46 protein-coding genes and 7 pseudogenes (2 of these 53 only partly in view) are annotated in these 57,671 nt (G+C 58.8%); 37 read left to right on the top strand and 16 right to left on the bottom strand.

The genetic code is table 11. The features are described from left to right. Positions 1 to 231, bottom strand: partial view of a hypothetical protein gene (locus tag OMP44_RS14615; RefSeq protein ID WP_280309199.1) — the 5' portion only. 93 nt of this gene lie to the left of the window's left edge; 231 of the gene's 324 nt are visible here — the first part of the coding sequence; it begins with the start codon at positions 229 to 231; the stop codon falls past the left edge of the window. 742 nt (positions 232 to 973) lie between these two features. Between OMP44_RS14615 and OMP44_RS25030 the strand changes: the two are divergent. Together OMP44_RS25030 and OMP44_RS25025 are read left to right on the top strand one after the other, a co-directional pair. Beyond that, positions 974 to 1,738: pseudogene (locus tag OMP44_RS25030) on the top strand (PAS domain-containing protein); the annotation flags it as partial. Between the two features lie 18 nt (positions 1,739 to 1,756). Further along, complete coding sequence (locus OMP44_RS25025; RefSeq protein WP_431312656.1) at positions 1,757 to 2,332, top strand: methyl-accepting chemotaxis protein; 576 nt, start codon at positions 1,757 to 1,759, stop codon at positions 2,330 to 2,332. Between the two features lie 481 nt (positions 2,333 to 2,813). Here OMP44_RS25025 and OMP44_RS14605 read toward each other — a convergent pair whose 3' ends face one another. The 3 genes from OMP44_RS14605 to OMP44_RS14595 all read right to left on the bottom strand — a co-directional run bounded on the left by OMP44_RS14605 (position 2,814) and on the right by OMP44_RS14595 (position 5,591). Next, positions 2,814 to 3,980 (bottom strand): ATP-binding protein, encoded by a 1,167-nt coding sequence (locus OMP44_RS14605; RefSeq protein WP_280309195.1) that lies wholly within the window; start codon positions 3,978 to 3,980, stop codon positions 2,814 to 2,816. 690 nt (positions 3,981 to 4,670) lie between these two features. After that, positions 4,671 to 4,937, bottom strand: a complete 267-nt coding sequence (locus OMP44_RS14600) for a hypothetical protein (RefSeq protein ID WP_280309194.1) — start codon at positions 4,935 to 4,937, stop codon at positions 4,671 to 4,673. Positions 4,938 to 5,108: 171 nt separating this feature from the next. Further along, complete coding sequence (locus OMP44_RS14595) at positions 5,109 to 5,591, bottom strand: hypothetical protein (RefSeq protein ID WP_280309192.1); 483 nt, start codon at positions 5,589 to 5,591, stop codon at positions 5,109 to 5,111. 142 nt (positions 5,592 to 5,733) lie between these two features. On the opposite strand from OMP44_RS14595, the gene OMP44_RS14590 reads away from it, so the two are divergent. Continuing rightward, complete coding sequence (locus tag OMP44_RS14590) at positions 5,734 to 6,348, top strand: hypothetical protein (protein WP_280309189.1); 615 nt, start codon at positions 5,734 to 5,736, stop codon at positions 6,346 to 6,348. Between the two features lie 208 nt (positions 6,349 to 6,556). Then, positions 6,557 to 7,249, top strand: coding sequence for a thermonuclease family protein (locus OMP44_RS14585; RefSeq protein ID WP_280309187.1), 693 nt, complete (start codon positions 6,557 to 6,559; stop codon positions 7,247 to 7,249). Between the two features lie 7 nt (positions 7,250 to 7,256). On the opposite strand, the gene OMP44_RS14580 is transcribed toward OMP44_RS14585, so the two are convergent. Continuing rightward, on the bottom strand, positions 7,257 to 7,808 hold the full coding sequence (locus tag OMP44_RS14580) for a hypothetical protein (protein ID WP_280309185.1): 552 nt from the start codon (positions 7,806 to 7,808) through the stop codon (positions 7,257 to 7,259). Between the two features lie 658 nt (positions 7,809 to 8,466). On the opposite strand from OMP44_RS14580, the gene OMP44_RS14575 reads away from it, so the two are divergent. The 4 genes from OMP44_RS14575 to OMP44_RS14560 all read left to right on the top strand — a co-directional run bounded on the left by OMP44_RS14575 (position 8,467) and on the right by OMP44_RS14560 (position 15,811). Beyond that, positions 8,467 to 9,696, top strand: a complete 1,230-nt coding sequence (locus OMP44_RS14575) for a hypothetical protein (protein WP_280309183.1) — start codon at positions 8,467 to 8,469, stop codon at positions 9,694 to 9,696. 102 nt (positions 9,697 to 9,798) lie between these two features. After that, a complete protein-coding gene (locus OMP44_RS14570; protein ID WP_280309181.1) occupies positions 9,799 to 12,498 on the top strand; it encodes an ATP-dependent DNA helicase in 2,700 nt (899 codons plus the stop codon). Between the two features lie 995 nt (positions 12,499 to 13,493). Beyond that, positions 13,494 to 13,709, top strand: a complete 216-nt coding sequence (locus OMP44_RS14565) for a hypothetical protein (protein WP_280309179.1) — start codon at positions 13,494 to 13,496, stop codon at positions 13,707 to 13,709. A 734-nt stretch (positions 13,710 to 14,443) separates the two neighbouring features. Next, positions 14,444 to 15,811 (top strand): GGDEF domain-containing protein, encoded by a 1,368-nt coding sequence (locus tag OMP44_RS14560; RefSeq protein ID WP_280309177.1) that lies wholly within the window; start codon positions 14,444 to 14,446, stop codon positions 15,809 to 15,811. Positions 15,812 to 16,074: 263 nt separating this feature from the next. Here OMP44_RS14560 and OMP44_RS14555 read toward each other — a convergent pair whose 3' ends face one another. From OMP44_RS14555 to OMP44_RS14535, 5 genes are all read right to left on the bottom strand, one after another. Beyond that, on the bottom strand, positions 16,075 to 16,872 hold the full coding sequence (locus tag OMP44_RS14555; protein ID WP_280309174.1) for a helix-turn-helix transcriptional regulator: 798 nt from the start codon (positions 16,870 to 16,872) through the stop codon (positions 16,075 to 16,077). 197 nt (positions 16,873 to 17,069) lie between these two features. Continuing rightward, complete coding sequence (locus OMP44_RS14550; protein ID WP_280309172.1) at positions 17,070 to 18,317, bottom strand: D-arabinono-1,4-lactone oxidase; 1,248 nt, start codon at positions 18,315 to 18,317, stop codon at positions 17,070 to 17,072. A 124-nt stretch (positions 18,318 to 18,441) separates the two neighbouring features. Next, positions 18,442 to 19,848 carry a purine-cytosine permease family protein gene (locus tag OMP44_RS14545; protein WP_280309171.1) on the bottom strand — a complete coding sequence of 469 codons (1,407 nt, stop codon included), beginning with the start codon at positions 19,846 to 19,848 and terminating at the stop codon, positions 18,442 to 18,444. Positions 19,849 to 19,969: 121 nt separating this feature from the next. Then, a complete protein-coding gene (locus OMP44_RS14540) occupies positions 19,970 to 20,734 on the bottom strand; it encodes an SDR family NAD(P)-dependent oxidoreductase (RefSeq protein WP_280309170.1) in 765 nt (254 codons plus the stop codon). Positions 20,735 to 21,134: 400 nt separating this feature from the next. Continuing rightward, a complete protein-coding gene (locus tag OMP44_RS14535) occupies positions 21,135 to 22,640 on the bottom strand; it encodes a hypothetical protein (RefSeq protein ID WP_280309168.1) in 1,506 nt (501 codons plus the stop codon). A 111-nt stretch (positions 22,641 to 22,751) separates the two neighbouring features. Here OMP44_RS14535 and OMP44_RS14530 point away from each other — a divergent pair, with 111 nt between their 5' ends. Then, on the top strand, positions 22,752 to 23,651 hold the full coding sequence (locus OMP44_RS14530) for a LysR family transcriptional regulator (RefSeq protein ID WP_280309166.1): 900 nt from the start codon (positions 22,752 to 22,754) through the stop codon (positions 23,649 to 23,651). Positions 23,652 to 23,801: 150 nt separating this feature from the next. Here the strand turns inward: OMP44_RS14530 and OMP44_RS14525 are convergent, their stop codons facing one another. Next, complete coding sequence (locus OMP44_RS14525; protein WP_280309164.1) at positions 23,802 to 24,176, bottom strand: winged helix-turn-helix transcriptional regulator; 375 nt, start codon at positions 24,174 to 24,176, stop codon at positions 23,802 to 23,804. 167 nt (positions 24,177 to 24,343) lie between these two features. Here OMP44_RS14525 and OMP44_RS14520 point away from each other — a divergent pair, with 167 nt between their 5' ends. Further along, positions 24,344 to 24,961: an FMN-dependent NADH-azoreductase gene (locus OMP44_RS14520; protein ID WP_280309162.1), complete on the top strand. Its 618-nt coding sequence runs from the start codon at positions 24,344 to 24,346 to the stop codon at positions 24,959 to 24,961. Between the two features lie 73 nt (positions 24,962 to 25,034). On the opposite strand, the gene OMP44_RS25020 is transcribed toward OMP44_RS14520, so the two are convergent. Then, a complete protein-coding gene (locus OMP44_RS25020) occupies positions 25,035 to 25,292 on the bottom strand; it encodes a fumarate hydratase C-terminal domain-containing protein (RefSeq protein ID WP_431312646.1) in 258 nt (85 codons plus the stop codon). A 967-nt stretch (positions 25,293 to 26,259) separates the two neighbouring features. Between OMP44_RS25020 and OMP44_RS14515 the strand changes: the two genes are divergently transcribed. After that, positions 26,260 to 26,562: a hypothetical protein gene (locus OMP44_RS14515; RefSeq protein ID WP_280309160.1), complete on the top strand. Its 303-nt coding sequence runs from the start codon at positions 26,260 to 26,262 to the stop codon at positions 26,560 to 26,562. 205 nt (positions 26,563 to 26,767) lie between these two features. Here the strand turns inward: OMP44_RS14515 and OMP44_RS14510 are convergent, their stop codons facing one another. Then, positions 26,768 to 27,265, bottom strand: a complete 498-nt coding sequence (locus OMP44_RS14510) for a MerR family transcriptional regulator (protein ID WP_280309158.1) — start codon at positions 27,263 to 27,265, stop codon at positions 26,768 to 26,770. Positions 27,266 to 27,382: 117 nt separating this feature from the next. Here OMP44_RS14510 and OMP44_RS14505 point away from each other — a divergent pair, with 117 nt between their 5' ends. The 4 genes from OMP44_RS14505 to OMP44_RS25010 all read left to right on the top strand — a co-directional run bounded on the left by OMP44_RS14505 (position 27,383) and on the right by OMP44_RS25010 (position 30,133). Beyond that, positions 27,383 to 28,273 carry an alpha/beta fold hydrolase gene (locus OMP44_RS14505; protein WP_280309156.1) on the top strand — a complete coding sequence of 297 codons (891 nt, stop codon included), beginning with the start codon at positions 27,383 to 27,385 and terminating at the stop codon, positions 28,271 to 28,273. Continuing rightward, positions 28,270 to 29,190: an alpha/beta fold hydrolase gene (locus OMP44_RS14500; RefSeq protein WP_280309155.1), complete on the top strand. Its 921-nt coding sequence runs from the start codon at positions 28,270 to 28,272 to the stop codon at positions 29,188 to 29,190. Before OMP44_RS14505 ends, OMP44_RS14500 begins: the two co-directional genes overlap by 4 nt. 588 nt (positions 29,191 to 29,778) lie before the next feature. Then, on the top strand, positions 29,779 to 29,847 hold the full coding sequence (locus tag OMP44_RS25015) for a hypothetical protein (protein WP_431312655.1): 69 nt from the start codon (positions 29,779 to 29,781) through the stop codon (positions 29,845 to 29,847). Continuing rightward, positions 29,837 to 30,133: a single stranded DNA-binding domain-containing protein gene (locus OMP44_RS25010; protein ID WP_431312645.1), complete on the top strand. Its 297-nt coding sequence runs from the start codon at positions 29,837 to 29,839 to the stop codon at positions 30,131 to 30,133. The genes OMP44_RS25015 and OMP44_RS25010 overlap by 11 nt, the downstream gene beginning before the upstream one ends. Before the next feature lie 737 nt (positions 30,134 to 30,870). Here OMP44_RS25010 and OMP44_RS14495 read toward each other — a convergent pair. Continuing rightward, positions 30,871 to 31,293 (bottom strand): annotated as a pseudogene (locus tag OMP44_RS14495) (TonB-dependent receptor domain-containing protein); the annotation flags it as partial. On the opposite strand from OMP44_RS14495, the pseudogene OMP44_RS14490 reads away from it, so the two are divergent. Next, positions 31,287 to 31,609, top strand: a pseudogene (locus tag OMP44_RS14490) (C-terminal helicase domain-containing protein); the annotation flags it as partial. The pseudogenes OMP44_RS14495 and OMP44_RS14490 overlap by 7 nt on opposite strands. 61 nt (positions 31,610 to 31,670) lie before the next feature. On the opposite strand, the gene OMP44_RS14485 reads toward OMP44_RS14490, so the two are convergent. Continuing rightward, positions 31,671 to 32,720, bottom strand: a complete 1,050-nt coding sequence (locus OMP44_RS14485; protein ID WP_431312644.1) for an alpha/beta hydrolase family protein — start codon at positions 32,718 to 32,720, stop codon at positions 31,671 to 31,673. A 110-nt stretch (positions 32,721 to 32,830) separates the two neighbouring features. Here OMP44_RS14485 and OMP44_RS14480 point away from each other — a divergent pair. The 5 genes and pseudogenes from OMP44_RS14480 to OMP44_RS14455 all read left to right on the top strand — a co-directional run. Further along, a pseudogene (locus OMP44_RS14480) lies at positions 32,831 to 33,175 on the top strand (helicase-related protein); the annotation flags it as partial. Between the two features lie 192 nt (positions 33,176 to 33,367). After that, positions 33,368 to 34,498, top strand: coding sequence for a hypothetical protein (locus OMP44_RS14475; protein ID WP_280309153.1), 1,131 nt, complete (start codon positions 33,368 to 33,370; stop codon positions 34,496 to 34,498). 292 nt (positions 34,499 to 34,790) lie between these two features. After that, positions 34,791 to 36,011, top strand: a pseudogene (gene pilL2 / locus OMP44_RS25005) (PFGI-1 class ICE element type IV pilus protein PilL2). Next, positions 36,008 to 36,292 carry a hypothetical protein gene (locus OMP44_RS14460; RefSeq protein WP_280309151.1) on the top strand — a complete coding sequence of 95 codons (285 nt, stop codon included), beginning with the start codon at positions 36,008 to 36,010 and terminating at the stop codon, positions 36,290 to 36,292. The pseudogene pilL2 and the gene OMP44_RS14460 overlap by 4 nt, the downstream one beginning before the upstream one ends. A gap of 167 nt (positions 36,293 to 36,459) precedes the next feature. Beyond that, positions 36,460 to 36,768: a hypothetical protein gene (locus tag OMP44_RS14455; protein ID WP_280309148.1), complete on the top strand. Its 309-nt coding sequence runs from the start codon at positions 36,460 to 36,462 to the stop codon at positions 36,766 to 36,768. On the opposite strand, the gene OMP44_RS14450 is transcribed toward OMP44_RS14455, so the two are convergent. Continuing rightward, positions 36,761 to 37,036 carry a hypothetical protein gene (locus OMP44_RS14450; protein ID WP_280309146.1) on the bottom strand — a complete coding sequence of 92 codons (276 nt, stop codon included), beginning with the start codon at positions 37,034 to 37,036 and terminating at the stop codon, positions 36,761 to 36,763. The two genes, OMP44_RS14455 and OMP44_RS14450, sit on opposite strands and share 8 nt — an antisense overlap. 245 nt (positions 37,037 to 37,281) lie before the next feature. Here OMP44_RS14450 and OMP44_RS14445 point away from each other — a divergent pair. From OMP44_RS14445 to OMP44_RS14370, 16 genes and pseudogenes are all read left to right on the top strand, one after another. Next, positions 37,282 to 37,447: pseudogene (locus OMP44_RS14445) on the top strand (DNA topoisomerase III); the annotation flags it as partial. A 418-nt stretch (positions 37,448 to 37,865) separates the two neighbouring features. Further along, on the top strand, positions 37,866 to 38,048 hold the full coding sequence (locus OMP44_RS14440) for a hypothetical protein (RefSeq protein ID WP_280309144.1): 183 nt from the start codon (positions 37,866 to 37,868) through the stop codon (positions 38,046 to 38,048). 840 nt (positions 38,049 to 38,888) lie between these two features. Further along, positions 38,889 to 39,296, top strand: a complete 408-nt coding sequence (locus OMP44_RS14435; RefSeq protein ID WP_280309141.1) for a hypothetical protein — start codon at positions 38,889 to 38,891, stop codon at positions 39,294 to 39,296. Between the two features lie 40 nt (positions 39,297 to 39,336). Next, positions 39,337 to 42,006 (top strand): DEAD/DEAH box helicase, encoded by a 2,670-nt coding sequence (locus tag OMP44_RS14430; RefSeq protein WP_280309139.1) that lies wholly within the window; start codon positions 39,337 to 39,339, stop codon positions 42,004 to 42,006. Positions 42,007 to 43,103: 1,097 nt separating this feature from the next. Then, entirely contained in the window at positions 43,104 to 43,733 is a 630-nt protein-coding gene (locus OMP44_RS14425) for an AAA family ATPase (protein WP_280309138.1), read from the top strand. Positions 43,734 to 46,143: 2,410 nt separating this feature from the next. Beyond that, complete coding sequence (locus OMP44_RS14420) at positions 46,144 to 47,007, top strand: replication initiation protein (protein ID WP_280309136.1); 864 nt, start codon at positions 46,144 to 46,146, stop codon at positions 47,005 to 47,007. A gap of 518 nt (positions 47,008 to 47,525) precedes the next feature. Further along, entirely contained in the window at positions 47,526 to 48,956 is a 1,431-nt protein-coding gene (locus OMP44_RS14415; protein WP_280309133.1) for an amidase, read from the top strand. A 235-nt stretch (positions 48,957 to 49,191) separates the two neighbouring features. Continuing rightward, positions 49,192 to 49,950 carry a DeoR/GlpR family DNA-binding transcription regulator gene (locus tag OMP44_RS14410; RefSeq protein ID WP_280309612.1) on the top strand — a complete coding sequence of 253 codons (759 nt, stop codon included), beginning with the start codon at positions 49,192 to 49,194 and terminating at the stop codon, positions 49,948 to 49,950. Continuing rightward, complete coding sequence (locus OMP44_RS14405; RefSeq protein ID WP_280309131.1) at positions 49,928 to 51,208, top strand: Zn-dependent hydrolase; 1,281 nt, start codon at positions 49,928 to 49,930, stop codon at positions 51,206 to 51,208. Before OMP44_RS14410 ends, OMP44_RS14405 begins: the two co-directional genes overlap by 23 nt. Before the next feature lie 10 nt (positions 51,209 to 51,218). Beyond that, a complete protein-coding gene (locus tag OMP44_RS14400; RefSeq protein ID WP_280309129.1) occupies positions 51,219 to 52,160 on the top strand; it encodes an aminoglycoside phosphotransferase family protein in 942 nt (313 codons plus the stop codon). A 5-nt stretch (positions 52,161 to 52,165) separates the two neighbouring features. After that, positions 52,166 to 53,101, top strand: a complete 936-nt coding sequence (locus OMP44_RS14395; protein WP_280309127.1) for a choline kinase family protein — start codon at positions 52,166 to 52,168, stop codon at positions 53,099 to 53,101. Positions 53,102 to 53,327: 226 nt separating this feature from the next. After that, complete coding sequence (locus tag OMP44_RS14390; protein ID WP_280309125.1) at positions 53,328 to 53,573, top strand: hypothetical protein; 246 nt, start codon at positions 53,328 to 53,330, stop codon at positions 53,571 to 53,573. Continuing rightward, entirely contained in the window at positions 53,570 to 55,108 is a 1,539-nt protein-coding gene (locus OMP44_RS14385) for a sodium:solute symporter family protein (protein WP_280309124.1), read from the top strand. Before OMP44_RS14390 ends, OMP44_RS14385 begins: the two co-directional genes overlap by 4 nt. Positions 55,109 to 55,173: 65 nt before the next feature. After that, positions 55,174 to 55,833 carry an HAD family hydrolase gene (locus tag OMP44_RS14380; protein ID WP_280309121.1) on the top strand — a complete coding sequence of 220 codons (660 nt, stop codon included), beginning with the start codon at positions 55,174 to 55,176 and terminating at the stop codon, positions 55,831 to 55,833. A 128-nt stretch (positions 55,834 to 55,961) separates the two neighbouring features. Next, positions 55,962 to 56,252 (top strand): annotated as a pseudogene (locus tag OMP44_RS14375) (GntR family transcriptional regulator); the annotation flags it as partial. Between the two features lie 387 nt (positions 56,253 to 56,639). Further along, positions 56,640 to 57,671, top strand: partial view of an ABC transporter substrate-binding protein gene (locus OMP44_RS14370; protein ID WP_280309120.1) — the 5' portion only. Its footprint extends 21 nt past the window's final position; 1,032 of the gene's 1,053 nt are visible here — the first part of the coding sequence; the start codon lies at positions 56,640 to 56,642; its stop codon lies off the right edge, out of view.

Here is a 57,671-nt window from a genome sequence, read left to right as displayed (position 1 = left end):
AGCGTGCGCGTCAGCAGTAGCTGCTCGATAGCTGCCATCTAGCTTTGCTACGTCTGCGGAATGTTTATCCCGCGCAGCTTCAATACGGCGAACATCGGCACTATGCTCTGCAGAGCGTGCCGATGTCTCATAAGGGCCGGATGACTGCGCGTTTGCCTGACTCGAAAAAAGCATGACACCGCCAAAAAATAGACCCAATGAAACAGTGAACAATGATTTCATCTCGATCACCTATACTCTTCGGAAAACTCAGCCACTTGAATGCAGTCATGATCAATAATAGCCAAGGGCCCAACCTCGTCAATAAGAAAAACGTGTCTCCTGTCAAATTTCTTACGCTGTATTGATTTGGTCGGAAATCCCGTAAAAAGTAAGGATTGTTAATATATCCATAAGGTTTTCGTAGTAGGGCCACCCATTTAGTGATTTTCCCGCTTGCTTGGGAGATCCACGCCTATAGCTGACTTATAGTGATCTAACACTTAAATAAGGTAAGCGATAGCCAACTAACAACCTCCAAAGAAAGCGAAACAACAACTACAAAAACGAAATTTCCGTAAAAAAAGATAAGATATCAGCTGACTATTTTTAGTCTCAGATGCTAACTTCTCCCCAACGACCTCATCTCACGCCCTAATCGTTTGACTTAACGATCCGGCCTTTTGGTGAAAAATGCTTTGGGGCAAACAAAACCTACATTTCTTTAAATAAAGTGCTCGGAGTAAGCATCCTATGAACGGTGATAACAGATAATGCACTTGCCACCGAATCACATACATACACCTTTGATCTTATTAAAAAGCGTTTAGCTCATAAAGAAACGTACTATTTACAACTGAATTCCTGGTGTTTTATATATCGGCAACAATTTAAACCGTTGCTCTGTCGAAAGCGCGTTCACCCCGCCACTCACCTTCCTATCATAAGAAATTTTTTAGTTGAAAATTTACGGATTTTTCATGGAGGAACAGCGATGTTCAATGCGAATTACAAAAAAAAGATCATCCAGCTTGAAACTGAGCTGAGCGCCAACCAAAGTCTAAGCCGTGCACTTGAACGTTCAATGGCCATTATCGAGTTTGATGTTAGCGGAACAATCCTAAGAGCAAACAGCAATTATCTTGATCTTTCTGGCTACCGTGCTGAAGTTCTAGTAGGCCAGCATCACCGCCGCTTGTGCCCAAATACCGTAATACAAAATCGAGACTACTCGGAATTCTGGGCCCGTTTAAGCCGCGGAGAGTTCCTGTCCGGAACATTCCAGAGACTAGATGCGCAAGGCCACACTCTGTGGCTGGAAGCCAGCTACAATCCAATTTCTGACGTTAATGGTAAGATCGTCAAGGTTATAAAATATGCACTCGACGTTACCCGCCGAGTTGAATTTTATAACGAAGCCCAAAGCAAACTCGAGGCACTAGATCAAGCCCTCGCGCGTATCGAATTCGATCTCGAAGGGCGTATTCTTACCGCAAACGAAAATTTCCTGGCGACAGTGGGATACAGCCTTGGCGAGATCCAAGGCCAGCATCACAGACTATTCTGCGATCCTCGGCTTATCAATAGCGAAGAATACGTGGACTTTTGGCGCCGTCTTAACGCCGGAGAACTCTTTCGCGGTCAGTTCAAGCGCTTAGGCAAGCACAGCCGAACTGTCTGGCTTGAGGCCAGCTACAACCCGGTATATGACGTTACGGGACGACTCTACAAAATAGTTAAGTACGCCAGCGACATTACTGAGCGGGTCGAGAAAAATGTGAGTGATGGACGTAGCGCATCTCGAGCTTACCATATTTCGGCAGAGACCGAAAAAGTTGCAGAACTTGGGACTCAGATTATACAAGCAGCGGCCAGCGAGATGCGCGAGATCGCGGAAAATGTCAGTCGTTCGGCAACTGAAATTGCCCAACTAGGCGTGCGCTCAGAACAGATAACCGCCATTGTTAAAACCATCCGTGGAATCGCAGATCAGACAAACCTACTTGCGCTTAACGCGGCCATCGAGGCTGCCCGTGCTGGCGATCAAGGCCGCGGCTTCGCAGTGGTAGCAGATGAAGTTCGTCAATTAGCAGGGCGAACCAGCAGCGCAACGACGGAAATTGCCGAGATGATCAGCAAGATTCTTAGCGAAACACGACAGGCGATCATTAGCATGGAAAGTACCCAGGGCCGCGCCCTGAAGGGCGTAGAGCTGGCGGACCAAGCAGGTGCGGTGATCGTGCAGATTCGTGATGGGGCCAGTGATGCGTTGGACGCCGTGAGCATGTTCGCAAACAAAATTGATGAGTCTGATATTATTCACAACGCCACCCTCAGTCGGGCGGATCGCTAGTCTAAGACAGCAGACTTGCTGGTCTAACTCTCCATGGAGCTTAACTCGCAAATGGAAGATGCTATCGACATATTGATAACCGCATTTCCCGGGTATTCCTGCATTGCGGTGCCACGTCGATCAATAGGCTCGCTCGACTTCATCCTAGCAAGCTATTCTGCCGAGCTACAAATTAAAAGGTCCATATCCTTTTGCGATCTTAAATGCACAAGAGCGTTAGCTCGCTTCATTAAGGATATAAATTCCGAACTTTCTATGCAGTTGATGGCCCATGCATAGCAACCTACTTTCCCGCAGCGTCGGCCGGCTACCCTTGCGTTGCGGGCCATCGAGTACGAATGCGTTAGCGCTTATCGGGTAGCGATCTACCAGCACGAGCCGGTAGATACCAACCGCGTAGCGAACCAGCGCTCTACTGACGTTTTATACAGTGACCTCATGCGGTCTCGTGCTGATGAGCCGAGACTAGGCATTTTTCGCGTTAAGGATCGTTCCTATCTCTTATCAACCATTCGGCCATGGCGCCGTCTTCAAGCGCGTACTCGCCGCGGTTAGCTTTCCAGATCAGCTCTCGCTCGCGCAGCACTTCGAGAGCCTTCTGCACATTGGGCTTTGTGGCGTTCGACGCCTCCTGCGCCTGCTCCAGCCTACGGTTGATCGCCTCGAGCGTATCTGACGCGAACGGTGCGAAGGGCTGCTTGCGCAAGGCCCGCTTGGCGATCTCCTCCAAAACCGCACGCTGTAGCGCTGAAAGATCGTTGCAAGTGCTTTCGTAGTCGCTCCAGACGCCCTGCTGATGGTTCAGCGCGCCTTCACGCAGCAGCTCGCCCAGATTGCCGGCCTCGCCCAGGATCACACGCGTATCGGAGAGGAGCGCTGTTAGCATCTCTGGCCGGCGGCCGACTAGCTCGAAGGCATACTCCACGTCCTCGATAGCGAACTGGTTGTGCGCGGCGAGGCTGCCATTCCACAGTTCTGTAACGAACTCGACGTAGTCAAGGCCAAGACGGGGGAATTCGGAGACCCGAGCGCCGTAGAAGGGCTGGCCATTTTTGAGCACCAGGTTGGCCAACTTGTCACGGCTGGAACCGGTAAAGACCATCCGGACGCCGTCCTCCTCGTTTCCGCTGTTGAGCTGGTCGCGGGCGGCCTTGAGGGCGAACATGGCTGCCACGCCTGCCTCGCTATTGAGCGCATGCTGAGCTTCGTCAATGATCAGCACGATCAGGCGGCCTGACACGGTGCGTAGCACGTCCATCGCTTTAGCCAGGGTGGTACCGGCCGGCAGCTGCGGCCGGGTGAAATCCCAGCTCAAGGTGCGCAGGAGCTTGAGCTTTTCGATGCCGGCTTTCTTGGCTACCCTGCTGAGGCCCGACTCGTATTCAGCCAAGGCCTCGCCGATGGCGCCCGCGATCAGGTCGGCAGGATCGGTCTGCTTGTCTGCCCACAGGTCGACATAGACAGCGAGCCAGCCACGGGCTTCGCATGCGGGGATGAGGTCGTTCTTTAGGAAGGTGCTTTTGCCGGTGCGGCGCGGCGCTGCTAGGAAGAGCCCTGAGCTATGATCGTGGAAGGTCTCGCCTGCCAGCTCTCGAACCAGGGACTCCGCCAGAGCGGTGCGTTTGAAGAGTGGACGTCTCGCGGCCATGGTTGGTATCCCCAAAGTATCTGCCTTCCGATACAGTATACCCAATGAGATACTTTAGCCATACCGGCTGGCGCTCGTCGCATCCTTGAGAGACCGCGACATTAGCGCAACGCCTTCTCACCCTGGCTCCGCGCCTGAGAGACTTACTGGCTGGAAGCGGTCACGTACTCGCCTAGCCACTGCCATTCACGTGGCACTCCTGCCTCCCGGTAGGTGGCCGCGAGTTGAAATGGTGTGCAGGGGGAGTCGTACGCTGGCGCAGCTATCCGGTGCTCCAAGGTGCCCAGTAGCTCGGAAAACTCCTCGGCGCCAGTGCCATCGAAGTCCTCAGGTCGTAAGACGTTGCAGTCGACCGATATTGGGTTCAGGTATTGCGACAGGAACAGCGAAATGCGCCATCCAGGGGCGCGCAGGACAGGGACTCACCGTCGACGTTTGCGATCGTACTAGCTGGCAAGGCTGCCAGGATTGGCGCTACCCGGTTCCAAACCACGAGAAGCTGCTGGAAGGCTGGGTCTTCGGGTCTGGAGTAATAGCGGTGGACGCATAGCCGTAGCGGCAGTGCCGGGGTCGAGGAGGTGTTGGTGGCCTGCATGGGGAAGCTCCGTCAGCGTCAATGAGTGATGCTGACCAACGTCCCATAGGTCTTCAGATACGCAAGCCGCGTAGGGGCCCGGGCAGCTGCTGGCTTCAGATCCCGTCGTATCCCGCGGTCCCGGACCTGAGGGGCTTCCACTCTTCTTCCGGTGCGCCAAGCTTGCAGATAGCCACGGTTACCTTCTGGCCAATGGCCGGGTCCGGCGGTTTGACGGCGAGGTGGCGGTAGGGGGTGTAGTCGGGTACCCACATGCTGGAGCTCTGGCTCCAGTGGTATTCCCAGATACCGTACCCATTGACGGTACTCACCGAGCGTTCGAGGTTGATGACTCGACCACTTTCAAGATGGATCACCAGCATTACGCATGCCTCACGAGTTGGGGCGCGAAGATACCTCGCGGTACCTGGGTGGCTGGCATCAGATCGTCAGGTCATGCGGCGAACGACTACAGATTACGGCTTGCCGGGCATCGGAGTACCGCGCCGCCCGGCCTTAACCGATGTCAGCCAGCCGGGAAGAGTGGCAGACGACTACAGATTCCGGCCAGAAGGACAGGCGTAGGAAATGAACTTGCCGCCCACCCATTCCTTGCCCATCTCGCCCGGTACCAGCGGGATGCCCAGCGTCTCGAAAACCGGCCGAGCTCCGACGCATTCCTGGACGTACAGGACGGTGTACGCATAGCCCTTGGCATCCGCGATTTCAGCCAGCTCATTGATGGGCACGAAGTGGTCAGACTGGAACGAGTAGTCGAGGCAGGACCAGCCAAGGCCATTGATGACTCGCGGCCGGGTGTCCGGGGCGGCAAAGCGCTTGAAGGCAGTGGTCAAGGTGTCGTCCCGGGCGACACTGTCCTTGAAGTCGAGGTAGCACAGGAGCGAACAATTCCCGTACCAGTGCGCCTTGATCTGGAAGCCTCGGCGCCAGTTGACCCAGCCTATCCGGCTGGTGATCTGCGGGCTCCACTTCGGAAGTTGTTCCACCGCGGCTTTGAGCTGTTCAACCGGTACCATGTTCGGATCTCCATCAGGTGATGGCCTACCCTCTCACCGATCCGGAAAACGCAAGGCCTGCCGTGGTCCTCCTGGTGCCATGCCGCTAGACTGGCATGTGCTGCAGATGCTGTGAGTTGCGATGAAGACCTGGACTGACGAGATGATTGCCTTGCTTGGCACCGAGAGCGATACCGCCCTGGGCGACCGGTGGGGTATCTCGCGCATGACCGTGGCGCGCAAGCGGCAGTCGCTGGCCATCGCGCCCTACGACCTGAAGCAGGGCGGGTTCCAGCGCGAGACGCTGTTCCGGTGGAGCCCGGAGAACCTCGCCCTCGTTGGACAGGAACCCGATGCGACCGTCGCCAGGCGGCTCGGCATCAGCCGGCGTGCGGTCTACCTGATGCGCTTGCGCAAGAGCCTGGCCCCGGCGAAGCGGGCGCCGCGGGTGCACAGTCTGCCCCCGGAGGCCGTGCCGCTACTGGGTAAGTTGCGCGACGCCGAGCTGGCTCACCGGTTCGGGATTCCTGACGACCTTGTGTACCGCGAACGCAAACGGCGCGACATTCCAAAGCTGCAGGACGAAAAGCCTCTGAGCGAGGCGCTACTGGCTGATCTGGGCACCGATAGCGATCGAGCGATCGGCCTGAAGCACGGGGTCCACTACAGCAAGGTGAGACAGCTGCGCCTGAAACGCCAGATCCCCGCGTATAAGCGCCCCAACCGCAAGAAGATGGCTGCCGGCGGCAGCGCCACTGACGGTGGCCACGGCAGTTAGCTAACCGCCGCTCATAACCGCCTTCGGCGCCTCTGTCCGCTTCTACCCGCCCAGGGTCTGCCAGTCATCCGCGCCGCCGCTACACTCCTGCGTCGGCGTCACTGGCAGTAGGGAAATGCGGCAGCGCCCGCCCGGTGATACCGGCCCTTCTCCTCTTACAACGGACCTGAGACCTCATATGCTTCGGCAGCTAGCAGTAGCCCTTGCGTTGACCCTCCCTACCCTCTCCTTCGCCGAAACGATCGACTGCCGCGTGGTGGGCGTGCACGACGGCGACACCCTGACGTGCCTCACCACCGCCAAGCAGCAGATCAAAGTTCGGCTTGCGGAAATCGACACCCCGGAGAGCAAACAGCCCTACGGCAACCGCGCCCAGCAATCCTTGGCGGCCATGGTCTTTTCGAAGGATGTTCGCCTGGACGTCCAGGACACTGACCGATACGGCCGCCGGGTGGCGCGCGTGTACCAGGGCAATACGGACGTGAATGCCGAACAGGTGCGCCAGGGCGCCGCGTGGGTCTATCGCCAATACCTGAAGGATCGATCGCTGCTGAACCTGGAAGCGCAGGCCAAGGCGCAGAAACGTGGCCTGTGGGCGCTACCGGAGGCAGAGCGGGTACCGCCATGGGAGTGGCGCCGCGCCGCGCGTGATCAGCGACAAGATGCGCAAGCTGGAGAGGGCGAGCCGCCGGCGGCAGTACCGCCGAAGCGACCCGCGTCCTTCTCTCAATTTGGCGGTTCGGATGGCGCAAGCGCCGCGGGGTCCTTCAGCTGCACACCACTGAAGGCCTGCAGGCAGATGGCGAGCTGTGCGGAGGCGAAGTATCAGCTGCAGCACTGTGGCAACAGCCGGATCGATGGCGACCACGACGGGGTGCCGTGCGAAGCCATCTGCCGGTAGTCAGTGACTAGCGGGCCCAGATGGGGCCTTCTGCCGTATGCTTCGCGGTATGGGCCGCGATGAGCTGTTCAAGCAGCGCGACGACGTCCGGACGGCTGAGCAGCTCACGCCCCACGACCGCTGCCGGCTTGAACACTCGGCCGGCCTTGCGGGTGTTCCAGTCGCCGATCACCACGTGGACGCCCTGCACCTGGCCTACCGGGGGAAGCATGCTCCAGGTCTTGGTGTGGCTGGCATAGGTCAACAGGGCGCCAGCGAGCTCTTCGTGCAGCGCCAGGCGCGCCGCGTGATCCTTCGCCGCCTCATAGTTGGTCAGGGCGTATTGCAGCACGTCCCACGCCTGGATGCCTTTTGGCAGTGGCATCCCGCCGCGCTGGCATGCGGAGCGGTAGCCCTCGACCGAGAGCTGTGTGACCAACCGGGCGCCGTGCTCCGGATTCACCGAGTAGATCCAGACCGGGACCGTGTTGGTGGGATTGCCCTGCACGACTGCGTTCCAGTCCGCCTGCTGGGTGGCCGCTTCGAAGCGCTTTCTCTCCGCTTTCTTGATGTCGTCCATTACCAGGCCCCTTACTCGTCCAACCCAGTAACGCCAGCGCCTTTCCACAGGCGCTCAGCGACCTGGCGGATCAGCACGAGATCGTCCTGTTTGCTTGCCGACTCGGGTAGATAACCGATGAACGCCATCTGCGCGATTTCGCGGCAGAAGTCCGGGCGCGAATAATCGGATGCCAGCAGGCCTGGTAGGCCGTTTTGCCGAGCGGCCGCTCGGCCACGGCGTCGAAGTGTTTCTGGGTAGCCATATTCCGAATGCCTCGAGAGGTGTGAGAGATCCGTTCCACGCTATCGAGTATTTGGAAAATGCAACCCGAGCCTACCCGATGCCATGCCCTTACCTTTCCACATCTATGGAAGGAACGTGGAGGGCTCCAGTGTAGCCGTTTGGTGTATCGAAATATGTTCGTAGCCGTTTGGGTCTGATGGAGTGCTTTTCGCCACACCTAGAGCGATGCCGCAGAACGCAGGCGTTGAGGTACAGGCAAAAGCACACAATCAGATCGAATGCAGCCAATATAGAGCGGATACTGCTTTCGGCACGTAAGCGGTCATAGGACGTCTACCGAAAGAAAGGATGACTTAAGGCGCTAATCCGCATTGCGTCTGGCCCAAATCAGAACTACCTTCGAGAAACCTCGATAAACAATAAAGGATCTTCTATGAGTCGTAGGGAAGTAAGAGATTATCTATTTAACGAAGGTGATGCTTCGAGCTCGATATCGGCTCAGATCAGTACCGCTTGTACTGAGGTGAGCACACTTCCGGAACGCCGGATTCTTGAAGTTCAACCCGAAGCCCTACTCGCATATTTCTTGGAAAAGTATGGCGTAGAAGTTCCCGCTTTGGTTCGCGATGGTATAGTTGCGTCTCACCACGAGCGCCAAGTAGAAATATATGATCGCTGGGATAAGCAAATTAGGCTGATTCCTGGCGAAGCGTATGATTTTGAAGTTCCCTTCGTGGGTGAAGGGGACATTTTCAAGCTACGACCCAGTACGTTTGATTTTAATCCGCCACGAGCTGTAATTCGTAAGCAATACTTAGCCTTCACAATCTCGGGTCGTACATTAAGGGCTGAGGAAGTTAAGGCGGAGTTAGATTCAACTTTGGCATCTATTGAAAAGTATTTAGAATCACATCGACGCCAGTGGGCTGGCTTTCAGCAGCAGCTTTCAATTGCGGTTAAAGCAGAAATAGACTCTCGCCGCACCAAATTACTTGCACAAAAGGAAAATGCCTCTAGGTTGTCTGATTTAGGTATACGTCTAAAAGAAAAGGAGGGTAGTCCTAGAACTTATATTCCACCTGCCGTCAAACAAAAGGTCGTTCCGCAGCTACCGCCAATGTCGCCGGCAATCGCTCCCGAACCTACACTGGATATGAAGCAATACGAAACTATTCTAGGACTTGTGCGAGGAGCAGGTAGAAGTATTGAACAAAGTTCCTCGCGGACTAGAAAGCTTGATGAGGAATCTTTGCGCGACCTTTTCCTAGTGCCACTAAATGCTCACTTTGGCACTGCAACTGGCGAGGCATTTAATTACCAAGGAAAAACAGATGTGCTCATACGCCACCAGCAGGGAAATTTGTTTGTAGCTGAGTTCAAGGTCTGGCGTGGAGATAAGAACTTCCTTGCCACTATTGACCAGCTGCTCAGCTATTTGACATGGCGCGATACTAAGACAGCAATAGTTATATTCAATCGAAATGCTGACTTCACTTCAGTGGTCGATAAGATTAGAACTCTGGTGAAGCTACACCCTCGATATCTGAGTGGGCCAATAAGTTTGGACGAAACCAGTGATCGTTATACTTTTTTTCTGCCTCAAGATAGCGGGCGAAAAGTATTGGTTTCCATTCTTGCATTCGATTTAAGCACCGGTCCGTAGGGACTGTTTTTTGAGTATATGATTGATGTGACATCATCAACTTACTTGCTGAAATAGCTCACCAAACCTATGCAATGTGCTCGAGGTCAGACTGGAGATCATATGGTTACCGTAACTAAACAGATCCAAAACTCTGAAGAGGCGATTTGTTTGAATATTAAGTTGCTCGCCGAGCAGCGGGCATTGCTTTCGCAGAACGTACTCGCGCAACTACGGAATTTAGTTGAGGGTGTAGCTGTTCGTCTCCATACACGTTCTCCAGATACCGAATTCAATTATGCAGCGGTTGAGCCAGGCTTGGCTTTCGTCAAAAGTAATGGGAAGCTAAATTTTATCGGCAAGTTCCATAAACTAATTCAACAAAGTGCCTCTCACTATACACTGGACGGAGATGCATCTGAACGCCTAATGTTAAAGTACTATGAGTATCTCTATCGGATCCGCAGCTTGCTTTTAGAAAGCTTTGGATTCGCCATATTGTCAAACCTCGAGGAATTTCCAGTCGATTTGGATCCATCTCTACGTGAGTACCACCAGAAAATCTCTGAGCGTATTCAATGGGGTCTCTCATCTTCGTCAGGCAATGATATAAAAGATCGGTATTATATACATAAAAATCGGCCGTTTTTCACCTCAGGCAAAGTTTACTATGAGGTAACTCTTTATCGAGCCGTTAACAAGGTAAGTAAGTTCGATCGTATTATCGCCTTCACTGATATCGACATAACTGATAAGTACGCAGCAATGCTAACGCTTCAGCGCGAATCTATCGAGGTGCTTGGTCAGAGCATGCCAATCACAATCATCAGGGAGTGGGAGGTTTCAATCCGCCCCTGTGAGTTCGATAATTTTGGGCGTCTTTTAGGCTTATCTTCTAAAGTGCGAGCCGCCTCTACGGAGTATCGCTATCTAATGAGCCGGTTGACGGCTGGTTCGGGCAGTCTGCTTGATCTTCTGGACCTCCCTGACGCAAGTTATGCTAAGGCAAGAGCGGAGGCTACTATTGGAGGTACACAGCCGCTGATTTTCCCTGTACTAGATAAAGCTCGCTTGATTGTGAGGTCGCGAACTCCAGGCCATAATGTCCTTAGATATCTCATGCTGCGAATGCAGAACCAGATACTCAAACTGCAGTACGACCGAGATGGCTGTCCCGCTCTTTCTGGTCTGAAGCTTCGGTATGGGTGTATTCCCTTTGACACTATGCCATTTTGTACCTCCTTATACTCCCATAATCCGCGGTATTGGGACTTAGTCGAAAGTCTTGATACGGCTGGAAGAGCCCATGAGCTGCTCGCTCGACGCGTGAAAAATAGCGTGGAGCGTTATGGAAGTTTGTATACGCCAGTGGCTGATCTTCAGGCGTTCGGAGATGTCAGTAGACTGATCTCTGCATACAACATGAAACTGTACTACAAACATACGGAGCGCCAACTTCTACTTGATAGAGGGCATGTCTTTGTTTGCGGATATGAAAACGAGACAGTCGCCATCGTTGAACTGCTGCAGAAATACTCATCATTAAGGATCGAAGGCTATACTCCGGCCGTCGAGCGCTGGATCGATGAAGTACCTCGTCGAATTGATGATCCGATAAAAAAGGATGCTCTCAAGCAGTTGTTTAGCCATTCTCGAGTGGCATTGATTTATGGTGCAGCCGGTACAGGAAAATCAACAATGGTTGATCACATTGCGCACTATTTCAATGACAAAGAAAAGTTGTTTCTGGCGCACACAAATCCTGCAGTTGACAATCTAAAACGCAAAGTTACAGCACAAAATACTGATTTCCGAACAATCAGCAGTCAGACTGGCAAGAAGGCTTCTACTAAGGAATACGACCTTCTCGTTATCGACGAGTGTAGCACCGTCAGTAATGCTGATCTAATTAAAGTTCTAATGAAAACGTCCTTCAAGCTGCTCGTGCTGGTGGGCGATGTTTACCAGATCGAGTCGATCCAGTTCGGTAACTGGTTCGAAATCATTCGATCATTTATTCCAAGGTCCTCAGTGTTCGAGCTGACTACTCCCTTCAGAACCAAGAACGACTCATTATTAGTGTTTTGGAATAAAGTCCGCGCAATTGAAGATGACCTCACAGAGGTCATGGCCCGAAATGGGTATTCCACTGTACTAGACCGGACGCTATTCGAGCCTCAAGGGCAAGATGAGATTATCTTGTGCCTGAACTACGATGGTCTGTATGGTATCAATAATATCAATCGATTTTTGCAAGCCAGTAATCCTGGCGCGGCGACTACTTGGCGAGTCTCTACATACAAAATTGGAGATCCAGTCCTATTTCATGAAACCGAACGGTTTCACCCAGTGATCTATAATAACCTCAAAGGTCGCATTGTTGGCATCGACAGTGTTCGTGGCCGCATCCAGTTCGACGTAGAACTTGATCGACCGCTTAGTGACTTCGATGTTGATAGCGACGAACTTGAGTGGGTAAAAGACTCGATCGTACGTTTCTCTGTCTACGACATGAATACTAGTGACGAAGATGACGACTCGCTAAACACTACTGTACCATTCCAAGTGGCTTACGCGGTGTCGATACATAAGGCACAAGGCCTAGAATATGACTCTGTCAAGGTCGTAATCACTGATGCTAACGATGACGATATTACTCATAGTATCTTTTATACAGCAATAACAAGGGCACGGGACCGCTTGCGAATATTTTGGACTCCCGAAACCCAGCAAAAGGTCTTACAACGTATTCATCATGATGCGAATACAAAGGATGTTGCGATCCTCGCTGCCCGTCGCTGCCTTACCCCGGTACGTAAATAGGGAATTAAATCAAAAATTCAGAAAAGTTTATAGTTAATTATATGGATTAAGTTTCGGTAGCTATAAAAGTGGCTTAGAAATTGTGCCGAACCAATAAATGCTTGTAATAACGCGCTGCATTTATTCGTGTGTCGCTTCCAGACAAATTCTGCTTGAGGGCAATAGCTCTTGTGTTCGCAATACTGCGTCTTGGAGAGCTTTTTTTATACTTTGGTAATAAATAGGCGTCCATGACGGAAAACGGGGGTGTGGTCGTTGAGCTATAGGCAAATGAGTACCACTAAGGCGGTCAAAACGAAAGAAACTGGAAGACTGTTCCGCTCAGAAATAGACGCTTGGTCTAGAGTGACTACATCCAAAATCTGCATTTCAAAAACGTCTAGACGAGTACCTTCTCTGTTCCCTTCCTCTTTGACAACACATGATTTGCAACCGTATGAATGATGTGCTGGAGTGCAGAGAGAGAGATTTGGTGCTATAACTATTAAGGAGATCGTATTTTGAACAAAAAAACCTTTTAGCTGCTATTCGAGTTGGTCAACGCGTCGCTGAGGATGAGAAAAACGAATTAGCTAATTACTTTGTCATTCCGCCGAAAGTTTGCGCAGTGAAGCCTCCGGTCACTCTCTACTCGTCTGTTACAGCTGTGCTCGGCGATAGGCCCGTGGCTAGACCGCTGCTGAGCAACACGTCTGGCACATCCTGGCTCCTGCAGCGCGCCGTTTTCGACGGCTACGATTTCGGCTTGAAGATACCCTACCTCGAAGGAGCCAACCGTATGATGACGAGCCGAGGTGGCACCTTCATTTGCCGAGGCGAACATCCGTGTCCGGGTATTGGCGGCTGCCACAGCGGCGGCTGTTGGAGGACCTGGACGTCCTCCTCCACCAACTGGGCGAGCTGGCCAACGGTCGCTTTGCTCAGGACTGCCTGGGTTTCAGCCGCAAGATCGCGGACGCTTAAGCTGATGTCCGTCGGGATCTCTTCATCTGGAGATGCGCCTGCAGATCGCGCCGCTGTCCGGTGGCGGCGTGGTGCTTTCCGGCGACTATCACCCGGACCGCGTCGCCGTGGCCAAGCGCATGCAAGGCGCCTTCTTGTCCGCGAGCCGCGCCTGGCGGGTGCCAGTCTCGCCAGACATCGTGCGCAGCAACCTGACCCTAAAGCTGGGACTACTCGAGGAGCAGTTCGAGATACTTGACGTGCTCTAGGAGCTGCTGTCCGATGGATCGGTCAGCGCCGCTCGTGACGTCACAGCGATGTCGATCGGAGGACCTCCGCAAGAGCGCAATGCGTCCTCTGCAACCGAGGACAGTGCTGGTCAGCCCTACGAGAGGGGCGACCGGGATAGTCTTGCCGGCAGCTGTGCCCGAAAGTTCAGCTGTCGCCTATCGCTAGGCGAGAAGCTTCGAATATCCAGGCAATGCCGCCGACGGGTGCAGTGCCCGCTCTAAGCCAGATTCATCATCATGTCGCTGCCATGCTGCAGGGCCTGGTAATGATCGTTCATCTTTTGGAGCAGGCAACGCTGGAGGCTTACGATGCGTAACTGAACCCTTGGTTTAGGGATACGCTACGAGTTTGTCGACTACCTGGAAGTCGTGCTCAGGGCCAAGCCAAGACCATCATCTAGCCTAGGGTGGTCAAGTCGCTGTTCAAGAGGTCACCGAACTAGTCACCGCCACCGACTGCGAGATGATCGTCTACTAGCATCTGTTGACGACAAACGGTCATCAACAGTGAAAGAATCTTCACGGTTTCGTATCGAGCTCGCTCATCACCACCATAGTGATGAGTGATCCGCACCGGCCTACGCCGTCCGAAGTGGAAGACTCATCTGCGCAATCGGTAGACAACCATGCCGCTATTAGAACTCAAGCCTGCTCACTCCCAGTTTCGCTCGCCCTTCGGTAGACAAAGCCTCTTGTTGGCCGCTGCGCTACTCATGCTAATCATCTTCCTAGCCGCGCTGCTGGGGATCGTAACGCGCCCTCTGGGGCTTCTATCTCCGTTCTGGCCAGCCAATGCTCTTCTTGCGGGATTGATGGTCCGCAACCGCAGAATGGCAACTGAGCAAGGTTGGCTGGGCGCATTCATCGCACTTATGGCCGCTGATCTGCTTACGGGTACCAGCCTGATAAGAGCGCTGGTACTGACCATTGCCAACCTGCTCGGGGCGGGCGTTGCCTACGCTTGTCTGTCGCGCCTGCCTGCCAAGCATGTGCACCTACAACGCGCACGCTCGGTGATGCACCTGGTACTGATCAGTGTGGCGGCTTCCTTCTGCTCCAGCATCAGCGGCGCGCTGGCCTTGCACCAGTTGTTCGGTATGGACTTCTGCGATGAGTTCGACGTCTGGCTCATAGGAGATCTGGTGAACTACGTGGCCATCCTTCCCGTGGTGTTGGCCTCCTCTGCACCCGCCCAGTGGCCAAATCGCTGGCCAACACATTACCAATTGGCCCGTTTGCCGCAAGGGCTAGCCCAGGCGGCTCCCTTCATGGCATTGGTGCTCTCCGAAGGGGTCGCAATATGGATCGGCGGACCCGGTGCGGTAATGTTCTCGGTGCCGGCGCTGCTCTGGTGCGCCCTGACCTACAGCCTTTTCAGCGTCACGCTAGTTACGCTGATCTTCAGCAGCTCGACGATGATCGCGATCTCTGCTCATCACCTCGATCTTTCGGTGCCCTGGCCAATGGGCAAAGTCGATTTGCAATCGATCCGTCTCGGCGTGCTGTTGATGACCCTGACGCCGCTCACAGTGGCCATCGTGAGCATTACACGCCAGCAGTTGCTGATACAGGTGCAATACCTGGCCGCGCACGACCAACTAAGCGGCCTGCTTAACCGGCGCGCCTTCGATCAACAGACAAGTGAGGCGTTACCGGTACTGAGCCGGCATAACCGATTAGTCGCCGTCCTCATGTTGGATATCGATCATTTCAAACGTATCAATGACACTTGGGGACACGCAGCGGGCGACCAGGTCCTGATTGCTTTCGCCCGCATTGCCCAAGAATGCATACCGCAAAACGGCGTGCTTGGACGGATGGGCGGAGAGGAATTTGCCGCGCTCTTCCCGGTGGATACTGTGGAAGAGGCCCGTCATATCGCCGAAACCCTTCGCCAGCGGTTCGAAGATACGACGGTGGACTACGCCCTCCAAACGCGTATCAAGGCTACTGTTAGCGTTGGCGTCGTAACTGCTCGAGGCGCCGAACAAGCCCAACCTCTGATGGTGCAAGCCGACCGCGCGCTGTACCTAGCCAAGGGAAGCGGACGGAACCGCGTGGAACTGCAGAACATGGACTGAGCCTGCGATTGCCGAGAACTGAAGCGGCCTGGTAACCGTTCTGACCGATCTACAACGCCAAGGGTGGCGTGCCACTGAACTGTGGGATGGCGAGGTCTGGGAGCCTATCCATGCCATCTGGTCCACTGAAGAGATCGCCGAACGCGCGGCGCAAACCGAGTTGACCAAGCTGTGCTTACTACCGGAAAGCACCGAAGGCCACGAAGGTTTGATGCTACTGAAATGAGGTACAGCTCTGTTGGGCTGATCGCGGGCCTCGCCCCTCAACTACCGACCTGGGCGATATAGCCGATGAATAATCGGAACAGCTCCGCATGGCTAGAAATACCCAGCCGACCGTAGAGGTTGTGTTTGTGTACCTTCACCGTCCCCTCGGAGATGCCCAGCTGGCGCGCGATTGAAGCGTTACTGTGGCCCTGTAGCAGCAACTTGGCGATGTAGCGCTGCGCCTCAGTCAATTGGCCCAGTGCGCCGACAAAAGCGCTTTCCAGTTGGCTATCCTTGCTAACGGATTCCACATGGCGCGGAAACTGGCGACCGTGCTGTTCCAGCACGGCACTGATCAGCGGGGTGAGCCGCTGCAGATGGACAACCTCGCTTTCATCGAGAGCCCCGGGGGCCTGAGCCTTCATTAGGCTGAACACTAGCGCAGTACGTGTCCCTAAGTGGACGATGTAGCCGATCTCGTCGATCTCAGTGCCATGGGTGGACGATACGCAGGGGTGCAGGTCGGGCGAGATAGCAAAGCCGGACGCGAAGAAGCTGTCCGGCGCCAACTCGCTCATGCGCCACAGGCCAGCAGGATGGCGGTTCATGCTGGCAACGTAGAAGGGATCGAGCAGGTAGCCGCCGCGGCTGTAGGCATCCAGGGTGCGGGCGGCCACCTTTCCCCGATAGCCGTCGTGCAGCAGCTCGGCCGGATGATCGAAGCGAAAGAGATAGAGGCAGCTCATGTCGAAGCTAACCAGTCCGTCCAGCAGATCACATAGCGTCTGTCCCAGCGAGGCGCTGCCGATGGCGGCGATCAAACGGGCCAATGCATCGACGTCTTGCGTATTCATCAAGGCGCTCCTGTGCCGCTCACTGGGTGATTCACCGCGGAGCCTTATCCTAGCGAGCAGGTTTCAGTATCGTCATTCACCGTACCCAAAGCATGCCAGTCCAAACGCCCGAGAATGCACTCCAGCCGACCTTGCCGCGCATTGGCAGCGGCAAGGGCCTTTCTACACCCGGTGGGCGTAGGGCACAAAGGGAGAACTCAGTCGAACAGCGCTCGCAGGTGGTCGTTCAGGAAGTAGCCTTGCGGATCCCACTCGCGGCGCAGTTGGCGAAAGGCTTCGGCCTTGGGAAACCAACGATCCACGTCATCGCGCTGGGTGAAGTGCAACTTGCCCCAGTGCGGGCGCGCGCCATACTGCCGCAGGATGGCATCGACGTCCTTGAGGAAAGGCCAGTAGTCCACGCCGTTGGGTCCGCCCGAACAGGAAATGGTAACGCTGTCCTGCTCGTGGAAGGGGCTGATCCAGGCGGGATCACCCCGAGTGAAGCGGTACTCGACGGGATAGAGGCAGTCGGGGTGCTTGGTGAGCACCAGGTCGCGGATCTCCCGTAGCGCCTGTTTGCCAAATTGCTCCGGGACGGCATATTCGAGTTCATGGAAGTTGGCCACGTAGTGGATGGCGAAAACGTCCGAGCTGTAGGCGATCTTCTCGTGCTCGCCTTCGTAACAGGTGCGCTCGTCGGTCATGTCCATGACCTTGACTTCACAAACGTCGAAATCCTTGCGGCTGCGCGAGACCTTCGTGGTATCTGGCAGGCAGTACAGGTGGCGACTCGCCGCCGTGGGGCACCAGAAGAAGCTAAAATGGCGATGGGTGGCCGCCAGTTCGTCGTAACGCTCCATCAGCGACTCGAAGTCCTCGCGCCACACCCGATCATGCAGCCAGTAGGCGTCGCACACCTGCAGCGTCATCTCCGTGATGACCCCGAACAGGCCGATGTTCACCTGGGTCGCATGGAGCAGATCCCAGTTCTTCGTATCGGACACCTCCATCACCGAGCCATCGGGGCGCACGATCTTCATACCGACGACCTGCGACGAAAGATTGCCCAGCGTCTTACCGGTGCCGTGGGTACCGGTGGCGAGCGCTCCGGCGATGGCCTGGGAGTCGATGTCGCCCTGGTTGGTCAGCGAATAGCCCGCTTCCTTTAGGAAGCGCGTGAGGGCACTAAGCTTGGTGCCGGCCTTGACCGAAACCCGCTTGCGTTGCTCGTCGATGCAGTTGATCCCCTGGTAGTCCTGCAAAGACAGCAGCAAGCCGCTGGTCGCCACCACCGGGGTGAAGGAATGCCCCGATCCGGCGCACCGGACAGACTTGCCCTGGCTGGTCGCCGCCTGAACCAGTGCCGAAATTTCCTCTTCGCTCGTAGGCGAGGCCAGGTGGGCCACCATGAACGACTGATTGCCCACCCAATTGCGCCAATGACCGCCGCGTGGGAGTTCCATGGGTTTTCTCCTCAAAACAGACTCGAAATACCGAGCGGTCATTATCGGCTCACCACCGAAACCCCGTGGTAGCGCCGTCGTTAGCGGGCGCCGAGATCAGGCGCCCAGCTGGGCGCCTTCCGGCTCAGGCACGCTCGAGCGGGGTGACCGGAGTGGCGAAGGACTGGACGCTTCCAAAGGGCGTCAGGTGCAACTGCTTGCGACGATTCACCAGGTAATACAGCACCCCGGGTACGACCAGCGCGGGCAGCCAGGAGATATCCGTGCCGACCAGGGCGGCGATTGGTCCCTTGTAGAACGACAGCTCCATGAAAGGAATCTGCACCACCACGGCGAAGGCGTAAATCGACAGGGTGTTCCAGTTCACCTTGCCGTAGATGCCGTTGACGTCGTACATGGCCGCCACACAGTAGCGCCCCTTGCGAATCCAGTAGTAGTCCGCGAGGTTGATGGCGCTCCACGGCACCAGCACATAGACCTGGCCGATCAGGATGTCACTGAAGTAGGCGCTGAAGTTGTATTGGGCGGCGATGGCGATCCAGGTCACGATGGCGGCGACGATGGCCATGATGACGAACTTGGTCAGCAGGCTGATCCGCACCTTGCCGTTGAAGCCGGTGAAAATGGTGGTAGTGGACATGTAGGAGCTGTACAGGTTCATCACGTTCCACTCCAGCACCCCGACGATGACCACGCCGTACACCAGAGTCTCGTAACCCGGGAAGAGCTTGGCGATGGCGCTGCCGGGATCGGTGGTGACGTCCATGGCGGAAGCGGCCATTAGGGCACCGAGCAGCATCAGCAGCGTCGAGCCCACCACGATGCCCAGGTAGCTGTACCAGAAGGTCAAGCGCGTGGAGATGCTGCTGGGCAGATAGCGTGAGTAGTCGGCGACGTAGGGACCGAAGCCCAGCGTCCAGGAGGCAGCCTGGGTCACCACCAGGCAGAAGACGGCGAACTTGAAGGTGCCCGCCGACACCTCCCAGACCCCGCTCGGCACACCGTGCTGCCAAACGGCATAGGCCGCCAGCGCGAAGACGAGGCTGGATAGGGCACTCATCCAAGCGCCGATGCGATGGATCAGCTCGTAGCCCATGAAACCGACGACTAGGGTAAGGACCCCGAACAGAATGATGGCGTTGTTATCCGAGATTGGCGCCACCGCCTTGATCGAATCGCGCATCACCACGCCGTTGGCCGCGGTGAAGAGAATGTAGGCCAGCACCACGATGGCCAGCGGCACGCCGGCGCCGATCACCCCGAACTGCGCCCGGCTCTGGATCATCTGCGGAATGCCCAGGTGCGGCCCCTGGGCGGAATGCGCCGCCATGAACACAGAGCCGATAAGGTTGCCCAAGATCAACCCAATGAAGGTCCAGCCCAGGTTCAGACCGGCCACCACGCCCAAAGCTCCGATCACGAGCGTAGTGACCTGCATGTTGGCGCTGCACCAGATGGTGAAGAGACGCTTGGGCGATCCATAACGCTCGTGCTCGGGAATGAACTCGACGCTGCGATTCTCGATTTCCATGTGTTGCTCCTTCTCGCCAAGGTGTTCTAGGTTTTTTGGTTGGCAGTGTCAGGTGCTGGGGAGCCGTGCCTTGTTATAGACGGGGGCGCGGGCTCGCTGCGGTCGGCGTCCGAACGGATGCTCAGGCCGCGGTATAGGCGTTATCGACGAACAAATGGGTACCGTTGACGAAGCTGGAATCATCGCTGGCCAGGAACAGCGCGGCCGCCGCCACTTCCGCCGGGTCGCACAGACGACCTTGCATCCCCGCCAGGGTCGCGTCGGATACCTCGGTGCCATGCTCGCGCAACAGGTCGAGCTCACGGCGACCATGGGCGGTACCGATGAAGCCGGGACAGATGGCGTTGCTGCGGATGTTACGATCGCGAAACTCCACCGACAGCGCCCGGGCGAACATGTGGCAGGCGCCCTTGGTAGTGCAATAGAGCACCTCCATCGGCGTGCCGACCACCCCGGAGATCGAAGAGGTGCAAATCACGCTGCCACCGCCAGCAGCGATCATGCCCGGCAAGACCGCACGCGACACCAGGAACATGCTCTTGACGTTGATCGCCATCAAGCGGTCCCAGTCGTCCTCCCCCGTTTCCAGAAAGGGGCCCACATGGATGGTGCCGGCATGGTTCATCAGCACGGTGATCGCACCGAAGCGCTGCTCCACCTGGGTAACGGCGGCCTGTACCTGGTCGGACTTGGAAACGTCGGCGGCGATAAAGCAGGCGCTGCCCCCTGCGCTTTGGATACGCTCGGCCACGGCCGCGCCGTCGCTACTCGGCAAATCGAGAATCGCCACCTTGGCACCTTCGCGGGCGAACAGTGTGGACGCGGAGAGGCCACAACCCCCTGCGCCACCTGTGATTAAAGCGACTTTTCCCGCGAGGCGTCCCATGAGCGTTCTCCTGATAGTCCAAAGCTGAACCGATGGATCAGACGCTAGGGGCAGTCGTCGGGAGCGTCCATATGCCGAAGGATATATGGCCAGTCAACCTGCTGATCCCAAAGGAAATATTTCTGAAATCGGGCGTAGCGCAAGGCAGCTGGCGATCAACCAGAACGACAGGATGGATAGCGCCAAGCCGCGGCCTATCCAATCGGTACGAGCGCTGCCGGGGGTGGCATGACCGCATGTTAAAGGCACTTTTTGTGGCCACGGCGCCAGGAGTGGAACGTTGAGAAGAGGACTGGCACGGAATTACGATCGCCTCGAACAGGGGCGGCCGTAATTCCCATATCAGTCCTCGGAGGGGCCGTCATAGGTACGGCGGATAAGGTCGCGATTACTGGTCATCTCAACCCCATTGCATTTCGCCGGTGGCGACCTTGGCGCCGATGTTGAGCGCGACGCCCATGCCCAGGTTCGGGAAGCGCGCTGTCATGGCCGCCTCGAGCGCGGCGGCGTGCTGGGCCTTGTCCAGTTCTTCCTCGAAGGCCAGCAGATAGGAGCGGGTGTGCGCGATGGCGGTCTGGTCGGTCGCGGTGGCGGGCATCAGGTGGCCGGGCACCACAATGGCCGGGGCGCGGGCGGCGATGGCATCGAGCGCGGCTACCCAGGCGGCACGTTGCGCCTTGCTCTGGGTATCGGCGGTCCAGACATGCACGCCGGAGAACAGCAGGACGCCACCGAACACAGCGCGCAGCGAGGGGACCCAGAGATAGCGGCGATTGGTGAGCCCCTCAGCGGCGAGGATTTCCACGGTTTCGCCATCTACTGTCAGCGTGGGGCCATCGAAGGCTTCGGGAAGCACGATGTCGTCTAGCGTCTGCGGACCGTTTTCCTTTAGCTGCGGTCCCCAGACGGCGAGTTTCTTCGCCACATTGGCCTGGATAGCGGCGCGGGTTTCAGGCGCGGCGATGACTCTGGCCTGGGGGAAGGCGTCGTGCACCGGCTTGAGGCTGAAGTAGTAATCCGGGTCCGACTGGCTGATATAGATCGTCGTCAGGGGCTTGCCGGTGGCCTTGATTGCGTCCGCCAAGGCGTGGCCGTCGGGATAGGTGAAACCGCCATCGATCAGCAGGGCTTCGGTCGAGCCGGTCAGCAGCACCGGGGCTCGGAAGAAGCCTTTCTCCCCGGCAGGGAAGTGGGTCCAGCTCAGGCGGGCATGCTGGTTGGCAGTGGTCATGGGGCGTTCCGTGGCAAATAGGGGCACGTGGCGAGAGGGGCGTTCAGCCGGCGTGCAACTGAGCGTCCAGAGCTGCCGGTTCGCCGAACAGCAAGTTGCTCGATAGCAGCCGACTGCCCTTGGCATCTTCGATGACGAGCGTTGGCACGCCTTGGGCGCCGAAGCGCGCCACTTCGCGCCGGGCTGCCTTGAGGCGCGCGTCATAGGCGTCGAGCAATCCGGCATCAGGCGCCAGGACGCGGTTGGCGGCGCGGTGAAACCGACGCTGGACAGCACCTCAGCAACCACGGAGAGCAGGGCGTTATCCAGACCGTCGACATAGCGGGCCTGTTGTAGTGCTTGTAGGGCTTCGAGCTCGCGCTCTGGTTCGGTCAGGCCCACGGCGATCACTCCGAGGGTCGCGGGCGTCGAGTCGAATCGTGCGGTGGTCGCCTCAAGTACCTGCCGTTGGTAAGCCTCGGAAAACACCTGGCCGGTGAGGCGTTGGATGCGCTGGTCGTTCTGCCAGGCAAATGCGGCGAAGTTTGCATCCATGGGGCGGGCATTCTCGCCAGCGAACAGGCCGGTGGGGGCGAGTTCCAGGATGACGTCGGCGCGGTGTGAAAGGCGCTCCAAGGCCGGGCTCGCGCCGTAGCACCAGCCGCAGAGGGGATCGAAAAGGTAGGTGATGCGCATGGTGGGTGGCTGCTGAAGACCTGTAGCCACCTTAGCGAACCGGTACTGCCGGATAAATCCTATCTAATGCTACAGTCTGTAAGTCATTGGCTTACAATCGCACGGAGTTGCATGGACGCCGTTAATCTAAACCGACTCGCATACTTCGCTGCCGTTGTGGACACGGGCTCCTTCACCCGGGCGGCCGAACGGCTCGGTATCACAAAGACCGTCGTCAGCCAGCAGGTGGCCAAGCTCGAAGAGGAATTGAAGACCGCGCTGCTGATGCGCACGACCCGGCGGGTCGTGCCCACCGAAGCCGGACGGCTGCTGCACGGGCGAAGTGTGAGCATCCTGCGCCAGGCCGAGGACGCCATTGGCGAGGTGACCCGTCCCAGCACCGAGCCGAGCGGCGTGCTGCGGGTGGCGGCCTCCAACGACTATGGTACCTTCAGGATCGCGCCGCTGGCGGCGGCCTTTGCCCAGCGTTATCCGGCGTGCCAGGTCGAGCTGTTGCTATCCGATACCCGGATCAACCCAATCGCCAACCAGATCGACCTGTCCATCCGGGTCGGTTGGCTCGAAGACTCCAGCCTGCATGCCCGGCGCTTGGGCGATTTCCGCCAGCTCCTGGTCGCTACCCCGCAGCTGGCCAAGACTCTGGCCCTCACCGATCCAAATGAGCTGGTGACTGCGCCCTTCATTGCCAACGGCTCCCTTAAGGAGCCCCTCACCTGGCGCTTCGCCCGGGGCGCTACTGAACAACGCACGCTGCGGATGCGTCCGGTACTCACGATCAACGCCACGCCAGCCGTACTCGCGGCGACGCTGGCGAGTGGCGGACTGTCGATACTTCCGGACTTCCTCGTGGCGAACGCTCTCTCGACCGGGGAGCTGGTCACGCTGATGCCGGAGTGGTCGCTGCCGACGGACGGCATCCATGCGGTCTATCCCACGGCGCGTTTTCGTCCCTCAAAGGTCACCACCTTCGTCGAGATGCTGGCGGCAGAGGCGCGCACGCCGGTGGCGTAGATTCAGGGTCGATCAAATGTCGTCGCCTTTTCGTCGGCAGTCTGGCCGATTGCGTCGACAATGCTTGGCAGCCTGCACACCGGCTTGGTGCAAACGTCCCATGGCGCGAAGCTGGGCTCGGGGCCATGAGCCCCAATGGCCTGGGCTTGCTTATCGACGCTCGTAGACGACGCCCTGCACCATCACCTGATCGGGTTCCGTCTTGTCGTCGAAACGCTGATTCGCTGCGGCGATCGCCGTCTGGTGCTCGTTCGCCCAGTTGACCAAGGCCATGACCGGCTGCAACAGCTTGCTGCCCAGCTCGGTGAGGGCATAGTCGACACGTGGCGGAATCGTCGGATACAGCGTTCGAGTGATCAAGCCGTCGCGTTCTAGGCCTCGTAAGGTCAGCGTCAGCATTCGTTGGGAAATGCCGTCGATGCCGCGCTTAAGCTCGCTAAAGCGCCGCGGTCCGTTGGCCAATAGGGCGACGATGTAGAGGCTCCATTTATCCCCGATGCGATCAAGGATCTGCCGGGTGGCCACACAGCCACCTGTGTTGGGTGATGGTAGGGCAGTCGAGGGCTCGCTGGGACTAGGTGACATGCGTGTGCCTTCTTGTGGGGAGAGCAGGAACCATAGCATCCTCCGTGCTCGCTGGTAATTGAGTAAAAAAAAATTACCTGATTACTTTTTTATACCTTGAGGTCACTATGAGTCATATCCTTCTAATCACCTCCAGTCCACGCGGGGCCGATAGCCTGTCTAGCCGCTTCGCTAATGAAATAGCTGCAGGCCTCAAGGCCAGCACGGGTGGCAATCTGACCGTACGCGACCTCGCCGCCAGTCCGCCGCCGCATATCACCCCGGCCTATATCCAGGGCCGGATCACGGCGCCCGCGGAACGCACCGTGGAGCAGGTCGAGGCGGTGCGGATCGCCCAGGTTCTGGTAGATGAGTTGCACGCCGCCGATGTGCTGGTACTCGGTTCGGGCATGATTAATTTCGGGCCGTCGTCGCAGCTCAAGGCCTGGTTCGACCACGTCACCTGGCCCGGCGTTACCTTCAACTACGGCGACGCCGGGCCGCGAGGACTGCTGATCGGCAAGAAGGTCTATCTGGTCACTGCGGCGGGCGGGCGGTTCGCGGAGGGTGTGTGGGCCGCGTTCGATTTTCAGACCAATTATTTGCTGCACCTACTTGGCTTCATCGGCCTGACCGAGGTCGAATTGATACGCATCGAGGGTACGGTGTTGGGTCCCGATGCCTTGAAGGCCGCCATTACCAATACTGAAACTACCATCGCGGCGCTGCTCACGAATCCGATGTGATTTCGTGGACATGAGTCAGACCACAACCTTATTTAGGTGCGACAGCAAGCTCCGATGCGCAGGAGGGAGCTTGCTAACTAGCAGCGGGCCAAGTGGATAATCCAGACGCAGCGTTATCCCCCGCTTGCGCGGTAGTTTCCGCATACAGACTTTTACCATGCGCATCGATAGCCACTACAACGGCACCAAGGCTGCGCACACGAATCTTCGATAGCCGATATTGGGTTAGCAACTCGGGCCAGCCCACTTGAACCTCCGCTTTGATCGCGTATGACAATAGGGTGTAACCACCCCCTAAGAAGGCCAGGTAGACACACCCCACGCGTTGCATGGATCACTCCGAGCACCTGACCACCCGCGGGATGATCTATCAGGTGGTTCTTCTTCCATGTCTAGTTTACTAGCACAACAACCTCTGCTGACTGCGCACACGATGTTAGCCACCAGTACCGCAGAGTGAAGGGGGCCATGCTTCGTCAGTCTAAGACGTCGGACTCGGTGTTCTTTTAGGGTATGCTCAAAAGCACCATATCGCAGAGACTGGACAGCTTAGCCAAGCGCAGCTTCTGATCGAGTTTGCTAGCTCCTAACTTTTTTCCACTCCTCTCCGCGCGCGATGCGCGCTCGGGGAGTGGTAGAAGTGACAGCCATCATCTCCCCGCGAGACGCATCACGGAACTGCCAGGCCCCGTTGGCCACCTTGTGCCGGCCCAGATAGTCCAAGCCTACGAGATCCACAGCGGCAATCTGCCCAAGCTCGTTCAGGGCAGCGACTGCACCCTCTTGCTTCGCCTATCGATCCTGTAGGACTTTGGATCCCTGATCATGCGCTCGTTCGATACTGGAAGGGCATCCAGGCTAGCCGCCTGCTGGAAAACGCAAACACCGGCACCTCATCGTTTGTCGGGGACCGCACATCGAAGAATGACCTGGCCTGGGCGCCGGCTGCGTTTACCCTGGCACCAGTATGTCATGCACCGCCGAGAACAGCGCCTGGCCACCTTGGAAGCGAAGGAAAAGGAGTTTTGAACATGGCAATGAGTGCTGAGCCTGATGATGCGCCTGATTGGCTGGTGCAGAAGCCGCGTAGGGCACGGCCTGTTGCTTTAGTCGCGTGCCTTGCCATGGGGGGCCTCGCGACACTCGCTGCCCTAGAGCTGGCCAGCCGGGCGCCGCCAGGTCCACCGACAACCGTAGGTACTGACCACCCTGCCCTTCGCTCTGAGGCTGCAGCTCACTTTGCCCCAGACCCGGCCGATACCGTCCGCGGCACGGTCCGCCGCGCTACGCCTTCACCCGTGGAAGAGAACGCGGCGGCTGTGGCCACCCCACCATCGAGCGGTCTGCCGCCAGCAGCGCCGACCGGCAAGCAGACCGTGTTCAACGATCGGAACTTCACGCCCCGCGGCGCCGATAACGTGGTGAGCTTCAATGACGCCTCTCTAAACCTGGCGCCAGAAGAGGCGCGCCCGCAGCCAACGAAGATCACGGTGGTGCACCAGACACCGAGCATGAAGGACCGCGCCTGCTGGCCGTATAAAGCCGGCAGCCTGGAGCATCGCAACTGCCGATCCGCTGTGGGGCTTCAGTACCGGGACTAGCGCCACTGTCGGTCGCTGGCCAGCTCTATGGATTCACGCCCGGGAAGTGGTCAATATGAGGTTTGCGGAAGCTGCTGTCGTGCTGTACTGAAAGGAATCTCTCCTTCGCCGGGGCCTGTAGCATTACTCGCCATTTGGCCTCGGTGAGGAGACAGCCGCCCCTTGGCTTGGAGGCCTGTGCCTATGCTCAACAACCGCTATCGGATCACCCTGGGTGAGAAGTCCTATTCCCCTGAGTTCCAAACAGATCCGCAGTACGCCGCGGCCTGGAAGACGCGTTTTGGCACGCGCCTACGGCCGGGCGCACGGTGTGTGCGGCTGCCCCGAGAGCGGTATTACGCCGCAGGCCCTTCGCTTTCTCGAAGCATCTGAAGCAGGCGAGCGCGACGGCTCTCCAGTTCACCAATCTGACGCTCCAAGCTCTCCGCTGCGCGGCCGAAGTCTCCGGGCAGGCCTGGGTCCCTTCGATCAACCGCATGCAATCTGGAAAGCTGCGGATCTCCGCCAGGCTGAAGCCGGCGCCAAGCAGCCGCTGCAGCTGCCGGACCTGCGCCACCGCGCTGGCCGGGAAGTGCCGGTAGCCATTGGTACCGCGTCCAGCCACAAGCAAGCCCTGGGCTTCGTAGTGGCGTAGGGAGCGCACGCTGACGCCGGTGGCGGTTGCCAGCTGGCCGATGCTGAGGGAAGACGCGGCAGCAGTCATGACGACGGTCCGAACGATGGTGGGAGGAAAGATCCACTATCGCATGACACGCACCGCTTGACCCTCACACTGGTGTTAGCCCTGAAAGTTACGACTCCCCTATCTCGGAGAGCCACCATGAGTCGTCTGCGTCTGCTATCGCTGATCCTATTGTTGAGTCTGACCAGTTTTGCCGCCCAAGCGCGGGAATGGCGAGTGAAGGCACTCGATGGTGTGGAGCTCGCCGTCCAAGAGAGGGGCAATCCCAGCGGGATGCCGATCGTCTTCATCCATGGTTTGCTGGGCAGCCGGCTGAATTGGGACGCCCAGCTCTCGAGCGCTGAGCTGAGTCGCTTCCGCCTGATCACCTACGACCTACGTGGCCATGGCCTTTCAGGCAAGCCGTCCGATGCCGCGGCTTATCGGGAGGGTCGGCGGTGGGCCGACGATCTGGCCGCCGTCCTCGGTGTCACCGGTGCCCACCGTCCCGTGCTCGTAGGATGGTCCCTGGGCGCTACGGTCATATCCAACTACCTGGCCGCCTATGGGGACAGCGCCATTTCCGGTGCAGTCTACGTGGATGGAGTCATTGAGCTCGCTTCGGCGCAGATCGTGCCGCACCCGAAGATCTACAGGGACCTGGTCTCATCCGATCTGCGTACGCATCTGGATGCCATCCGAGATTTCCTCGCCCTGTGCTTCGCCACGCCGCCGGCGCCAGCGATGTTCCAGCGCCTGTATGCTAATGCTGCCATGGCATCCTGGGATATGCAGAGCGCGGTGCAGGGTCAGGATGTGGCGGCTGCCACCGGGCTGGGCCGCGCGCGCGTGCCGGTCTGGCTGCTGTATGGCGAAAAGGACGCCCTGGTACGGCCAGAGGCATCCATCGCCCGGGCCCAGGCGCTGAATCCGCGCGTCACGGTCACGCGCTACGCTGAATCGGGGCATGCGCCGTTCCTGGAAGAGGCGCCGCGCTTCAATCACGACCTGGCAACCTTCGTCGACCGCGTAGCGAGACGCCAGCCATGACAGCCTCCGATTTCCCCGGTTTCGAGCGGCTCTGCCAGGACACACCGTCGGCCGCCTTCCGCGGTGTGATCGGCGGCCAGGGAGCGGCCGTTCTGCTGCTACACGGCTATCCCCAGAGTCACCTCGCATGGCGCCGCGTTGCCCCGGAGCTCGCCCGGACGTATCGGGTGGTGGTGCCTGATCTGCCGGGCTACGGCGCCAGCCGTCAGCTGGACCAGGGATCTCGCTGGACCAAGCGGCGCGGGGCGGCTGCCTTGTTGGAGCTGATGGACACCCTCAGGCTCGATACCTTCGCTGTGGTTGGCCATGACCGAGGCGCACGCGTCGGCTACCGGCTGGCGCTGGACCATCCGGCTCGCGTCGAGCGCTACGCGTCGCTCACTGTGGTGCCCACACCAGAGGCATGGACGTCCTTTGATCGAGCACACGGGCTTGCGAATTTTCACTGGAGCTTCCTGGCTCAACAGAGCGACCTGCCGGAGCGCCTGCTGGCGGCCGATCCCGATGCCTTTCTCGACCAGGCGCTGGCGCGTATGGCGGGCAGGCTCGACCGTGTTGAGCCACATGCATTGGCAGCCTATCGAGAGGCCTTTCGTGATCCTGCAGTGCGCCGCGCTATCTGCGAGGACTACCGCGCTAGCGCCGACGAGGACCTGGCGGACGATCTCGCGGACAAGGCTCAGGGCCGGCGCGTGGATTGCCCGCTGCTGGTGCTTTGGTCGGCAGACCAGGTCACCGGTGAGCTGCCTACGACAATCTGGCGCCGTTGGGCACGGAACGTTCGCGGCCAAGCTTTACCAGGCGGTCATTTGCAACCGGAGCACTCTCCGGCAGAGGTGCTCGCCGTGCTTACACCATTCCTCGCGGGACGACCGGAGGCCGTCGTTAAGACGTCGTCCGCAGGCGAGAAAACCTGACAATCAGCGCTTGCGCCGACGGCAGTCGTAAGACCCTCAAGCAGCTGTCGGGCGCGTGGCCAGCTTCGTTTCGGAAAATCTAGCAACCCGGGTTCAGGTCGTGACAGTCAAATAGGTGTTCCCTAAAAACCCAGGAACACTTCATGACCTGCTACGAAGCTATCTGCACGGCTCTAACCAGCATCGGTACGATCATCATCGCTTTGGCGTATCAGGCCCCACGCCGTGGACCAATGCCGCGAGGGACTCCGCTGGCGACCGCCCTTCAGTTCTCCATCAAAGTGGTGTCTGGTCGCACAGGATAACGGAGGCTTCCAGCCGCTTCTCTTTGACGCTACCGCTTGCCTTGCCCATTCGCTTTCATAAAAGAAGATGTTCAGCGCTTCCCCTTCACACTCATGCCAGTCCGCAAGTTCTATCACCACACCTCAGCGGTCCTGTCTCTCCGCGCTGGCAGCAGAGTGGGAAACGGAAGAAAGGCGTACTGCTTTGGGCGGACCTATACCGCCATGACCTGGTCACCACAACACCGCTTCAGAACATGCACGCCATGAAGCTCAGTGCATTGCTCTAAATACGCAGATCGGCTTGGTCCATGCCGTCGGTCGGCAGGGTGCCGAGTGCGCCGAGAAGATGGCCCAAGCCGATGCCGTTTAAACCGAACAGCTGTAACAGAACGCTCGATCTCGCAGCGAAGACGCCGCATCCCAACAGAAGGCTCGACATGGGCACAGCAGTAGTATGGGAAGGCAACATTAGCTCTGCACCCAAGTACAAGCGGTTTCAGAAGGTCAATCAGGATCCGCGGCAACTGCTTCGGCTGAACGTCGATTTCAACAATAACATTCGCCGGCGGGATAACTCCTACGAGGATCGAAGCGACTTCTGGGCCCACGTCGAGCTCTGGCACCGCGAAGCGAAAAGCGATAGCCGGGTGTACTAGAAAGGAATGCGCGTGCTGATCGGCCGCCGGGCGGTCTTGGATACTTGGAAGAATGGCAACGGTGGGGAGCAAGTTGCGATTGAGATCCGGGCCAACCGAGTTGCTTACCTGGTGCAAGGCATCGAGCCCATCACGATGGGCCAGAGCACAGCCGTGGCCGACGACGAAGACCTCAGCTCCAGGTCATACCCCCGCTCCAACTGGTGACGACTTCGACGACAAGATTCCCTAAGACCTTGTGAAAAAAGTTTCCCACTGCACCGAAGCTACCGTATAGCCGGCGTTGAGAAAGCAATATTTATGAGAATATTTCGCAAAAAGGGTTGATTAGCAAATGCGAATTGATACTATTAGTTCAGCCGGTCGCGAGATCGGTTGAGATCTGGAGGTCCTGCGGTCGGACCTTTCGGTTATCTCCTCATCAGGCTAATCACGGTTTGGGCCCGGCACTGCCGGGTCTTTTTTTGCCTGCGATTTGGTATCCCATTTAGCTAGGCCGTGCCTGGGCTTGAAGCTGCTGAAAACGTAGAACTCCCCGCTCCTACCTCCTCTACTCCTTATTAAATTCCCTTGCAGCAAACTCCCCCCCTGGAGAGCTACAAACGGAGAGATATACCCAGTGAAAGCGCGCATTCTGCTCGCTTCTGGCGACAACAAAAAACCGGCGTTAAGCCGGTTTTCGCACGCGGTTGATCTTATAAGCCTGATGCCCTAAGGGTAAGCCGGGCACGTGCCTATCAGAAATCTAGGGTGGCGGACACCTTAAGGGTACGAGGGTCCCCCTGGGTGAGATACCCGCCAAAGGCAGATTTCCAATAGGACTTGTTCGCTACGTTCTCGAGGTTGGCGCGCAAGGTCACGTCTTTCTGCTCAACCGTAAAGCGATAACTCGCACCGAGATCGACGCGGGTCTAGGCCGGAATGCTCAGATTGTTGGCCGCATCGGCATATTGGCCGCCGGTGCGCAACAGTCGGCCGTTGAGCGCCACGCCTTGCAAGCCGGGCACATCCCAGTCGGCGCCGAGATTGTACTGAAAGCGCGGCACGCCGATGGCGCGATTGCCGTCGTTACTGCCGTTCTGGGTGCCCTTGAGTTCGGTGTACATGAAGGTGGCGCCTGCCAATAGGCGCAGCCCAAGCAGCGGCTCGCCGAAGACAGATTGATCGCTTTCAGCGGGACGCCGATTGCCGGGGCTTCATCGGCACGACGTCAGCGGCCGGCGCCGGCAACAATCTGACCGCAGCCAACAACGTGTTCTTCTTGGGGTCGCCCTGGGTGCCCGGACTGTAGGACCAGTTCGAAGACCGGCCTAACGCAACGGACAGCGGCGCTTGGTAGTGGTGAAGATTCCGCTGGTAGAGAACGGTATCGATCTGCAGCTGTGGCAGGACAAGCGGCGAATCGCTCAAGACTTGATAGAGTCCGAAGCGGCACGACAGGCCCAGTTGCTGCTGGCAAACGCGATGGCCTCCTGAATCAAGCTTGATCCGGACTAGGACCAAAGGGAGACCGCTTCAATGCTAACAACCAAGCGAGTCAATTTTTATCGTCACGAAATGACTGCGTCAGAAACCCGCTGATCAGCGATATGACCTGATGCTGGATAGCTGTTCGTGGTCGAGCACTTTTACCGTCACGACAAATGATGTCTTCTTCCGGCCCCTCTTCCGCGAGCAACGCGAGCGCACCCGGCTTGCACACCGAAATGAAGCTAAAATGGTTAGCGTCGCTGACCTCTACATATCGACTCAATTCCGGAGGTAATCGACTGGCTAGATCAGCGGATTCCAACCGTGCGGGTAGGTCTTTAGAAGGCTCGCCCGCGGCGATCACAAGCGTCGGTACCTGCAACGCCGCAAGACTTTCACTGGTCAGGCCACGTGATAGACCCAGGTCCAATGAAACGACGGCGGCGATACGTCTGTCTCTCATATCGGCGGCTAGTGAGGCTTTCATTGTTGCGGTCATGTTTGGATTGGTCTGCTTGTAAACGCTGCAACTGGCCAGATCCGAGTGGGCGCGGCAATCTTCGGAAAAAAGGTCAGGATCGAACCTTGCGCCAGCTATTTCCAAGGCGGTCCAGCCGCCAAGTGAGTGACCTACCACGGCGATCTTCGAACTCGCGACTAACCCAACGTGTTCCGGCTGAGATAAGACCGAATCAATGGCACGCTGCAGGTCAACGGGGCGCTGCCACAACTGTTCCGCGGCTTCAGGGTTGCGATTGTGAGTGGTAGTGCCTGGGTGGTTGACCGCAGCAACAATGTAACCCTGATGGGCTAACGCGCTGGCTAGCCATGACAAGTTCCCCCAGTTACCACGAAAGCCGTGGGACAATACTACGAGTGGATGTGGTCCTGAGGCCGGTGCTGCATTAGGGGCGGCGAGGACTCCAACAAACACAGGCGTGTCGGCAATTAATTGGGGTTGTGCGGAGGAAAAGCTTGGGTACCAGATAACCAACTCTAGTGGGCGTTCGTTTTTTGAATCTGTCAGAGTTAACGCCCGAAAGCCGATAACATCGCTACTGGCAAATGCATTGATAGTGAAAAAGAACAGCGCCAGGGTACCAAACAGCGTCTTCAATTTCTTGATATTCCTTGATGGGGCCTGCGCGGTTTGATGGCAATCAGGCCTTAAAGCTGGCTGTCTTCGCCTTCAGCACTGAACGCCGTGCCACAGGTTACCTCACGCAAGTACGCACCGACAGCCTCACGAAACGGCAGAAGGCAATCGATCGCTTCCAGCAGGACGCCGATTGCCGGCTCTTCATCGGCACGACATCAGCGGCCGGCACCGGCAACAACCCAACCGCTGCGTACTAAGTGTTTTTCCTGGGGCTGCCCTGGACGCCCGGACTGCAGGACCAGGCCGAGGACCGAGCCTACCGCAACGGGCAGCGGCGCCTGGTGGTGGTGAAGATCCCGCTGGTGGCCAACAGCATCGATCTGCAGCTGTGGCAGATGCTGCTGGATAAGAGACGGATATCTCAGGACCTCATAGAAGCCGAGGAAATCCATCTGAACCAGAGCAGAGCGTAATGGCAACAGCACTCGGCTAAGCGTTGCCGAGATAGCTCCTGCATGAGTATTTGTGAGCAAAGGTCCGAATTGCTCCGAACAGATCGCAAATAGTGTGGCAAAACCGGTTGGATTTCTTGGACGCTGCTATCGTGCAGCGGCCTCGCGCATCGTGATATCGGCGCGTTCCACTTAGGTTAGGGAGAACTGACCATGATGATCGGACGTTGTATTACTACCCCCCTGCTTGCGATTTCAGCGCTGGTCATCTTAGTCAGCGGGTCCGCCCATGCGGCTACCCAGCTTGCGTCCGACTTCAAGATTGAGCAGACGACCACCAGTTATCAATTTGTACCAAATCTCACGACGCCCAAAGCGGTTACCCTAGCGGCCAATCAGCCGGTCTACGTATACGCCAAGGGGACTACGACAAGTGATACTGCCAGCGGCGTTATGATGTTTGGGATGCAAGTAGCATGCGGCACAAGCACAGCAAAACTGGTCGATTCCTATCAAACGACCCGCAACCATGAAGGAACGCTGGCTTACCCAGCTACTCCAGGGAAATTATCCCTGCAAGTAAGGTATCTTTTCGTACCTCCTACCGCGGGCAGCTATGTTTGTACTGTCATGGTTAAAAACCTATTTGGCAAAGGCGACGCCAAAACACTAACTCTCAAAGCTGGTAGCGCCACATACATAACTGACCCGAGCCCTGCTATTGGGGCGGGGGTATGGGGCATTGAGAATGACAAGAGTGATTTTGACTGGGCGGGCAGGCCTGCCTCCCCTACCGAGCAAAAATGTGTCCGGGGCGATGCAGCTTTGGATCCGCCGATTGATGGCGTTTCCAATACAACCACTTACTGTAAGGGGTCAGTACATATCGGTCCTGGCCTGCCTGCAGGCGAGAGTGTGTATGCATTACGATCCGGGCAGTGGACACCGAACGCTAGCGCGAAGACCATCAAAGGCATCGCCGATATAGAACTTACCTCTTGCTATGACCAAACTGGATCATGCCCTCCTTATGCGTGGGGCTCGCCCGCTAACAAGACGGCCGGCAGCGTGGTCAAGTCAAGGCTCGTTGTGCAGAAATTTCCCACCGGTTCGACAACCGCCTGCGCTACTTTTAACTCTACCGATCAAACAACTGAGATCACTTCGAACGCTCATCACCTGAAGGTCTACCACGACCTGAGCGGGGTCGATGTAGCAACCAATTCAGCAAGCTGTGGCGCAAGCAGCTATTTTGTTAGCAAAATCTATCTAACGTGGCTCAGTGGCAACCCTGTTCGCATTGAGGACTCCCGCTACTCTCAAAACATTCTGATGAATGAGTAATTTCGGTCGAAAAAAACGATAGCCAGGGAACCCGGCTGAGCAGGCCTGGTCAATTTTACTGAGTGCTCCAGCTCCTTTCTTCAGGTTGGCAAATCTGAAGGCTTCGAACTGAGTTCGCCTCCGCCCTGTGCGGAGGCTTTTTTTGCCCAACGCTAACCTCTTTCGCTCCAAATACGGTTTTCCCCTGCTTCTCGCTAGTTGTGCTGGCACCGTGGCCCCATCACGAATTGGGGCCAAACCGCACATGACCTAGAAGCTCTCCACCCTCTTTCCGCTGGCACTCGCCGCCGCTCTGGCTGGCTGCGTTGCGCACGAATCCGCCCCACCAGCCTCCAGTCCGGACAGCTCGCGCAATCCTGAGCTGCTACAGCCCGATCTCTATCCGAAAGGCGCTGCCTCAGAGCCCCAAGTGCGCTATGGCCGCTACACGCTGGTGAACACGGCGCCGGAGACCGAGCAGCGGGACCTGATGGCCCAGATCATCGACCTCAATATCCCGGCCAACATGAAGCCGACCGTTCGCGACGCCATGCAATACGTGGTCAACCGTTCCGGCTATAGCCTATGTGGACTCGATCAAGGTCACGTCAACATCCTCTTCACCCGGCCGCTGCCGGCGGCCCAGTACAAGCTCTGGCCATGAGCCTGCGCAACACCCTGCAGGTGCTCGCTGGACCGGCCTGGCAGGTGAAGGTCGATGAGGTCATGCGGTCGGTGTGCTTCGTCCTGCGCCTGGGTTATCAGCTGCCCGAGGGTCAGCGCTACGCAGCCGCGCCCGCTGCGGTCAGCAAGCTGATCACCTCGCCCGCCAGCACTGCCGCGGTGACCGTGGCCACCGTCCCGGCAACCAAGCCGCTGGAAACCCACCGACCCCTGTGAAGGTCGTGGCGCCAAGCGCTTCCGTACCGAACACCTCTACACCTGCAGCAGTCAAAACCCTGCCCGCCGGTGCGGCGCTGACATCCGCGCCGGTTCAAGCGTCCGGGATGACGGTGCCAGTCAGGCAATCTCCAACCGTCCCTCAGGCGCAGGGCACTTCTCTCGCCGCTGCAGCGCCTGTAGCCACGCTTTCTCCTGCACCGACGGTAGCACCCAGTCACCAGCTGCCGAAGCCAGCCGCTGTTGTCGCAGCCCGCACCACGACTGTCAGTCCCGCCCCCTCAGTCGCCGCATCGGCATCGACGAAAACCTTCGCGTCCGCGCCGTCCGCCTACCCACTGCCCTCGTACGTCTGACCGAGCCGGCCAGCGTCATCGCCCAGACCTGGGACGCACCGGTCGGCAGCACCCTGCGCCGCAGCGTCGAGGCCTGGGCCAAGCGCGCCGGCTGGCAGGTGGTGTGGACCGCTGACGACCTGGACTACCCCATCGAGGCCGCTCTGCACTTCAAGGGCACCCTCCCCGAGGCCATCGCCCAGGTCTTTCCGCTTTAAGACGGCGCCCCGCGCTCCTTCATCGTCGACGGCAGCTCCAGCCAGCGCATCGTCCATGTTTCCGAGAGGAAGAAGTCATGAGTCGTCTTTTCCGCCCCAGCCTGCTGGCAACATCGGTGCTGCTCACCAGCTGCAGTTCCGTGCAGCGTGTCGATGAAGCCGCCGGGCGCGCCACCCTGCAGGGGCAGGAAGCCTCCAGCTACGCGGCCGTGCTGCGCAACCAGCAGGCTGACCCAAGCGCGACACGGTCGTTTTCAGCACAAGCCACGGGGTACCCCACACCGCCCTATGGCCTGGTCAGCAAGATGGTCGACCTCACTCAGTCTCAAGCTATCGGCACGGTAGCAGTCAACACGCTGTAGAGTCCCATCAACTGCAATATGGGTGTCGCCGTTCCTCCAGCCATTCCCAACACCTCAGCACTCGCCTATCAGTAGCCATCTATCGCTTGTCATGCTCTGGCATGAACCTTTGACTCGATAGTAAATCACTATCACTCCAATAGTTTGTGCCCATATCAGGAGCAGTGATGGAGCAAGGAATTGAGCTACTGAGAACCGCGCTTTCGCCCTATTCGGTCGAAGCAGTCATCCGGCCGGCTGACAAGACCGCTGTCGTGACTGTTGCCCATCAAGCGGCCAAGGTCACCCGCGTACTGAAACAAACCGACCTTCAGGATCGAACCAGGCTGGCTGAGCATGTGAATGACTTCAAGCGTGATATGGCGGGTGCTCGTGAAGACGCTGACCATGAGCGCGTTGAACTGATGCAGCGGCTTGGATCACGAGGTCTAGCGTCGTTCAACCCGGGGCTGCATCGACCTGGCAAGCCTAAGTAGCATTGTTGCTGGATAGCGGTGATGTCTGACAAACCGGTCTTGGACCGCTGCTGCTCATAGCGTGAACGTGAACAAGCTCGATGCCAACTGACCTAGCGAGCACCTCAAATGTTACCGCCGGGTCAGAGGGCTTATGGCCGAGCAGCAATCGCTCGGCGAAGCAGATCTCTGCATAGGCATCGCTGCGCGAAAGCCGATCAGCTCTCACGATCAAACACTTGAGCTCACCCATCATGTAGGCAATCTCAAAATCCTTCATTCCGCTCATGACCAGTCATTCCGTGACGCACATCACACTTTGATGTCATGGTGACACCACCGTTCAACGATATGAAGCGCGAAAACGCTAGCTGTAGAGCCTCTCGTCGGAAATCATTAGTCAGATATTATGCTCTGGTTCAACCGAATCAGAGCTATTTGCGGTTCCACGCTGACGCCTCATGCTGCTCCAGGCACGGTTCCTCTGTAGGCCACTCGGCTCGGCCATCAACAGGGGAATTCCATGCGTGTGTTTTGTGCGAGAAGCCCAGCCAGGGCAAGGACATTGCCCGGGCGCGGTGAGGACTGCATTCGCGGCCAGGGGGTAGTTGTCAGCTTGGGGATCGGCCATCTCCTCGAGCAGGCGCCACCGGAAGCTTACGATCCGGCGCTGAAGTCCTGGTCCCTGGATGCGCTACCCAAAAATGTGATAGGCCTGCCTAACCGAGCTGTTAAAGATTGAGGATAGCGAGGCGATAACCATACTAGAACACCCAAATGAGAGCGCTTAGCGGATAGCTTTATTCCCGTTCCGGACAGCCCATCGCGGCAATACCTGCTCTGCCCGCACAGGCACTTCAATGCCCGGCTCGATGAGCTTCACCGTTTGAGCATGGATGATCCCTGGCTCGAGGCGATCCTTCGAGAGTTCAAAGGACTCACGCAACGCACGAGAGAGCTGGTAGAGGAGATAGCGTTCGAGGCTTCTCGCCCCTTCAGTTAGGGTTACGCATCTCCAGCCGGACGGCATTTATTTGCCGACCAAATCCTCTAGGACTGCGCTTTCAGAGCGATCAGAATTCCGCGACCACTCGCCCCGCAGGTTGTCAGTAGTGCTCGTGAATCTCGAAACCGCGCTTCAGGATCATCGGGAGCTGAAAAGTCTTATCGATTCGATGAGATCAATGACCTCTCTCGATCCTTTGACGCAGGAGCTGATCAATCAGCTTGTCGCCCTGGCTGAGGCAGCAGCGGATCTCGTCTCAGAGTCCGCGGTGTCAGCAACACTCCTGAAGCCCTAGGGATACCACTAAGAAGCGCCACTTTATCTCTTGAGCGAAGCGTACCTACGCTTGCCAGACTGACTCGCATTGATCGAGTGAGGAATGGATAGCACGGGCGGCTACGAGGTCATCGCGCCGGCGCCGAGGTTGGTGCGGTGGAAGAGCAGGGAGTTGATGACGAAGCCGACGACAATGCGCCGGAGGACATAGTTGAATCGCATCTCTACCTACGGTGTCCTTCTCTATCGCGACATCTGCACCGTCCTGCTCCGCGTCACCCTGGCCATGACTATCAATTACCTGCAGAGCCGGCTCCCTGTCGTAGCGATACCGCCCACTCCTTAGTGGCCCGCCTGCTCGATGAATAGGTCATCGCCGTGCAGGGCGAGGCGGAGACTCCAATGGCCACAAATCAAACGCCCAGGCCGCCACGCAGTACCTGGGCTAAATGACTGAGCTGCGCGACACCGCTGACCTGCTACAGCGCCTTGAGGAGCAGCTCCAGCGCCGGCCGGCCCGTGGGGGACGCGTGGAAGCCTAGCCGCGGATGCGCGGCAAGAGAAACGCGAAAGCCTTCCAGCCAAGGTTGCCGAGCTTCTCTGAACAGTACCTGGTGCTGAACTGGCCAAGAGACGGGGTGTATACCGGCGCGTGATCTGGAAATGGCGTACGGAGCGTTCACTCCGGTCACCTCCGCGCGCCTCCGCGGCGCTAGCGGTCTTGAGACCTGAACAAGTAGCGCAACTTGATCTCAGCTCGGATGGCGAGCTGGCGCGCCAGTTCGGGTTCAGCGACTTCTAGATCTGACAGGTACGCACGCGGCTTGGCATTCTTCTGTACATGCCAGACCGGTCAGAGATGGACACGATACTGAGCACTGTCACCGAGCTAGCGATCGGCCCGTCGCTCGGCCTCTCCCAACCCGTGGCTAGAAAATTGCGTCGGGACCGCGGCATCCCGGCGATCCACGACACCTTGAACTGGAGGGCCGAACTGCAGGCACTGCTTCCGATGTTATCCGACCAATACCTGGCTGCCCGCGCCGGTTGTGGCTTGGCGCAGATCCAGGCAATCCGCCGCGGCGAGCAGGTCCTCACGAACAAGACATTCCTTAGGGAGATTGCGGACCTGCTGGGCGTCTGGTCCGATGAAGACCCGGCGGCGCAGCGCGGCGGGACCCCTGCCCGGTACGCTAGCGCCCGTCAGCGCCGCGGTATCTCTCTGCGCAGGCGAGCGCCTGAAGCGCACGACGATTCGGTGCGATAATCACCACCCTCCCCCACTACACCGCCGCCGCTGACCACCGATGCAGTTTTCCTCCAGCCTCCTCGCCCCTCACCAGCTCGAAGCACGCGCCCGTATCCTGGACGGATTCAAACGGCGCGCCCGGCTGCAGGTGCATATGGCGTGCGGGACCGGGAAAACTCGCCTCGCTCAGGGGGTGGCCGCGGCGCTCGGTGCCCGCAGCATCGTCATCTTCCTACCGTCGCTTGCCCTGGTCAGCCAGACGCTGCAGGCCTGGGTGAGCAACGCCAAGTTGGATCTGGAGCGCGTACTGCGCGTCTGCAGCGACGAGAGCGTGGCCACGCTCGATGATGAGCACGAGGTGCTCGAGGATCTGCCGGTGGCGGTCACCACCTCGCCGGAGGAGATCGCGCTGAAGGTTGATACCCTGGGTCGAGACCTGATCGTACTGTGCACCTACGCCAGTGCCCCTACCCTCGCCCAGGGTCTGCCGGCGGGCTTTGCCTTTGACCTAGGGATCTTCGACGAGGCGCACAAGACGGCGGGCGCCGCTGGCCGGCGTAACAGCTTCGCGCTGAACGATCACCCTACCCTGCACATCGACAGACGCCTTTTCCTCACCGCGACGCCGTTGGCCATCGCTGAGGAGGAAGGTCCGGCCGGAGCCGGACCCACCTACTCCATGACGGATGAGGCCGTCTTCGGTCCGGTCGCCTACGAGCTCAGCTACTCCGCCGCCGTTGCGGCCGGGATCATCTGCGATTTCCGCGTCATCATTTCCGTTGAGGAAGCGGACGACGAGCAGCTCGCCGAAGCACTGGATGACGAGGAGCGCCGCTACGCGGTGCACGCCCAGGAATTGCTGCGCGCTATGGCTGACGTCGGCGCGCGCAAAGCCTTCGCCTTCTACTCCCGTATATCGCAGTCAAAGCGCTTCGCGACGGCGCTGCGCGAAGCCGTCGTCGAGGGCGAGGGGGAGTTCTGGGCCCGTCACATCGACGGCTCTTTCCCCTCCTGGCAGCGCACGCGCCTGCTGCACCAGTACGGCCGGGCCCCGCGCGCAGCGCTGTCTTGCGCACGTTGCCTGGCTGAAGGGGTGGACGTGCCGGATACCGATCTCGTCACCTTCATGCACCGGCGAGAAAGCCACGTCGACATCGTCCAGGCGCTCGGCCGGGCGGTGCGCAAGGCGCCGGGTAAGCGCTACGGCTATGTGCTGATTCCCCTGCGCCTGAAGCGCAGCTCCGGCGAGTCCCTCATCCAGGCGGTGGCGCGCAGCGACATGTCCACGGTCTGGCGGACCCTGGCGGCGCTCGCCGAGCAAGACGACGCCATGCTCAACGAGGTTCATCGCGCCGCAGTGGACCAGGGCGAAACCGGAAGGGCTGCCTCCCCCGGCTGGTTCAACAAGCTGCACGTCATCGCACCTGCAGGCCTTCCCGACGCCCGCCACTGGGCCGCCAGCCTCAAAGCTGTGCTTTCGACTGAGCTCGTAGGCCGCATTGCCGGCAGTTGGCCGCACTATTACGGCCTCCTGCGTGCCTTCGTGGCTGACCGTGGCCATGCCCGGGTGGCCCGGAGCTACCGAACACCCGGTGGGCATACCCTGGGCGCCTGGTGCTCACGCCAGCGTGCGCTCCACCGACTAGGCCGGCTAGCTCCCAACCGTGCCGAGCAGCTGGAGGCCGTTGGCTTCGAATTTGATCCGCGCGAGCACGCCTGGGAGCGGGGGTATGGAGCCTTGCGCAGTTACCTGGCGGAGACGGGATCGCCCTCCCCTGCCGCTGACGTCGTCACTGTAGACGGCGTTGCCCTTGGCCACTGGTGTAGCGAGCAGCGCAAGGCCTATCGCCTCGGCCGGCTGGCGCCCCGGAAAAAAGCGTTGCTCGAAGCTCTGGGCTTCACCCTGAACCCCTTCGACGACGCCTGGGAGAAACGGTATCAGGCGCTGGTTGCGTTCAAGGAGGCGCAGGGCCACTTGCGTGTTGCCCAACGCCAGGTGCTCGTCGACGGTACCGATCTCGCGGACTGGTGCCGGAACCAGCGTAGTCGTCAGATCGACCTGTCCAGACGAGATCGGCTGGCCGCCCTGGGCTTCGACTTCGACGTTGGGGTGCTGGATGCCCGTTGGGAAGCCGCCTATGCAGCGCTGAAGGATTTCTGCGCTCAGCATGGCCATGTGAATGTACCGCTCGACTATGTGCTGCCCGATGGGACAGCGCTTGGTACCTGGGTAGGGAATCAGCGTGCCCGCTACCGCGACGGGCAGATGGACCAGCAACGTATTGAGCTTCTGAACCAGCCGGGCTTCGTATGGGAGGTGTTCGGCGCAGCATTCGATCATGGCCTGCAGCACCTGGAGCAATTCAAGGCCGAGCATGGCCACTGCGATGTGCCGATTGCATACGTCAGCCCGGATGGTTACAAGCTCGGCAGGTGGTGTTCAAACCAGCGGACACGACTGAAAAGCCGCGCAGGTGATTATGATCACCTACGCCTAGTAGCACTCGGTTTCAGCTTCGATCCCGCTGAAGACGCGTGGCGAGCATACTTCTCGGAAGTTATGGCGTACATCGATCGCAACCGTAGCACTAGCTTGCCTGCCAAGTACGTGACTGATAGTGGAATGAAAATCGGGGCGTGGGTTTCTCGGCAGCGAACCTTGGCTAGGACCAATAAGCTCTCCTTAGAGAAACGTGAAAAGCTTTTTGCTTTGGGTTTACTCGACTGACCTCGATGCCTAGCTGATTTCCTACTACTAGGACTGCATGATGCTCCTGCCTACGACGGTGCGAATCGGTTCCGTCGTGCCACAGCTGATACAGGGCAAGCATACAGCTCGGCTCTCCGCTGCTCAGGGGCAATCGAATGCTCTGTGGCCGGGAGAATTTCAAACCCTACGCATCGTGCTTAGCCAAAGATACGCTTAAGTGCTTACATGCGTAAGCGCGTACGCATGTAAGCACTTACGTGGATGGATAGAGCTGGTCGGCGCACAATTGGCAGTGCAGGGAGCCGGTCCCAAATTGCTGCGCCAGCGCACGTGCTGAGCTCTATCGTATGCAATTGGTGTACACCAACGCGAGCTATGCTTAAGCACGCAAATGCGTGCTTAAGCACTTACGCATACGAGTGCTTGCGTGTCTCTTGATTGTCCACCGGCTTTCTTGTTATGAGGACGAGCTTCGGCGCTTGCTATGCTGAACGATTGAGAGGCTACGTGCCTGCTTAGGCGCGCAAGTAGGTAAGCAGGTAAGCAGGTAAGCACCCAAGCACCCAAGCACCCAAGCACCCAAGCACCCAAGCACCCAAGCACCCAAGCACCCAAGCACCCAAGCACCCAAGCTTGTGCGCGATTGGCCTATCTGGCAAGCACCGAGATAGAGACTTTCCTATGGGCGCCCGCGGTAGCGGCGCCTCAAACCATCAGCACCAGTGCCACGGGAAGCCGCCTCCATCCCACTTGCGATACCCTGCGTCGCCCTCTTCCAACCCGCTGGTTCGTTCACCTCAGACGCAGAGATACTGCCGCCAGCACGAACGTTTAGTTAAGCAAACGCTTAAGTAAGGATCGATGGAAATCGCTTCGACAGCCTTTCCTTGAGCATAGGCACGATCTAGCAGCGACGCTCTCGTGTAAAGCAATTCAAGCCTAAGCAATTGCTTAACCAAGCACGCGCGTAAGCATTTACGCGTGTGCCTATCCGCTTGAGCGCATGCGTGTGCACGCATATACTCGCGATCAACGCTCACGCAAATACATGCGTAAGCACTTACGTGAGCACCTGCGCACTTAAGCGCGTGGTCCCATTTTGAAGGAGGTTCCTGGTGCAGACAGTCGCGATTGCGTCAAGAAAGGGCGGGGTTGGTAAAACCACTACGACCGAGGTCTTGGGAGTGGAGTTGGCCCGCCGCGGAAATCGGGTGATGCTGATAGACACTGATCCGCAGGGCAGCCTTACCGAATGGTGGCAAGAGCGCGAGATCGAAGAGCCGCAGATGTCAAATGTCCCATACGAGAGCCTGGGCGCAGCAATCAGCGTGCTGGAAGGTGAGGGCTACGACTACGTTCTCATCGACACACCTCCTGAGTCCAATGACGTTATCACCGCGACAGTGAAGTTCGCAGATCTTGTGATCATTCCAGTAAAGGCGGGCCCACACGATCTGCGTGCGGTACGGCAGACCCTGACGCTGGTGAAGGACGAAAATAAGCCCTTCGTATTCCTCTTGAACGAAGTGACGCTCAATACAAATATCACTAAAGACGTAATGGTGGCTCTGTCTCAACACGGGAAGCTATGCCCCCCGATGCCTCGTCGCACCATCATGGTTGAAGCGGGGATCGATGGTCGAGTACCCCAAGAGCTACGGCCGAGCTGCTCTGCGTCTCGTGATATCAGAAAGCTGTGCGACTACATACTTGAAGAGCTAGGCAGTCAGCAAGCACGTGCTTAAGCGCTTGTTTAAGCACTCAAGCACTCGTACACTTCTTTAAGCATTTGCGGACTAAGGTAGGATCTAATGGCTCGTACTCCTCGAGATCTCGGCTCAATGCTCAAAACCTCTAAAGCAGCAGAGCCTGTCACATCTGCAGCATCGTCAGCACCCAACGTTGCTAAAAGCAACCAGGCTCCTGCGCAGCATGCAGGGGAGGAGGTTGCCCCCATGGCTAAGGCTGGCCAGAACAGAACCCTAAGCGTGAAGTGCGACGCTGATCGATATAGAAAGCTTCAGCTGGCGCGTATCGACCTTGGTCTGACTGGTCAGGACATATTCATCGAAGCCTTCGATCTGTGGTGTGAAAAGTACGGGCGGTAGTCAGTGGCCGTTCGCGTATGAAGCTTGGCGTGCGCTGCTGCCTCGCGTTCGCCGTTCGGTCCTTCCGACATTTGCTCGACTTAACCTTATTTGGTGGCTGTTGGTTTACCTGTTGCATTCCACATCTGGCCCCCGTTTTCAGACTTCTCCTGGAAGGGGTTAGGGATGCTAAGAGCCATCCAATCTCGATACGACGCTGGACTGACCTCTATGTCCCAGGTACTGGGTACCAGTTAGCTCATAAGGGCCGTTAACACGTTCGTATGTGAGATGAGCGATGTGAGGCAAAGGGTACCGCGTGGAGCACCTAGCTAGCTGTGTTAGGTAGCTAAGGATGCGTTTTGAAAAGGAAAGCGGAACTCGTCCTTTGCCAGCGACGTCTTGCCCCTCCTGTATCCGATCTGCCTGCCCATCGGGTTGAGTAGACAATGCTCTGTTGAAGCGGTGGCTAAACAAAACCTCTGAGCTCTTCAGGATGAGGACTGGTGGCTGATCGCAGGTGTAACGAAATTAGCGAGGCGAGTAGCAGGTAGCCTTTGTGCAGAGGGGAGGGGTGCGTGGTATCGAATGGTCCTATGTGACGACCGTCGGTGACTCGCGGATCTGTCGTGTACTCCTAGGGCATACAGTCATCTGCCGCGCCCATTTGCAGCAAATCAGTGGTTTTGATTCGAGCTGCAAGGTCAAAAGGGTGCTGATGCTTAAGGGAGATGGAGGTGCTCGCCGAGTATCTCCTGACCACAGGTAGCTCGCTCTGGTTGGCTGCTAGTACGCGTGACGTTGGGGTATCCAGAGCGGCTTGTCTGTCGCCACACAGGCGACAGCGCACATACCGTGATTTGTAGTCGATAGCGGCTCGTTGAGCATCGTGGCGCTTTCTTATCCACAGAAACCAGCCTTTTAAGAGCTTTTTAAATCTTTATTTCTTGTTTTTATCTTGTTTTTAAGACGCTGAAACCCGCGCCAGGCTTGGCTTCCGCGGGGGGTATCGACTACAAAATCCGGTAATGCGACTAGCCTTTACGGCTGAGCCGACTACGGATTCCGTGTTGATCGACTACAGATTCCGGTAGCAGCGACTACAGATTCTGGCTGTTATCCACTGGTGCGTGTTCGTCGATGCTACAGATTGCGGCTGTATATCTGAACAGTGCTAGCACGGTAGCGATTAAAGACGGCTCGGATTCGCTCCCGTCTAAGGCGCTGAATACAGAAAATCCGGATTTACTCCTATAAGTCGTTGATTTCAGAGGAAAATTTCGTGCCTAGGTTGGACGAGTGTTTTTCCCGCGGTGCGCAGCTCATCGTAGTCGGACGCAATGAGGCACGCTCGAACTGACACGTCTATTACGTCTTACGACTACATATGGCGGTATCCAACGGTGCTGGACACCTTTACTAACGACTACAAATTACGGCTAATCCGTCGTCTAACCTGCTGAAACAACTACAAATTACGGTATCTAGCCAATCAAAATTTCGCTAGGACCGAACTCACGACTACAAATTACGGCATCAAACAGACGATTAGGCGGCAAAAACGCAGTTAGTTCGCCTGATCGACTACAAATTACGGCTGTACGCAGGCCGTAAGCCTCCTGACGACTACACATTACGGCACTGCCGCCCGTAGCGGCCTGGCTTATGGTTAAAGCCGGTTCACTGCTGAGCCAATACGACTACACATTACGGTATTGAACGGCCCAGGCTCAGCATGGCCTTGCTAGACGTGACGTCCGGCCGGCGCTGCGACTACAGATTACGGTATGGAGGCTCTTTCGGTGGATCTCCCAGCAGCGCGCTACTTCAGCTAGATGCAGATCGACTACAAATTACGGTACTCGCGTGTCCGCTCAGTCAGTGCTTTACTACCTACCGCCGCGTCTCGCCGAGACGACTACTACACGATTCTGCCAGAACGTCTGGGCAGTTGATGGTCGCGCCAAAAGCGCGTTGTACGGGCTTTCGACTCCTTTTTCCCTGGACCCCGTATCGACTACAGGGGAAGCGAATAGTAGGGTTCGAAGGCTTTCTACCAGGTCTCTGCATGTCAAAGGTATCCACTTCCGTTCCAGATCAAGCCGACCCTCGGCCGATCCGGGTAACGAAATCAAATACGCTCATCACTGCCTCGTATCGGCTAACTCTGAACGAGCAGAGGCTGATTTTGGCTGCGATAAGCCAAATTGATCCTCGGAAAGGGATGCCGAAGAAAATTTCGGTTTCGGCACTGCTGTATTCAGAAATCTATGGTGTGCAGCTTCGTCATGCCTACGAGCAGATGAAGGAGACAGCTGACGTCCTTTTTGAGCGGGAGGTTAAGACGTTTGATGGATCGGCAGTGGAGCGTAAGCGCTGGGTAGATGCTGCGCGTTACATAGCAGGGGAGGGGAGGGTAGAGCTGTCGTTCACAATCCATGTTATGCCGTATCTGTCCCGGCTTCATACCAAGCTCACCAGCTACGACCTGCGGCGCGTGGCCCGTCTCGACTCAAGTCACTCGTTTCGGCTTTTCGAGATGCTCATGCAGTTTAAAAAGACCGGATGGGCCTACATCGAGATCGAGACACTCAGGACCGCTCTGGGGCTTTCTGATGCTTACCAGCGCTTTAACAATCTCCGCCAACGTGTGATTGATCCCGCGGTGGAAGAGCTGCGCACTAAGAGTAGATTGGATGTCACCTACGAGCTGAAGCGTGAGGCGAGACGAGTCGTTGCCATCAAATTCATGTTCAAAGATCTTGCGCAGCAGCTACCGCTGAATCTAGGTGACGAAGAGCTGGTACCCCTGACTGAGATCGATCTCCCAGAGGATCCAAGTTTGCTGCTGGCGTCTGCCTTCGAGGATTTAAGTGAAGACGATCCGAACTTCAGGTTTCCGATTGATGTGGACGAGTCTGGTGACGCTTAGCTGCTTTCTGCATTCGACAGCGCGATACCCTATCGCTCACGATCGGTTCGTTTCGCTAATGGCGTCGCCTACATTGCAGCTCACAAGTCGGTGACCTGCAGCAAGCTAGTTTTTGCGTGAGTCCATGCCATCTAGTCCGTCGACAGACCTTTGGCGGCTTGCAGAGCTCTCCGAAGCCTTTCTCGATCTCAATGCGCTACACACCTCCCATACCGCTCGCGTCGCATTAGTCGCCTGGCAGGCAGTCGAGGGCAAGCTTACCAGCGACGGAAAAGCGCAAGCCGTTACGCTTGAAGCCTGCCAGGCCGGCTGCCGCCCATGGTATTGGCTTAGTCGCTACTCTTTCTTGTCGAACGGTGCTACCACCAAGCGTTCCACCTTTGCCGTACCGCCTCACTGCCGATCGACGAGATAATCCCACATAATCCACAAATCCACATTTCTTATACTTGACCCTGACCGTACTTCGCTATTCAATGCCGCTCAGACACCTAAGCTATGAAGCGGTCTGGAATGCTATGAAAAAGCCGGAGTCAGAGGCGGTGGTACCCGATGTCATTAGCTCCGCCCAGCGCATTCGCGATGGTCAGCTAACCTCGGTCGCACTCGTGCAAGCCTGTCTGAATTCCATAAAGGCCAATAATCACACACTCAATGCCTTCGGAGACGTCTACGGTGATCATGCGCTGAACGAGGCTTGGTTGCTGGATGTCGAGGCGCGCGAAGGACGCTTCCGCGGTCCACTGCATGGTGTGCCCTTCGGCATCAAAGATCTTTTCCACACCGCAGGCTTGCGGACGACACGTGGTTCGCTCACTGCGCTAGACTACGTGCCCACCCAGGATGCGCCCATAATTCAGCGCCTAAAGTCGGCAGGTGGCATAGTGCTGGGCAAGACAGCCACGACTGAGTTTGGCTGGACCGGCGCTAGCATCTCTCGCGTGTTCGGAGACGGGCGGACGCCGTGGAACCCTCGCCTTTCCAGCGGGGGCTCGAGCTCTGGTTCCGCAATCGCAACTGCGGCGCTCATGGTGCCGGCAGCCCTCGGGTCGGATGGGGGTGGTTCGGTACGCATCCCCAGTGCCTTCTGTGGGACATTCGCGCTAAAAGGCTCCCTCGGCAGAATTCCTACCTGGCCGTGGTCGGCGACGGAAATGCTTAGTCACGCGGGACCCATCACCCGCACGGTACGTGACAGCGCGCTGCTGTTCGATATCCTCTCCGGGCCGGATGCGCGGGACCACCAGGCGCTCCCTGCTTCTGCGGAGTCCTATCTAGCCCGATGCGACCAGCAGCTGCCAACGCTTCGCGTCGCTTACTGCCCGACGCTGTTCGAGACCTCCGTCCACCCGGAGGTCGCCGCTGGCGTGGAAGCGGCAGTGAACACCCTGGCACGCCAACTACCGATTGAGGTCGAGCGGCTGACCCTGGACTGGCGCGATCCGCTAGCTACCTTCGAGACGCTCTGGGTGGCAGGGCGTGGCATCGCCTATGGCAAGACTTTGGGCGGACGACTGGACGAGCTCGATCCCGGCTTCGCCAATCTGATCGAAAAGGCACGTCAGTACGATCTCGCTGACTATCTGGCAGCGTCCCAGCAACGCGCGATGTTCGCCAACCAGGTCCATGCGTTGTTCGATTCCTACGATCTATTGCTGCTGCCGACCTTGCCTATTCTGCCTTTTCCTGCACACCTCACCGGGCCGGAAGAGGGCTACGAGACAGCCGACAGCGGCACCCCTTGGGCGCGCTGGACTCCCTTTACCTACCCCTTCAACCTGTCGGGAAATCCCGCGGCGAGCCTGCCCTGTGCCTGGAGTGCCGACGAGTTGCCCATCGGCCTGCAGGTCGTGGGGCCCCGGCATGCGGATGCCGCGGTCCTGCAATTCTGCGCCGCGGTAGAAGCCTTGCTGCCTTGGACGCAACGAGTACCGCCGCTGCTGCGTTGAACTGATCCACACGGCGCTCGCCCGCTAAAGAGGCTGGCCCGTTGTACCACCTTGTCATCCTGCCTTTCACCGCGCTACCCGTGAAAGGAAACGCTCCATGGCTTCACCCGTCCCGCTATCGCCTCGCCTGTTCTCGCCGCCTAAGGTCGCGGCGAGGCTTCACGCACGCCACGCGAAGTCAGCCGGAGCAGCCCGTTACACTGAGCGCTTCTCTCTGTTGCGGATGACCCCTGCCATGCTGAACCAGCCTCGTCTTGACGAAATCCTGCGTCTTATCAACCTGCAGCAACGCGTCAAGGCTGCGGACCTGGCGCAAGCCATGCAGGTATCGGAAGAGACCATCCGACGTGATCTCAAACACCTCGAGGAGGCGGGTAAGCTGCGCCGGATCCATGGGGGAGCGGTGCTGCCCAAGCCAAACGAAGAGCAGCCCCTGCAGGTGCGCAGCCGTATCCAGACGCGGGCTAAAACCCGGCTGGCAGCCTGTGCGGCGGAGCTGGTCCAGGAAGGCATGGCGCTGTTTCTGGACACCGGTACCACCACGCTCGCGCTCGCTCAACAGCTCACCCGGTTCAAGGCCTTACGGGTGGTGACCAATTCCCTGGACATTGGCCTGCTGCTCACGCAGCACAGCGCCAACCAGGTGCTGATGACCCCTGGAGACATCCGCCGCAACGACAATGCCCTGATCGGCCCGCATACCTTGGCATTCGCCGCGGGCTTTCACTACGACATCGCCTTCATGGGAATCGGCGCGGTGGACGCCGAGCTGGGACTCATGGACTACGAGGAGCCCGAGGCACATCTGCGTCGCACGCTGACGGCGAATTGCCGCCGCAGCGTGATCCTGGCGGACGACGCCAAATTCGGTCACCGCACCTTCATCAATACCATGCCGTTCTCGGTGGTAAATACGCTGGTCAGCAACCGGCCACCGTCCGCCGAGTTCGTGCGCTGCCTGGAGTCAGCCGATGTCGAGCTCGTATATCCGTGATCTTCCCGTCGCCGACGCTGCAGACCTCGATGCCTTCGATGCGCTGTTCGCGCAAAGCTCGGCCATCGGCGCCACTGCGAACGCCGGCCTGCATCGCCTGGCCGCCTCCGTCGAGGATGGCGCCATGCGCGATGTCTTCGGTGCCTGGCTGCGAGCCCATGGTTTCACCGTGCAGGTCGATGCGGTGGGCAACCTGTTTGGCCTGATGACCTTCGATCCCGCAGCGCCCTACGTGCTGTGTGGCTCCCATCTGGATACCCAACCCAAGGCCGGTCGTTTCGATGGCGTCTATGGCGTGCTCGCCGGCGCAGTCGCCATTGCCAGCATCGCTCGCCAACTCGAGGCGCGCGGGGAAACGCCAGCCTTCAATCTCGCGGTGGTGAACTGGACCAATGAAGAGGGCGCACGCTTTCAGCCCAGTCTCATTGGCAGCAGCGCCTTCATCGGGAGTCTCTCGGTCGACGAAGCCTGGGCCAGCCGCGACGGCGCGGGGGTGACGCTGGGCGAGGCCCTCGGACAGATCGGCTATCGCGGTGAGGCGATGCTGGACGTGCCCGTCGCCGCCTACCTGGAAATGCACGTCGAGCAGGGCGTCCAGCTGGAGAACCAGGGGCTTGCCATTGGCGTGGTACGGCACACCTGGGCCGCCTTGAAATGGCGGATACGTTTCGACGGCGAGCAAAATCACACCGGTCCGGCGCCCATGGCGGTGCGTCGCGATGCTCTCCTGGCGGCGGCCGAGGCCATCGTGGCGGTCAGGGCCGAAGCCGAGCGGCATGGCCTGGACATGCACACATCGGTCGGGCGCCTGGAGCTGGAGCCCAATTCCCCCAACGTGGTGCCGGCCCTGACGCGACTCTGGGTGGAATTCCGCTCGCCGTCCATGGCGCTGCTCGTTGAGGCCGAAGAGCGCTTCCGCGCCACCCTCGATTTGATCGCCGCCCATACCGGCACCACCTTCACGCTCGAAAGCGAGCAGCTGCGCCCACCTAGCCAACTGCACGCCGGGCTGAGCGATCTTGCGCGCCAGACCTGTGCGGCGCTGGGCGTGCCCGCTGGTGATAGCGCCACCGTCGCCGGCCACGACGCCATCAGCCTGGGGCGTCGCTATCCCGCGGCCCTGTTGTTCGTGCCCAGCCAGGGCGGGCTCTCGCACAACGAAGCGGAATTCTCGGCTACCTCCGATCTGCACCAGGGGTTACGGGTGCTCACGGCCTTGCTGTATCGCACCTGTTGCCAACCTGAGCTGTACCTCTGAGGCTCTCGCCATGACGTCCACCCTTGAATTCGATCGTTTGCAACACGCGCTGGCCGCAGCCGGCCTGACTGACCTGCAGCTCTCGCCGGGCACCCCGGGTGTGGCTTCGCCAACCCGCCTGGCCTGTGAATGGGCAGGGTTCCACGTGCACAGCGACCAGGGCGCTTTCTATGCCAAGGTGCTATACGACGACATGCGGCCAGTCATCGATTTCATTCAGAGCGTTGAGGCGACTCGCTGCGCGGCCGCGGCCGGAGTCACGCCGGCGGTGCGGCTGGCGGATGCCAACCAGGGCGTCATGCTGCTCGAGCGCCTGGCTCCAGAAGACTGGCATTGGGCGCGCCTCGACCGGCTGCAGTCGGAGCTCAGTCTGGAAGGGCTCTGGCGGCTCAAGCAAGCAGTGCAGGAGGGGCCGGCACCGGCCTTCGAGCGTTCTCCCTGGGCCGATCTCGAAAAGCTCCGCACGCTCTGCCGACAGCAGGCGGTGGCCTTGCCAGCTGACCATGCCTGGATCGATGACTGTGTCGACCAGGCGTGGCACGCCCTGCGACAGCATCCCAGCGAGGCGCGCCCGCTGCACGGCGATGGCCTCGCCGGCAATGTGATGGTCAATGCCGAAGGCAAATTTCAGCTGCTGGATTTCGATCGTGGCGGTTGCTTCGATCCCTGGTACGACGTCGCCCTCACCCTCAACGAGCTCTATCCCTTCGAGCCGCAATGGCGCGCCGGTATCGCCCGCTGGAGTGCAACGGCGAGCGACGCGGACTACGCCCGCTGCCGCCTCTACGGCCTGCTCGATGACTGGTACTGGACGCTGTGGGGCCTCTGGGCAGGCGTCGCCTCGACGCGGCCACTGGAGTTCTCCAAGGTCGGACAGTGGACCCTGTTGCGCTGCCGGATGACGATTCAGGAGTCGCGCTTCGAAAGCTGGCTCCGTCAGGTACGAGGATGAGCGAGATGAAGCGACTAGGCGAAGCGAGTACCCAGGCGGAACGGCAGCTTGAGCAAGCGATTCTTGGTCATGGGCCTTGGGCCGGCTGCGCGGCTCACTATGCCCCGGTCAGCGGCGGCATTTCCAACACCAATTGGCGGGTGCAGATCGAGGGGGCGCCGACGGCGTTCTTCCTCAAGGTACCGGGGCAGGGCACGGAGCTATTCATTGATCGGCGTACCGCCCACGATGCCAGCCTCAAGGCCGCGGCCACCGGTTATGGCGCCCCGGTGGTGGCCTTTCTCGAGGAACACGGCGTGGAGGTCTTCGAATTCATGGAGGGCTGGCGTGCCTCGTCCAATCGTGACTTCCTCGATCGCGACGTCCGCCACCGGGCGTTGCATGCACTCAAGGCGTTCAACGACCAGCCCTTGCTGATCCAGACCAAAACGGCCTTCGACATGATCGACGAGCACCAGCGTCAGGTGCATGAACTGGGTGGTCAGTGGCCCGATGACCATGCCTGGCTCGACTGCCAGTATCGCCGCGCCCGCCAGGCACTGGAGGCGTCGGGTGTCGATCTGGCGCCCTGCATGAACGACACCCTAGCCGGTAACTTCATGCTCAACGCCGCCGCCGAGGTGCGGCTGGTGGACTTCGAATATGCCTCCAACAACGATCGCCACTACGAACTGGCGCTTTGGTTCGGCGAGATGTTCTTCGCCCCGGATATGGAATTGGCGTTGCTCGAAGACTACTTCGGCGCAGTGACCCCGCAGACGCTGGCGCGGGTGTACGTCAACAAGGCGCTGGCTGACCTCAAGTGGTCCACCTGGGCCATGGTGCAGCACGCCGTCTCGCAGATCGATTTCGACTTCTACAAATATGGCGCGCTGAAGCACAGCCGCGCCCGCAGCGTCATCCACGATTCCCGCTGGGAGACCTGGCTCAGGCAGGTCTGACGGATCCCCGAGCCGCTTCGCAGAAGGTGGCCGACAACGACAGGATACACCGGCGTACGCCAGGGGATGAGTTGCTCAGCCTCCTGGAGCGCCCCTCGACTGCCTCGCGAAGCCTCTTTCGATCAACCGTCGGCCTGCCACAGGAGCCCGCCCTCGTGAACAGTCTCATTTTCCCTCGTGTGCCTTCCGCAGCGCTGCGCTGCGGCGTCCGGAAGGGGGTGTCGTCATGACGTCCTCCCGGCCTTTCTCGCTCAAAACTTGCGGTTTCGGTCTGTACTTCTTCGCCCTTCTGATGATGGCGGTGTTCCCGCCGCTCTACCTCAGCGTAAGCGGCAGCCCCCGACTAATACTGGGCATTCCCTTGCCGATCTTTTACTGGATCCTCATCGCCGTGCTGCTGGGAGTCGGCGTAGCGGCGCTCTATCTCGTCGAATCCGCCAGTGGCGACATCCCCGAGGACCTTCAGCCATGATCCCTTCCGGCAGCACCTTCGACATGCTCATCAGCTTCGGCGTCATCGGCCTATTCCTGGCCGGGATGATCGCCGTGCTCTATCTCACCAATAAGAAGAGCCATGATTTCGCCGACTACGCGGTCGGCGGTCGTTCCTACGGGCCCTGGTACATCGCCATGTGCTACACCAACTCCTGGTGGCCGGGCGCGACCTTTACGGCGTTCTTCTCGTTGTCGGTGGGCGGGGCCCTGGGCTTCTACGGTATGGTCTATTCGACCCTCGGCGTGACCGCCATGTACCTCATGGCCAATCGCGCCTGGACCTGGGGCCAGAGATTCAACCTCACCACCCAGCCCGACCTGCTGGGCATGAGATTCGACAGCCCGGCGGTCAAGCGACTGGCCTCCATCATCGGCATCATCTCGGTATTTCCCTGGGTGGTCATGGGGATTCAGGCACTGGCCATGCTGTTCCAGTTCGCCAGCTTCGGCAGTTGGGGCATCACCGCCTGTTTGACCGCCGGCGTGCTGGTGGTGCTGATCCGCCAATACTGGACGGTGAGCATGGGCATGCGTGGCCTGATCATGACCGACATGTACCAGGGTCTGATCGCCTACGTCCTGGCCGCGGCGCTTTGTGTCTTCCTGCTGGGGGGCAGTGCAAACGCCTCCTTCGCCAACCTGGCCGAACTGCCGGCCAAGATGCTGCTGATTCCCGGAGACACCGGCACCGGCTATGGTGCCTGGTACATGTTCAGCTTGATCTTCACCGGAGTCATCGGCTCCATGTGCTGGCCCATGAGCTTCCAGCGCATCTACACCGCCAGCGGCGTCCGCTCGGTTAAGAAGGGCACGGTCTACACCATTCTGCTGGTAGGCGGCTTCTACGGCATCCTCATGCTGTTCGCCGCCGCGGTCAGCCAGGACCCGAACGTGGCGGCCCACCCGCAGCAGGGCTGGTTCCTGTCGCTGTTCGATATTGGCGGCCCATGGCTGCTGGCGCTGGCCATCGCCATCGTGCTGGCCGCGAGCATCGGTCACGTCGACGGCTGCGTGCAGGTCTGCGGTGTGCAGTTCGCCAATGACCTGGCGACCTGGACCACGCCCCGGACCGACCGCCAGCTCACCGCGCTGGCCAAGGGCGGGATGATCGTCTTTATCGCTGCCGCCGCCGTGGTGGCCTACCTGACCTTCAACTACGCGCGCCTGCAGCTGCTGGCTCAGATTTCCTACCAGGGGATCATCCAGCTGGCCGTGCCGCTGTTCTTCGGCCTCTTCACCCGCTGGGGCAACAAGCAGGGCGCCATCCTGGGGATGCTCACCGGCATCGTCATCGCCATCGTCCTGACGGTGATCTACCCGGATGACATCGCGGCGCTGGGTTCGCTCACCAGCGGCATCGTCGGCGTGATCTTCAACGCCCTGGTGTTCGTAGGCTGTGCTCTGGCCATCAAGCCGAGCGAAGCGGAAAGCAGTCGGGTCGCCGAGCTGTTCGAACTCGGTGTCGTCTCGCGCTCGGCGGCCAAAGGTACCGCCGCGCCGGCAATGGGCTAAGCCATCCTCGCGGCCGCCAGCGCCTGGTTGGCAGCCGCGTCTCTTCAACACGCTGGAAACTTCCCATGGCTCTTGCTTTGTTTGACCTCGACGAAACCCTCATCCACGGCGACTGCGCCAGCCTCTGGAGTGCCTGGATGGCACGCATCGGCTGGGTGGACGCCGAGGACTTCCCGCGCCGCGACCAGGCGCTCATGGCCCTGTACGGCCAGGGGCAACTGGCCATGGAAGACTACATGGCGTTCAGCCTCGAACCGCTGGTTGGCCGGACGCCCGAGGAAGTGGCCGAGGTGGTGCGCAGTTACCTCGACACTGTCATCGCACCGCGCTTCTATCCCGACGCCCGCAGCGCCGTGGAGGCCCATCGCCAGGCGGGCGACCGTCTACTGGTGATTTCGGCATCGGCGGCTTTCCTGGTCCAGCCCATCGCGGCCTGCCTCGGCATCGAAGAGGTGCTGGCGATAGACGTGGAGGTCGTCGCGGGTCGGTATACGGGACGCACTTCGGGTGTGCTCACCTACCGTGTGGGCAAGGTGATTCGTCTCGAGCAGTGGCTGGCAGACCATCACGCGTCCCTGGCGGGCGCCAGTTTCTATTCCGACTCCCGTAACGATCTGCCTCTGTTGAGCAAGGTCGAGCATCCGGTGGCGGTCAACCCCGACCAGGTACTGTTGGCTCAGGCCCAGGCCGCGGGATGGAAGGTGGTCAATTGGCGGCTGGCGTGATCGCCCACGTGGCGCCTTGCGGCGGTGCGCAGGGCGTTCACCGGGCAGTTACCTCGCCCGTATCGACGAGCTCTACGACTTACGTATCGTGCTCGAATCCGCCGTCGTGGCTGGTTCTGCGGGCTCGGGCCGCCGCGGGCAGCGGGGAAATGCTACGGGTGCACCGCGAGGTGACGGAGCACATCCGCATCGTCCGACGCCTGGACTTCTCCCAGCCCGCTCGCATCGAGGAGACCTACAACGAGCATGTGAGCATCCGTAAGGCACTGCGCCTGCAAGCGCGATGACACCCTGCTGATGCTGAGGGGCCATATCGATTGATCGAGCAGAGCAAGATCGAGGTTCGCGAGCTCAGTCTCTCGTTGCTGTCCGAGGCGCGACGCCGATTTGAGCGTGCACCAGCTGCTGCCGACGGGTAGAGGCCTCAGGAGTGGCTCAATACGTGTACGTCCCTATCTAAGGTCGGACGTAGCTGACGGCGGACGAACGACCAAGCACGAGTGGTGGAGGCAGCCTTTCACGGTGCTTGCTTTGCCGCCCAACCTTTAAGGCCGCCGGCAACGAAAGTAAGTCTCCCAGCACTGCTACCATACACGCCCTTTGCGTGAGTGCTTAAGCACTTAAATGCTTACTCTTGCCGGCAGTTACCTCCAGGCCTATTTGGAGAATATAGTTAGTGTGAAACATTATTTCGTCTAACTATTCGATATATTCATAAAGAATCTGGGTCTTTGGGTTCCTATTCCTGCCTGGGGCAGCATGCCTAGCCTTCGTCGTATCCGACGCCAACCAGGACAGGAGCCCCCATGGACCTCGAGCATCTCAGTCGCCGTTGCTTCATCCGGCAGCTAGGAACCGTTACCGCGCTGGGCGCCTTGGGCGGCAGCCTGTTCGGCTGTGACGACAAGCCCGCTACCCAGGCCGGTGCGCCGGCGGTGATCGGCCAGCGCTCAGACCAAGTGGTGCCCTTCCGCTATCCCGACAATCCCACCTTCGACCTGGTCTATGTGGCCGACTCCCTGGGCTATTTCGAGGGTACCCGGGCGCGTCCCCAGTACGTTGGCAAGGTCGCCGCGCCGCAGATCATCCCGCTGGTGGGGACCGGGGAATTAGATTTCGGGACCCGCATGGTCCCCCTGGTAATCTCCGCCATCGCCAGCGGCTTGGACCTCAAGGTGGTGGCGGCCGGGGGCAAGACGCTACAAGAGGCGCCGCACATGAAGTACTTCGTGCGTGACGACTCGGGCATCCGCACGCCCAAGGATCTGGAAGGCAAGACCGTAGGCTTCAACAGCTTCGGTGCCTGCGCCGAATTCGTCACCAAGAAGTACCTGCGTCAGCAGGGAGTGGACGTCGACCGCATCAAGTGGGTGGTGGTGCCGGACGTCCAGGCCGAGCAGACCCTGGCCACCGGCAACATCGACCTGGCGATCATCCATCCGCCCACCTCCGGCAGCGCCGAGCACAATCCCGCGCTGCGCAAGTTGTGGAGTGACTTCGACCTGGACGAGGGCTTGGGTGGCATGGCGCCCTACAGCGCCCACGGCCGCTTCCTGCGCGACCATCCCGAGGCCGCGCGGGACGTGGTGCAGGCCTTGGCCAAGGCGGCCAACTGGGTCAACGGGCATCCCGACGATGCCCGCAAGATCACCGCTCAACGCCTGGGCATGAAGCTGGAGCTGGTCGAGCGCTTCGCCTACGTCGACGACCTGGTCATCACCGAGCCGCCGATCCAGTACTACATCGATATCCTCGAACACGAAGGCAAACTCAAGGCCGGCGCGGTTCAGGTCAAGGACGTCTACACCAATGCCTTCAACCCCTTCGCCGGGGATACG

The sequence above is a fragment of the Pseudomonas flavocrustae genome (genome assembly GCF_029872515.1).
GTDB classification, from domain to species: domain Bacteria; phylum Pseudomonadota; class Gammaproteobacteria; order Pseudomonadales; family Pseudomonadaceae; genus Chryseomonas; species Chryseomonas aestiva.
The sequence above is the reverse complement of the archived record's forward strand: the minus strand, read 5'-3'. Positions and strand labels throughout refer to the sequence as shown.

Excerpts from the sequence above, each read along its gene's own strand:
- OMP44_RS14450 (WP_280309146.1), bottom strand. The coding sequence starts at position 37,036 with ATGAGCGGAATGAAGGATTTTGAGATTGCCTACATGATGGGTGAGCTC.
- OMP44_RS14605 (WP_280309195.1), bottom strand. The coding sequence starts at position 3,980 with ATGGCCGCGAGACGTCCACTCTTCAAACGCACCGCTCTGGCGGAGTCC.
- OMP44_RS14590 (WP_280309189.1), top strand. The coding sequence starts at position 5,734 with ATGATTGCCTTGCTTGGCACCGAGAGCGATACCGCCCTGGGCGACCGG.
- OMP44_RS14380 (WP_280309121.1), top strand. The coding sequence starts at position 55,174 with ATGGCTCTTGCTTTGTTTGACCTCGACGAAACCCTCATCCACGGCGAC.
- OMP44_RS14435 (WP_280309141.1), top strand. The coding sequence starts at position 38,889 with ATGGACACGATACTGAGCACTGTCACCGAGCTAGCGATCGGCCCGTCG.
- OMP44_RS14510 (WP_280309158.1), bottom strand. The coding sequence starts at position 27,265 with ATGACTGCTGCCGCGTCTTCCCTCAGCATCGGCCAGCTGGCAACCGCC.
- OMP44_RS14595 (WP_280309192.1), bottom strand. The coding sequence starts at position 5,591 with ATGGTACCGGTTGAACAGCTCAAAGCCGCGGTGGAACAACTTCCGAAG.
- OMP44_RS14560 (WP_280309177.1), top strand. The coding sequence starts at position 14,444 with ATGCTAATCATCTTCCTAGCCGCGCTGCTGGGGATCGTAACGCGCCCT.
- OMP44_RS14455 (WP_280309148.1), top strand. The coding sequence starts at position 36,460 with ATGGAGCAAGGAATTGAGCTACTGAGAACCGCGCTTTCGCCCTATTCG.
- OMP44_RS14430 (WP_280309139.1), top strand. The coding sequence starts at position 39,337 with ATGCAGTTTTCCTCCAGCCTCCTCGCCCCTCACCAGCTCGAAGCACGC.
- OMP44_RS14405 (WP_280309131.1), top strand. The coding sequence starts at position 49,928 with ATGTCGAGCTCGTATATCCGTGATCTTCCCGTCGCCGACGCTGCAGAC.
- OMP44_RS14540 (WP_280309170.1), bottom strand. The coding sequence starts at position 20,734 with ATGGGACGCCTCGCGGGAAAAGTCGCTTTAATCACAGGTGGCGCAGGG.
- OMP44_RS14505 (WP_280309156.1), top strand. The coding sequence starts at position 27,383 with ATGAGTCGTCTGCGTCTGCTATCGCTGATCCTATTGTTGAGTCTGACC.
- OMP44_RS14570 (WP_280309181.1), top strand. The coding sequence starts at position 9,799 with ATGGTTACCGTAACTAAACAGATCCAAAACTCTGAAGAGGCGATTTGT.
- OMP44_RS14390 (WP_280309125.1), top strand. The coding sequence starts at position 53,328 with ATGACGTCCTCCCGGCCTTTCTCGCTCAAAACTTGCGGTTTCGGTCTG.
- OMP44_RS14410 (WP_280309612.1), top strand. The coding sequence starts at position 49,192 with ATGCTGAACCAGCCTCGTCTTGACGAAATCCTGCGTCTTATCAACCTG.
- OMP44_RS25020 (WP_431312646.1), bottom strand. The coding sequence starts at position 25,292 with ATGCAACGCGTGGGGTGTGTCTACCTGGCCTTCTTAGGGGGTGGTTAC.
- OMP44_RS14575 (WP_280309183.1), top strand. The coding sequence starts at position 8,467 with ATGAGTCGTAGGGAAGTAAGAGATTATCTATTTAACGAAGGTGATGCT.
- OMP44_RS14545 (WP_280309171.1), bottom strand. The coding sequence starts at position 19,848 with ATGGAAATCGAGAATCGCAGCGTCGAGTTCATTCCCGAGCACGAGCGT.
- OMP44_RS25010 (WP_431312645.1), top strand. The coding sequence starts at position 29,837 with ATGCCGTTTAAACCGAACAGCTGTAACAGAACGCTCGATCTCGCAGCG.
- OMP44_RS14385 (WP_280309124.1), top strand. The coding sequence starts at position 53,570 with ATGATCCCTTCCGGCAGCACCTTCGACATGCTCATCAGCTTCGGCGTC.
- OMP44_RS14600 (WP_280309194.1), bottom strand. The coding sequence starts at position 4,937 with ATGCTGGTGATCCATCTTGAAAGTGGTCGAGTCATCAACCTCGAACGC.
- OMP44_RS14535 (WP_280309168.1), bottom strand. The coding sequence starts at position 22,640 with ATGCGCATCACCTACCTTTTCGATCCCCTCTGCGGCTGGTGCTACGGC.
- OMP44_RS14565 (WP_280309179.1), top strand. The coding sequence starts at position 13,494 with ATGCGCCTGCAGATCGCGCCGCTGTCCGGTGGCGGCGTGGTGCTTTCC.
- OMP44_RS14555 (WP_280309174.1), bottom strand. The coding sequence starts at position 16,872 with ATGAATACGCAAGACGTCGATGCATTGGCCCGTTTGATCGCCGCCATC.
- OMP44_RS14530 (WP_280309166.1), top strand. The coding sequence starts at position 22,752 with ATGGACGCCGTTAATCTAAACCGACTCGCATACTTCGCTGCCGTTGTG.
- OMP44_RS14500 (WP_280309155.1), top strand. The coding sequence starts at position 28,270 with ATGACAGCCTCCGATTTCCCCGGTTTCGAGCGGCTCTGCCAGGACACA.
- OMP44_RS14460 (WP_280309151.1), top strand. The coding sequence starts at position 36,008 with ATGAGTCGTCTTTTCCGCCCCAGCCTGCTGGCAACATCGGTGCTGCTC.
- OMP44_RS14550 (WP_280309172.1), bottom strand. The coding sequence starts at position 18,317 with ATGGAACTCCCACGCGGCGGTCATTGGCGCAATTGGGTGGGCAATCAG.
- OMP44_RS14400 (WP_280309129.1), top strand. The coding sequence starts at position 51,219 with ATGACGTCCACCCTTGAATTCGATCGTTTGCAACACGCGCTGGCCGCA.
- OMP44_RS14580 (WP_280309185.1), bottom strand. The coding sequence starts at position 7,808 with ATGGACGACATCAAGAAAGCGGAGAGAAAGCGCTTCGAAGCGGCCACC.
- OMP44_RS14415 (WP_280309133.1), top strand. The coding sequence starts at position 47,526 with ATGAAAAAGCCGGAGTCAGAGGCGGTGGTACCCGATGTCATTAGCTCC.
- OMP44_RS14520 (WP_280309162.1), top strand. The coding sequence starts at position 24,344 with ATGAGTCATATCCTTCTAATCACCTCCAGTCCACGCGGGGCCGATAGC.
- OMP44_RS14420 (WP_280309136.1), top strand. The coding sequence starts at position 46,144 with ATGTCAAAGGTATCCACTTCCGTTCCAGATCAAGCCGACCCTCGGCCG.
- OMP44_RS14395 (WP_280309127.1), top strand. The coding sequence starts at position 52,166 with ATGAAGCGACTAGGCGAAGCGAGTACCCAGGCGGAACGGCAGCTTGAG.
- OMP44_RS14475 (WP_280309153.1), top strand. The coding sequence starts at position 33,368 with ATGATGATCGGACGTTGTATTACTACCCCCCTGCTTGCGATTTCAGCG.